Raw genomic sequence first — 55476 nt, forward strand, 5'->3', positions numbered from 1 at the left:
CAGGTGGTTCGTCACAAGAAACATCCCTTCCGAGGGGTGATTTTTGACGTGGATCCGGAATTTGCGAACACCGAGGAATGGTACGAGGCAATTCCCGAAGACAGCCGCCCGATCAAGGATCAGCCGTTCTACCATTTGCTGGCCGAGAACGATCAATCCTTCTATGTGGCTTATGTATCAGAGCAAAATCTGATTGCCGACCAGTCAGGCGAACCTGTTGATCATCCTGATATTCCCAACATGTTCGGGCCGTTTCAGGACGGCAGCTATCCGCTGCACTTCCAACTGAACTGATGCGGTGCTGACGCCGTTGCGGCGTCAGTAACCCAAAGCGCAGCCGTCCTTTCGGGGGTCGCTAGCGCCTTCCAAAACTCCGCTTTGATGGATTCGGATCGCCTGTGCACCGCCCAAAGGTGTTTCCGTCTCGACGACATTGTGGCCCAAGTCTGACAATTGTTGCGCGATCCTGCGGTTGTAGCCCGGTTCGATCTTCAAGATCGAACCGTCGGCAAAAACGCGGGGGGCGTCGACGGCGTGCTGCAGCCCCAAGTCGAAATCCAGAAGGTTGGAAACCAGGCGCGCGTGGCCTGTCGGCTGATAGGCCCCGCCCATCACGCCGAACGGCATGGCTATCTGGCCGTTTTGCTTCAGCATCGCAGGAATGATGGTGTGCATCGGGCGCTTGCCGCCGCCCAGCTCGTTCGGATGCCCCGGTTCAAGGTTGAAACCACATCCGCGGTTCTGCAGGAGAATGCCAAACTTTTCCGAGGCGATGCCCGATCCGAAGCTGTGGAAGATGGAGTAGATCAGAGAAACAGCCATACGATCCCGGTCGACGACCGTGACATAAACCGTGTCCTTGTGCACCGCTTCGGTCAGCGGGGCGGCGGCGGTCATGGCGCGCCGGGGATCAATCAGCTCGGCCAGCTTTGCCGCCGTTTCCGGCGCCAGAAAATGTTCCATGCGCGACGACTGATCCGGGTCGGCGATGAACCGGTTGCGTGCATCGTAGGCCAGCTTGGTCGCCTCGGCTTCGATATGCGCCCGTTCGGCGCCCCACGGGTCCATGCCTGCAATGTCGAAATGCTTGAGGATGTTGAGAAGCAGGATCGCAGTCGCGCCTTGTCCGTTCGGCGGATGTTCCAGCAGTTCAGCGTTGCGGTAGTCACCTCCGACCGGTGAGGCTTCGATGAACTTTGTGTCGTGAAAGTCCGTGGCCGAATGAACACCGCCTCGGGAATTCAACGCGGCCAGCATGTCATCGGCGATTTCGCCCTCGTAAAAGGCGTCACGTCCCCTTCGGGCCACGCGACGCAGGACTTCTGCCTGACCCGGAGCGCGAAACACCTGACCTGTCGTTGGGGCGCGGCCGTCGATCAGATAGTGATCCCGGGCTGCGCCCTGCAGCGTTTCGGCCCCGATCGACCAGTCATGCGCGACGCGAGGTGCAACCGGAACGCCCGTTTCGGCATAGTGAATTGCAGGTTGAAGAAGGGCCTCGATCCCCAATCGACCCTCGGCCTCTGACAGGTGGCAGAATGCGTCAACAGCCCCGGGGATCGTCACCGCTTCGGGGCCGTCAAGTGGCACCGCAGCCAACCCACGGGCCCGCAGATCTTCGGCCGAGGCGCCAGCGGGCGCCCGCCCGGATCCGTTCAGCGCGCGCACCTTCGTTTCGCCGGCGCGATTGTAAAGAGCGAAACAGTCGCCACCCAGACCTGTCATCTGCGGTTCGCAGATGCCCAGAAGTACGCCCGCGGCAATGGCGGCGTCCATCGCGTTTCCGCCGCGGCCCAGAATGTCCAGCGCCACCTTTGCAGCCAGCGGATGCGAGGTTGCGCACATCCCTTCGGTCGACAAAACCTCGGAACGGCCGGGGGCGTGGAAATCGCGCATGGAATGGGTCTCCTCCTGAACGTGTCGACACTAGGGTGCCGATGGCTAATGTCCAGTCATTTCAAGGAGAAGGTCCTCGGCGCCGTTCACTGGGTGGGGGCTGTGACACATGGCGCCGAGGGAAGCTATCTGAGCTACCCCTTGTTTCTGCCGGTCGTTTGCGGCGCGACAATGGTCCGATCTGGGCGTTATTGTGGCCGATCCGCTTTTTTTGTGCGCTCAAACCGCAAGAATAGCAGGTTTTGGCCGTTTCTGCGGTCATACCGCACCTCGTCGGCCAATGTGCGGATCAGGAACCAACCGAATCCACCTTCGGGCAGGTTTGAAGTATCGGTTTCCACACTGGCAGGAATGCCATCAGGCATCTTCAGGCCGGGCAAGGGGTGCCCGGTGTCAGTGATCTGGACCTCCAGGTAATCTTTGGAGTCCAGCACGGAAACCCGAACCATTCCGGGCGCGCGCTCAGCATAGGCGTGTTCGACAACATTGTTGATCGCCTCGGCCAACACGATCTTGATGTCGGCAGTCTTTTGCCCCGGCAAACCGAGATTCGACAGCCCCGCGTGCAACGAAGCGATGGCGCGGCTGGCCTCGGCTTCGACGGCAGGGAACGCCACTTCGAGTCGGCCGTCTTCGCATTTGACTGTCACGCCATTTGCTCCCTGGCGCTTCACTCCAACTCGGAGGCCAGCGCGTCATCCAAGTTGGGATGCAGTTTGAAAACCGTATCCATCCGCGTCAGCCGAAAAACCTTTGCCACGACAGGCTGCAATCCCGCCAGTTCCAGCCTGCGCCCATTTCCAAGTTGCTTCATGGACGCCACGATCGCTCCCAATCCACTGGAGTCTATGAACTCGACCGCAGACAGGTCCAGGATGATCCGTCCGGCGCCATCTGCGGTTTGGGTCCGCATGTCTTCCTTGAACTGTATCGCCATGGCGGCGTCGATGCGGGCGGCGTCGACTGTGATGATCTGCGTCTCGCCTGTCGTTTTGCTGCTCAGTGCCACGTGACTCCCCTCGGATTCCGTCGATCGATCGTAGAAATACGCTAGACGGCATTTCTTACCATTCGGTATCCAAGCACTCGACAAAAGGAGGAGTCGTCACATGAAAGAGGTTGTGATCGCTGGTGCGGCCCGGACGCCGATGGGCGGGTTTCAAGGAATGTTCGACGGCGTGCCTGCGGCGGAACTGGGTGGCGTCGCCATTCGCGCGGCGCTTGAAAACGCCAAGACGCAGACGGTCGACGAGGTTTTGATGGGCTGCGTTCTGCCCGCCGGTCAGGGGCAGGCTCCGGCGCGTCAGGCAGGGTTTGCGGCAGGTCTGGGAGAAGAGGTACCTGCGACCACGCTGAACAAGATGTGCGGGTCGGGCATGAAGGCGGCGATGATGGCGTTCGATCAGATCGCGCTTGGCCATGCAGACTCGATGGTTGCGGGTGGGATGGAAAGCATGACGAATGCGCCCTACTTGCTGCCCAAGATGCGCGGCGGGGCTCGTATCGGTCACGGCCAGGTGGTGGATCACATGTTCCTGGACGGGTTGGAAGATGCCTATGACAAGGGCCGCCTGATGGGCACTTTTGCCGAAGACTGCGCCGAGGCTTATCAATTCACCCGAGAGGCGCAAGACGAATACGCGTTGAAATCGCTGTCGAATGCGCTCGAAGCGCAGGCCAGCGGGGCCTTCTCGGACGAGATCGCAGCCGTCACGGTCCGAAGCCGCAAAGGTGAAATCATTCAGGATTCGGACGAGCAGCCCAAATCGGCGCGGCCGGAAAAGATACCGACGCTGAAGCCGGCATTCCGCAAGGATGGCACGGTGACGGCGGCCAATTCCTCGTCAATCTCGGATGGCGCAGCGGCGCTGGTTCTTGCTGCGGCTGACACGGCCGAGGCGCGCGGCGTGAATGTACGTGCCCGCATCCTGGGCCACGCGAGCCACGCCCAGGCGCCCGGCCTTTTCACGACGGCTCCGGTCCCGGCCGCGCAGAAGCTGCTGGAACAGATCGGTTGGAGCAAGGACGACGTGGACCTGTGGGAAGTGAACGAGGCGTTTGCCGTTGTTCCGATGGCCTTCATGCACGAAATGGGCCTGCCGCGCGACAAGGTCAACGTCAACGGTGGCGCCTGTGCCCTTGGTCATCCGATCGGTGCCTCAGGTGCACGCATCATGGTGACGCTTCTAAATGCACTCGAGAAGCGTGGCCTGAAGCGCGGAGTGGCCGCGATCTGCATCGGAGGCGGCGAAGGCACCGCAATCGCGATCGAGCGGGTTTGACGCTTTGGCATTTTGCCATTAGCTGAACCGGGCCGCAGAGGTTGCGGCCCGGTTGCACATTGGAAATGACCCCATGAAAGCTGACTACGCGCTCTTGTCCAAAACCATCGAAGCCCTGACGGAAGGTGAAACTGACCAGGTCGCTCTGATGGCCACCGTCGCCTGCGAGGTGCATCACAGCGACGACCGCTTTGACTGGACAGGGTTTTACCGTGTGACCGAGCCGGAGTTGTTGAAGATCGGACCCTATCAAGGCGGGCATGGGTGTTTGGTCATTCCGTTCTCGCGCGGGGTCTGCGGGGCAGCAGCGCGGACCGGAGAGGTTCAGCTGGTCCCGGATGTGGATGCGTTTGAGGGGCACATTGCCTGTGCCTCGTCGACCCGGTCCGAATTGGTTCTGCCGGTGCGGGACTCTGCGGGGCAGGTCATCGGGGTCTTTGATATCGACAGCGATCAGCCCGATGCGTTCGAGCAGGCCGATGCCGATGGGCTGTCGCGTATCCTCGCGCAGGTTTTCGGGCGTCTGTAGAACCTTTATTCCGGTTCGATTCCCGAGGCTTTGAGCTGAGAGTCCGGCTCCACGTGAATGATGGTCCGGGCCTCGGGCAGCTTTTCGGCGATTGCATCTTCGATCGCGTCACAGATGTCGTGGGCGTCACCGACTGTCATGTTGCGATCGACGACCAGATGAAATTCGATGAACACGGCTTTGCCGGCCCGTCGGGTGCGCAGATCGTGGATCTGCAAGGCTCCCTGAGACGAGTTCCGAACGGCGGCCTCGATGATGTCCGTGTCCTCGGTGTGGGCCGCTGAATCCATCAGATCTCCGGCCGAATGGAAAATGACCTTCCAACCTTCGCGCAGAATATTCGCGGCCACCAGAATGGCCAGCAACGGGTCAAGAACGGCCCAGCCTGTGAGCAATACGAGGATCAGCCCCAACAAGACCCCGGCCGAGGTCCAGACGTCGGTCATCAGGTGGCGCCCATTGGCGGTCATGGCCGGCGAGCGCCGTTTCTGACCCGCCGAGATCAAGACGCGGGCCCAGACCAGGTTCAGGACCATGGCCGCTGCGTTCACGGCCAGTCCGATCGGTCCGAGCTGGTCCAGGTGAGGCGCGAACAAGGCGCCCCAGGCTTCCTGAATGATCAGGATTGCGGCGAGAACGATCAGGGTCCCCTCGGCGATGGCCGAGAAGTTCTCGGCCTTGTGATGTCCGAAAGGATGATTGCTGTCGGCAGGACGCTCCGCCATTCGAATGGCAAACCACGCCAGCAGCGCGCCAACCACGTTGACCAAAGATTCCATTGCGTCGGAATACAGAGCGACCGACCCGGTCAAATGCCATGCCAGGACCTTGAGCAGCAGCACCAGCAGGGACACCGCCACTGACCCGATGGCCAGCGCCTGGGACGAAGTTCTGTCAATCATTTGCAACCATTGCCCGATCGCACTGCCAAATGCCAGTTTCAAACAGAACTGTAGGTGAGGAACAGGTAGATCGCGCCCGCCTGCAGAGCCGTAATGGCATACAGCAGAGTCGTCAGCCGCTTTTTTCGGGTCTTGTGCCCGAATATCCAGCGACCCAACAAAGCTGCGGGGCTGCCGCCCAACAGCGCCAGTCGCAAAAGCCACTTCTCCGGGACACGCCGCCTGCGTCGGATCGCCCGCAGCTTGTCCCAGCCGAACACCAGCAAAGTCAACGCGTTGATGGCCCAGAAATACAGAATGACGATCCACATTCCGCAGCCATAGCGTGGAAGGATCAGGATCGGTAGTGAAAAATCTCTTGGAATTTTCACCGATTCGGGACATCGTGAAAAATGTGACGTAAATTTCATGAATCGGGGGTGGTAGCGTGAACGACCAGGCCCATATCGCTGCGACGCTGGGGGCGGACATTCGCGCGCTGCGCAAGGCGCGCGGGTTGACGCTGACCGATATCGCTTCGCGGTTGGACCGGTCGGTGGGCTGGCTCAGCCAGGTCGAGCGCGATTTGTCTGCTCCGTCGATCTCGGATCTGCGCCTGATCGCGGAATGCCTGGGTGTGCCGATGTCGATGCTGTTCGCCCATACCGGCGTTCTGGCCGAGGAACAGGGCTATGTGGTTCGCGCCGGTTCGCGCCGGCCGATGGGGTCGGGCGAGGAAGGGCTGATCGAGGAATTGCTGTCGCCTGACCTGACCGATGATTTCGAGATGGTGCATTCCACCTTTGAGCCCCACTCCCGGATGCAGACCCCGGCCAACCGTCCGACGCAGGAGGTTGGATACATGATCTCGGGCCGTCTCGACCTTACGATCGGAGGCCGAAATTTCACCGTCGGCGTCGGGGACAGCTTTCGGATCAAGCACGAACCCTATCAATGGGCGAACCCTTACGACGAACCCGCCGTGGCCGTCTGGGTGATTGCTCCGCCGGTGTACTGATGAGCTTTGAGGCCTGGACCATATTCGCGCTGTTCTGGGTGGTGTTCGTGACCACGCCGGGTCCGAATGCGGTGAATTGTATCTCGAACGGGATGAGCCTGCCATTTCCCAAGGCGATGCTTGGGGTTCTGGCGATCCTGACCCAGGCCAGCGCCTTTCTGATCCTGTCGGCTCTGGGGGTGACAGCCCTGATCGCGGCCTCGCCAACCGGGTTTTTTGTGGCCAAGCTGATCGGGGCGGGGTTCCTGATCTGGATGGGACTCCGGGGGTGGATGAACGCCGCGCGTCCCGCGCCGGCCAGCCAGCGCCCGGCCCGCCATGTCTATCTCCATGCCTTGGCCGTCGCCACGATCAATCCAAAGAGCGTCGCAGGTTACCTGGCCGCGTTTTCCCAGTTCGTGCAGCCTGATGTGCCGATCTGGCAGCAAATGGCGATCATCATGCCGACGGCGCTGATCATCACGACGCTCAGCTACACCGGGTTCACACTGTTGGGTGCGGTGATGGGGCGGGCGGCGCTGGGCGCCGTGTTCAACGTCTGGGTGCGCCGCGTCATGGCCACCTGTTTCATCATTTATGGCGTCCTGCTGGGAACCAGCGCGGCACCTGCAGGAAAGGGATAGAACCATGCAAAAAGGATCGTGCCTTTGCGGTTCGGTGGCCTTCACGATCAACGGAGAGCTGTCACCGCCCTCGGCCTGCCACTGCGGGCAATGCCGTCGGCAGTCTGGGCATTATTGGGCCTCGACCGCGACCCACCAGGACAACCTGACCCTGAACAGCAGCGATACTCTGGGATGGTTTCAGGCTTCGGACACGGCCCGGCGTGGTTTCTGCAAGGCATGCGGAAGCTTTCTGTTCTGGCAGCACAAGGACGAAGACACGATTTCGGTTTCGATGGGGGCTCTGGACCAGCCCACTCAGTTGAAACTGGCCCGCCACATCTTCGTGGCGGACAAGGGCGACTACTACGACATCACGGATGAACTGCCCCAAAGGGCACAATGACAGGGATCTAGAAACATGAGCGATTTTCCGACCAAGGCCCGCGTGGTCATCATCGGCGGCGGCGTCGTAGGGGCGTCCTCGCTGTACCATTTGGCCAAAAAGGGCTGGACCGACTGCGTTCTGCTGGAAAAGAACGAGCTGACCGCAGGGTCGACCTGGCACGCGGCGGGCAACGTGCCGACCTTCTCGACCTCGTGGGCGATCATGAACATGCAGCGCTATTCGACCGAACTGTATTCGCGCCTTGGCGAAGAGGTCGACTACCCGATGAACTACCACGTGTCCGGCTCGATCCGTCTGGCGCACAGCAAAGAGCGGATGCAGGAGTTCCAGCGGGCCATGTCGATGGGCCGCTACCAGGGAATCCCGATGGAAATGTGGACGCCGGAGCAGGCCAAGGAACGCTACCCGTTCCTGGAAACTCATGATCTTGAGGGCGTTCTGTATGACCCGACCGATGGGGACATCGACCCTGCGCAGCTGACCCAGGCGCTGGCCAAGGGCGCACGCGACATGGGGCAGAAGATCATCCGGTTCTGCCCGGCCACCGGCGTAACCCAGCATGACGACGGCACCTGGACCGTCCACACCGAAAAGGGCGACATCGACTGCGACTGTGTCGTCAACGCGGCCGGCTACTACGCGCAGCGTGTGGGCGAATGGTTCAAACCCTTTGGCGGCCGCACCGTACCCGCGATGGTCATGAGCCACCAGTATCTGCTGACTGATGAGATCCCCGAGGTCGAAGCCTGGTCCAAGGAAAACGGCGGCAAGCTGCCGCTGCTGCGCGACGTGGATATCTCCTACTACCTGCGGCAGGAAAAGCACGGCTTCAATCTCGGCCCCTACGAGCCCAACTGCAAGGGCCACTGGATGACCGAGGACGACCCGATGCCTGAGGATTTCAGCTTTCAGCTGTGGAACGATGATCTGGACCGGATCGAGGACATCGTCACCGACGCGATGGAGCGGGTGCCGCTGATGGCGACCTCGGGCGTGGGCCGCGTGATCAACGGGCCGATCCCTTATGCGCCGGATGGCCTGCCCCTGATTGGCCCGATGCCGGGGGTCAAGAACGCCTTCGAGGCGCATACCTTCACCTTCGGCATCGCCCAAGGCGGCGGTGCAGGCAAAGTTCTGGCCGAATGGATCGTGGATGGCGCCACCGAATGGGATATGTGGGCCGTCGATCCGCGCCGCTACACCGATTACACCGATCAGGATTACTGCAACCAGAAGGGAATGGAGGTCTACGGCAACGAATACGCCATGCACTTCCCCCATCACGAATGGCCCGCCGCGCGCGACAAGAAGCTGTCGCCGGTTCACGCCAAGGTCAAGGAACTGGGCGGCGTCATGGGCGTCTACAACGGCTGGGAACGCGCCAACTGGTTCGCGCAGCCGGGGGATGACACTTCCGAGGAAAGCACCCACACCTGGGGCCGCTCGGGTCCGTGGGAGCAGCGGATCAAGGAAGAATGCGAGGCCGTGCGCGACCATTGCGGCGTGCTCGACCTGCCGGGTTTCTCGCGCTTTGTCGTCAAGGGCGAAGGCGCGGCCGAGGCGTTGCGCGGGCTGGTCACCGGCGGCCTGCCCAAGGTGGGGCGGATCAACCTCGTCTACATCGCCGACGATCGCGGCCGCATCCTGACCGAGATGTCCTGCATGCGTCTGGGCGAGGATGACTTCGTGATGATCACCGCCGCCACCGCGCAATGGCACGACCGCGACATCCTTGTGAACGCGATGCCCTCGGGTGTCACGGTCGAGGACGTGACCACCACCCGCGATACGCTGATCGTGACCGGTCCGAAATCGCGTGAGATCCTGTCGGGCCTGACCGATGCCGACCTCTCGCTGGGCTGGCTGACCCATCAGGCGGCCACCGTGGCCGGACAGCCCGCCCACCTGATCCGCGTATCCTTTGCCGGCGAGTTGGGTTGGGAGGTGCATGCGTTAAACGAGCACATGCCCGCGATCTATGACGCGATCCTCGCCGCCGGGGCCAAGCCGTTTGGCATGTATGCGCTGAACTCACTGCGTATCGAGAAGGGCTATCGCGCATGGAAGGGCGATCTCAGCACCGACTACTCGCTGCTCGAAGGCGGGCTGGAGCGCTTCATCAAGTTCGACAAGCCGCAGGATTTCCCGGGCAAGGCCGCGTTGCTGGCGGAAAAGCAGCGTGGAGCGAAGAAGTCTTTCGTTACTCTGGTCGTCGAGGCCGGTGACTGCGATGCGCCTTACATGTCCTGCATCTGGCAGGGCGACCAGATCGTGGGCGAGACCACATCGGGCGCCTGGGGCTATCGTGTCGGCAAGTCCGTCGCGCTGGGTATGATCAAGGCCGATCTGGCCAACCCGGGCACCGAGCTTGAGGTGGAAATCTACGGCGAAAAGTGTCGCGCCGTGGTACAGGAGGATCAGCCGCTGTGGGATCCCGCAAACGAGCGGCTGCGCGCCTGAAACAAGGAGGCCCATATGCGCCCGCGATATTCCAAGCAGGGACCCGGTGAGGGTCCCAACTATGACTGGGAGAATGACCATACCTTCGTGAAGGTTTCCGGTCAGGACACGGGCGGGGCCTACACCCTGATGGAAGACAACTTGAAGGCCAGCTTCGCGCTTGGCCTTCATCGCCACGACAGCCACGCCGAGACTTTCTATTTCCTCGAGGGCGCCGTGGATTTCTACGTCGACGGAGATTGGCACCTGTGCACGCCGGGCACCACCATGCATGTTCCGCCGGGTGTGCCGCATGCCTGCCGCGTCGCCGACAACAAACCGGCACGAATGCTCATGATCTTTCAACCCTCCGGGTTTGACGGTTTCCTTGCGGAACTGGCAACCATGACCCAGGCAGATTTTGAGGACGAGGCCAAGATGGCCGATCTGAATGCCCGCTACGACATCGTGCCGATGGGGCCGGTGCCGCCCCATCCCGACGACCAGACCTGAGAAGCCAGCGAAATGAATGCTCCAAAGACGATGTGCGGTGTCTATCTGACAGGTCACGGTGGTCCAGAAGTTCTGGAATGGCGCGAGGATATTCCGGTTCCAGAACCCGGGTCCGGGCAGGTTCTGGTCCGCGTGGTCGCGGCAGGCGTCAACAACACCGACATCAACACGCGGATCGGATGGTATTCCTCGGACGTCACCGGCGCGACGGACGCGGTTGACCAAGAGGTCGAAGCCGGCGGGTGGGGCGGCGCGCTGTCCTTTCCCCGCATTCAAGGCGGAGATCTTTGCGGTATCGTGGAGCAGATCGGGCCGGGTGCCGGCTTCAAACCGGGGCAACGCGTGACCTGCCCGATCAACCTGCCGCGCCCGCGCCCGGGTAACCCGACAGGCTTCATCGCGCTTGGGTCCGAGATCGACGGGGCTTTTGCGCAATACTGCCTGCTCGAGGCGGATGACCTCTATGACGTGACCGCCTCACCGCTGTCGGACGTGGAAATCGCCGCCATCCCTTGTGCGTTCGGGACGGCCGAGAACCTGTTGACCCGCGCGGGCGTGACCGCCGGGCACAAGGTGCTGATCACCGGCGCCTCGGGCGGCGTCGGGCTGGCGGCCGTGCAATTGGGAGCCTTGCGGGGAGCAACCGTCTGGGCGGTGACCAGTGCGGCCAAGGCCGAAGTGGTGCGGGCGCAGGGTGCGGCTGGGACGTTCGACCGCGACACGCCGCTGCCGCCGGACAGCTTTGACGTGGTGATCGACGTAGTCGGCGGCCCGGCCTTTCCCGGACTGATCCGGACGCTGAAGCCGGGCGGCCAATATGCCGTGTCCGGGGCCATCGCCGGCCCGATCGTGCAGGCCGACCTGCGCGAGATCTACCTGCGTGACATCACGATCCACGGCTGCACCCATCAGGCTTTCGAGGTCTTCGGCCGGTTGGTCGAGTTGATGAACGCGGGTCGGATCAAGCCGTTGATTTCCAAGACTTACCCGCTGCGCGAGATCGTGCAGGCGCAGACGGCCTTTCAATCAAAGACCCTGCCCGGAAAGCTGGTTCTCATACCGTAAGGAGGCACCGAGATGGCAGACATCACGCTGTTGGATGGTTCGATCGGTCAAGAGCTGGTCAAACGTCGTGGCGAACAGCCAACCGCCTTGTGGTCAACCCGCGTAATGATCGACGAGCCGGGGTTGGTCGGAGAGATCCATCGGGATTATTTCGACCGCGGGGCAACCGTCGCGACGACAAACACCTACGCCGTGCACCGCTCTCGCCTCGTACGAGCGGGGATCGAGGACCAGCTGGAGCAACTCATAGATGCGGCTCTGACACAGGCCGAACTGGCGCGCGATGGGCGGGTGGGACGTATCGCCGGCGCGCTGGGCCCCTTGCTGGCCACCTATCGCCCCGATCTGAACCCCGATCCCGACGAGGCCGCGCAGAAATTCGCGGAACTGGTGCGATTGATGCAGAACCGGGTGGACCTGTTTCTGATCGAAACCGTCTCGTCCGTGACCGAGGCCGAAGGCGCGCTGCGTGGAACAGAAGGCTGTGGCAAGCCGGTCTGGCTGGCCCTGTCGGTCATGGACGAGGACGGTACGCGGCTGAGGTCGGGCGAACCGCTGGGCGCGATAGCGCCACTGGTCGAACGCTTCGATCCCCAGGCGGTTCTGATCAATTGCACCCGACCCGAGGCGGTGCCCGCGGCGCTGGAGATCCTTGCGGAACTTGAAAAGCCCTACGGTGCCTACGCGAATGGTTTCACCCGGATTTCCGACGGCTTCCTGAAAGACGCTCCGACAGTCGACGCGCTGGAGGCGCGCCACGATCTGGACCCGTCGGCCTATGCCGTACATGCGATGAGTTGGGTTGACCAAGGGGCCACGATCATCGGTGGATGCTGCGAAGTGGGCCCTGAGCACATCGAAGCTTTGGCCAACGCCCTGCGCTCGGCCGGGCACAGGATCGTGTGAGTGGCGGGTATGGCGGAGAAACCGGACCCTGGAAAACCCGAAGGCGTCAAGGCGCAGTGGCATTTTGACATCATCACCGCGCCGGGCTTCGTTCTGCTGGAACTGGCGTCGGTGGTGGATGTGCTGCGTCTCGCCAATCGGGTTTGCCCGCACCCGCCGTTCACTTATGCCTATCGGTCGCTCAAGGGAGGGACCATCGTCAGCAGCAGCGGCGCCAGCATTCCGACCCAGCCCGTTACGCGCCAACCGGACGCCGACTATCTGTTCGTGATCGGCAACACCGACCCGGACCAGCCCGAGCTGTCGCTGGGCCGGGTTGTGTCCGACTATACCTATCGCGGTGCGCAGGTCTTTTTGCTGGCCGAGGCCGCCAGCCGATACATCGACGAACACGGAACGCCCGACATGGCAACACATTGGGAAAACGCGTCGATCTTCCGCGAACGCGGTGCCCGGTTCGAGGCCAAGCTTTCGATCGCGACCGAGCAGGGCCCGGTCGTGACCTGCGCGGGAATGGGGGCCACGGCCGATATTGCTTTGGCGGTGATCGGGCGTCACATCTCGGGGCCGGCCAAGATGACGGTGGCTGACATCATGCTGCACGAACACATCCGCGATTTTTCGTCGTTGCAGCCGTTTTCGGGCGCCAAGACGACAACGACCGGGGACGCCCGGCTGGATCAGTGCATCAAGTTGATGCAGGCCAATATCGAAGATCCATTGCCCATCAATCAACTGGTCGAAGAGCTTGGAATGTCGAACCGCTCGCTGGAGCGCAAATTCAAGACATTCTTCGGCACCACGCCGAACGGGTTCTATCGGGAGATGCGGTTGGCCAAGGCCAACAACCTGCTTTTGAATACCACTATGAGCGTGCGCGAAATCGGCCTCGCCTGCGGCTTTCCCAACGGGTTCTCATCCGTCTACAAAAGCTTTTTCGGGATCACGCCATTCGCTCTGCGCCGCCAGAAACGCCAATCGGCGCTGCGGTGATTTTTGTGCCGCAGTTGACGTTTTTGCTGCATTTTTTGTCGCCTGTTCGTGGCACTCTGACGCCGACTCGAGATTGGAGACTTCGGAATGGTTGATCTTCCCAGCAAGGCCCGCGTGGTGATCATCGGTGGCGGTGTGATCGGATGCTCGGTGGCCTATCACCTGACCAAGAAAGGCTGGAACGACGTTGTTCTGCTGGAGCGCAAGCAGCTGACCAGCGGCACGACCTGGCACGCGGCCGGCCTGATCGCCCAACTGCGCGCCACCGCGAACATGACCAAACTGGCGAAATACAGCCAGGAACTCTATGGCGCGCTCGAGGAGGAAACCGGCGTCGCCACGGGCTTCAAACGCTGTGGCTCGATCACCGTGGCGCTGACGGATGAGCGCAAGGAAGAGATCTACCGCCAGGCCGCCATGGCCCGCGCCTTCGGGGTCGAGGTCGAGGAGATCTCGAACGAGCGGGTGGCCGAGCTTTATCCGCATCTGAATCTGGATGGGGTCAAGGGCGCCGTCTATCTGCCGCTGGACGGCCAGGGCGACCCGGCCAATATCGCGCTGGCGCTGGCCAAGGGTGCCCGTCAGCGCGGCGCCGTCGTCAAGGAACGGGTCAAGGTCACCGAGATCGCAAAGCAGGGCCGCAAAGTTACCGGCGTCGACTGGGTGGCCGATGACGGCAGCGCCTCGGGCCATATCGAATGCGATATGGTGGTGAACTGCGCCGGGATGTGGGGCCATCAGGTGGGACGCATGGCAGGTGTCAATGTACCGCTGCACGCCTGCGAACATTTCTACATCGTGACAGAGGGCATTGACGGGCTGACCCAGCTGCCGGTGCTGCGTGTGCCGGACGAATGCGCCTATTACAAGGAAGATGCCGGAAAGATCCTTCTGGGCGCGTTCGAGCCGAATGCCAAGCCCTGGGCCATGAAGGGAATTCCCGACAGTTTCGAGTTCGACCAGTTGCCCGAGGATTTCGACCATTTCGAACCGATCCTCGAGGCCGCCTGCAATCGGATGCCGATGCTGGCCGAGGCGGGCATCCACACCTTCTTCAACGGGCCGGAATCCTTTACGCCCGACGATGCCTATCACCTTGGCCTTGCGCCCGAGATGGACAATGTCTGGGTCGCCGCCGGGTTCAACTCGATCGGGATCCAGTCTGCGGGCGGCGCGGGAATGGCGCTGGCGGAATGGATGGACTCGGGTGAAAAACCCTTTGACCTGGGCGACGTGGACATCAGCCGGATGCAGCCCTTCCAGGGCAACAAGCAGTATCTATTCGAGCGGTCCAAGGAAACGCTGGGCCTGCTCTATGCCGACCACTACCCCTATCGGCAAAAGGCCACGGCGCGCGGCGTGCGCCGGACGCCGTTCCACCACCACCTGAAAGAAAACGGCGCCGTCTTTGGCGAGTTGGCCGGCTGGGAGCGCGCGAACTGGTTCGCCAATGAGGGGCAGGAGCGCGAATACCGCTACAGCTGGAAGCGCCAGAACTGGTTCGAAAACTCGGCCGCCGAACACCGCGCAGTGCGCGAGAACGTGGGCATGTATGACATGTCCTCGTTCGGAAAAATGCGGGTCGAAGGCCCCGATGCCCAGGCTTTCATGAACTATATCGGTGGCGGCGACTACGCGGTTCCAAACGGCAAAATCGTCTACACCCAATTCTTGAACCGGCATGGCGGGATCGAGGCAGACGTGACCGTGACCCGCCTTTCCGAGACCGCCTATCTGGTCGTGACCCCGGCGGCGACGCGACTGGCCGACCAGACGTGGATGATGCGTCACTCGGGCAATTTCAATGTGGTCATCACCGATGTCACTGCCGGCGAAGGCGTTCTGGCGGTGATGGGCCCCAACGCGCGGACCTTGCTTGAAAAAGTTTCGCCCAACGACTTCTCGAACACGGCAAACCCATTCGGCACCGCGCAGGAAATCGAGATCGGAATAGGCCTGGCACGCGTTCACCGCGTGACCTATGTGGGCGAACTTGGGTGGGAGGTCTACGTGTCGTCGGATATGGCCGGGCACGTTTTCGAAACGCTGCACGAGGCTGGGCAGGACATGGGCCTGAAGCTGTGCGGCATGCACATGATGGACAGCTGCCGGATCGAAAAGGGCTTCCGTCACTTCGGCCATGACATCACCTGCGAAGATCACGTTGTGGACGCCGGTCTCGGCTTTGCCGTCAAGGTGGACAAGGGATGTGATTTCATCGGCCGAGATGCGGTGATTGCCCGCAAGGACAGTGGCCCCCACAGCCGGCTGGTGCAATTCAAGCTGACTGACCCTGAACCGCTGCTGTTCCACAACGAACCGATTATCCGAGATGGCGAATATGTGGGTTACATCAGCTCAGGAAACTATGGCCACACTTTGGGTGGCGCGATCGGCATGGGTTATGTCCCCTGCAAGGGCGAAAGCGCGGCCGACGTGCTGTCCTCGACATACGAGATTGACGTCTGTGGAGTTAAGGTCCGCGCCGAGGCGTCGCTCAAACCCATGTACGATCCGAAATCCGAACGTGTGAAGGTCTGATGGCGGGTTGGGGGCGTTGCTCCTATGGAATTGCACAGCGCCGGATGGAGGTTCTTGACGAGGCCTCCATCTGGCCAAGACTTTACCGGAAAACCAAGCATAGCCGAACATGGTTCTGCCGGTCGCACACCGGACGATAGGGCCGCCGACCCATCACAATTCGTTATGAGCGTCTTCAAGCTTTTCTGAGTTTCAATGGCAAGGGACTTTGCCTAAAGACGGGGGGTATCAGCTGGAGACCATTCATGGCCGAGCGCCCGACCCAAGCCCAGAACACGGATTCGCCAAAAGGCCTTGCGCTGGCTGTTACGGCGTATGTCCTTTGGGGTTTTCTGCCGCTCTACATGAAGGCAATGGCGCATATCGGTCCCGTCGAAATCGTGGCGCATCGCATCATCTGGTCGGTGCCGGTGGCCGGGCTGTTGCTGGTCGCGCTGGGGCGAACCGGTGATCTGAAGGCGGCGCTGCGCGATCCGCGCATGTTGGGAATGGCATGCCTGACGGCGGCCCTGATTTCGGTGAACTGGGCTATCTACGTCTGGGCGATCGCCAGTGGCAACGCTCTGGACGCGGCGCTGGGGTATTATATCAACCCGCTGTTCAGCATAGCGCTGGGAGCGATCCTGCTACGCGAGTCCCTGACCCGAACACAGTTGATTGCCGTGGGGCTTGCCGCCTTGGGCGTTCTGGTTCTGGTGGTCGAGGCCGGCCGTCTGCCATGGGCGGCGCTGGGGTTGATGGTCAGCTGGGGATTTTACGCGTTCTTCAAGCGCTCGTTGCCCATCGGACCAAACCAGGGATTCCTGCTTGAGGTTCTGATTTTGCTGGTTCCCGCGCTGGCTTATGTGACCTGGTTGGGCGCGGAGGGTACCGGACATTTCGGAGGCGCCGCAACAGATACCATGCTGTTGGCCGGGGCAGGTATCGTGACCGCCGTTCCGCTTCTGGTCTATGCCAACGGGGCCAAGCTGGTGCGGCTTTCGACCATGGGTATCCTGCAGTACATCGCGCCGACCATGATATTCATCACGGCGATCACGCTGTTTGGTGAGCAGATCGACCGCGGGCGCATGATTGCCTTTCCGTTGATCTGGGCCGCACTGGTAGTCTATTCAGTGCCCATGATCCGTCAGGTGCGCGGTCAGACCTGATCGAGGATCATTCGCGCGGCCTGCTCTGCCCAAAGGCGATAGGCTTTGGGGCTTGGGTGATAGCCGTCCACAGCCGCCAGGGCCGGATCGTCGGGCAGGTGCAGCGCCAGATGCCGGGCCTTGGGGAAGCTCGCGATCACCTCTCTCAGCCCTTCGTCAAGGCGCGCGGATTGGCGTCCCAAAATCCATGCCAAGGGCTGTGGTAGCGCCGGGAACCGATCCATCTGCGGGACGCCCGTCACGATCACAGTCCGCACGCCCAGATCGACGGAAAGCAAGCGCATCAACTCGGCCTGTTGACGTTTGAACCGGTTGCAGGTCACGGCTCGGGTGACGTCGTTGACGCCCAAGGCCGTAACAGCCGCGTCAAACTGGCCTTCGATCCTGCGCAGGTCTTCGATCGCGTTACCGGTCGTGTGGCCGGTCGTTGCGACAAGGCGCCACTCAACGCTGAACTGGCGGCTGAGCAGTTTCACCAACTGGCCCGACAGCGCCTGTTCCTGAGTGCCAGCCCCAACACCTGCGGCGGAACTGTCGCCGGTGATCAGCAGGCGCAGTCTCGGCCCGCGGCCTTGCCGGCCCTCACGCGCACCAGCAGGTTCGGGCAGCTGCACGGCCCCTCGTCGCACCATCAGAGCCTGTACCGCCAGCACCGGCAGCAGCGCAACTCTCAGAAGCTGATCGGCGGCAATGGGCACGGGTGGCTCAGCTCAAAGCGTTCCGAAATTCCAGGAACCGGGGGTCTTTCATAACGCGCGCCATCATGGCCTCGCGCAGGGCGCCAACGGTCTTGTAGGGACGCATGGCGACTTCGAATGTCTGAATCAGCCCGTCATCGTTGAGCTTGATCAGGTCAACGCCAACAGCGTCCAGTTCACCCACCTTGCATTGAAACTCCAATGCCCAGTCTTTGCCATCGCCCATGATCCGGCGGTAGCGAAACTCGGAAAAAACCTGTCCAACATGACCCAATACCGCCGCCACCGGGGCGCGGCCTGTCCAGGTGCTGTAGTAGGTCGGCGGAAGGAACTGCACGTCTTCGGCCAGCAATTCATGGATCAGGCTCTCGTCGCCCTTGGCGACCACTTCCTGCATTCGTTCGATCGTCGGGTGCATGTCATCTCCTCTGCCTGGCGCGAGAGTTGCCGAGAAGCCTTCTCATCGCAAGGACGACGTTGCGAGAGGCGGCGCCCTGCGATAGGCAGCCCGCATGAGCGATACCTATGATCCCCCCAAAACGCCGCTGGACGTGCTGCACGAGGACGCGCAGGTGATCGTGGTGAACAAGCCGGCGGGCCTGCTGTCGGTGCCTGGCCGGGGAGAGCACCTGGCCGATTGTCTGCTGGCCCGTGTGCAGGCCGCATTCCCGCAGGCCTTGCTGGTCCACCGGTTGGACCGCGATACCTCAGGCGTCATGATCTTTGCCCAGACCCCGCACGCCCAACGATATCTGGGACAGCAATTCGAAAACCGGCAGACACGAAAAACCTACGTCGCCCGTGTGTGGGGCCGGGTGGAACCAAAGACCGGCACGGTAGACTTGCCGTTGATCGTGGATTGGCCCAACAGGCCGCGCCAGATGGTGTGCCACGAGACCGGAAAGCCGGCGGTCACGGATTGGCGGGTCGTCCGGTACGACGGGGACACCACCCGCGTTCGCCTGTTTCCAAAAACCGGTCGCTCGCACCAGTTGCGTGTCCATATGCAGGCACTGGGCCATCCGATCCTGGGCGACCCGTTCTATGCCGAAGGACCAGCGCGCGATTTCCCCAGGCTGATGCTTCATTCCGAGGAATTGCGCGTCAAACACCCCGAGGATGGCATATCGATGAAATTTCGCGCTCTGCCGGATTTCTGAGCGCCTTCGGGGCGGCGGGTATTCGCCGATCTCACGTTTTTGTCGCTTGAGCCTGTTTGTGTCAGGCGTGCTATAATCACGTCAAACACGTAACCCGGAAAAACGGGTGCAGGAGCAGAAGGTGAACCCATGAAAATTTCCAGATTCTTGCTGCCGGTCGGGCTGAGCGCCGCATTTGTGCTGGGGGCCTGTACCGACCCCGGTACATTGCGGGTTCAGGACGACCCGAACCAGAACGCCAAGCAGGGAGCGTTGCTGGGCGGTCTGATTGGCGCCGGTGTTGGCGCCATCGCCAATGACTCGAACCCTGGGCTGGGTGCCGTTGCCGGTGCGGCCATTGGTGCTGCCGGCGGGGGGTTGATCGGCAACCAGTTGGACCGGCAGGCAGCCGAACTGCGTCAGCAACTGGCCAATGACGGTATCACGATCGTCAACACCGGAGACCGGCTGATCGTCACGGTTCCGAATGACATCACCTTCGACACCGACAGCGCCACGGTCCGGCCTGCGCTGAGAGCGGATCTGGTCCGCGTGGGGCAAAACCTGGTGAACTATCCCAACTCGAACGTACAGATCATCGGGCACACCGACAGCGATGGTGAAGCCGGCTACAATCAGATCCTGTCCGAACGCCGCGCCAATGCGGTGGCGGATGTTCTGCAGGCCAATGGCGTCAGCTATGCGCGTATCGCCACGATCGGCCGCGGTGAAAACCAACCGATCGCCTCGAACCTGACGCCCGAGGGCAAGGCGCAGAACCGCCGGGTCGAGATCGTGATCGTGCCAAGCGGCAACGCCTGAGCCGATCAACAGCCAACCGCCGGGGGCCGCCGCGAGCGGCCCCTTTCTTTTTGCACATTGACTGCGCGTCAGGCGGGCTATGGTTTGCGGTCGGGATGACTAAACTGCAGCCGAAACACATGACGGAGATATCCTGATGTCCGAACCGATCCTTCTGGGCCTGTCCGGCTCGTTGCGGCAGAACGCCACCAATCGACGCCTGATCCGTGAAGCGGCGCGCCTGTTCGGCGCGGGAACGTTCATCGAAGCTGATCTGAACCTGCCGCTCTATGATGGAGATGCTGAGGAGGCCGACGGGATCCCGGCCGAAGTTCAGATCCTGGCGGACCAGATCGCCGATGCCCATGCGGTGGTCATTTCCACTCCGGAATACAACAAGGGGCCGTCAGGCGTTCTGAAGAACGCGCTGGACTGGGTCAGCCGGACCAAGGGCAATCCCTGGGCCGACAAACCGGTTGCGGTGATGTCCGCAGCGGCGGGCCGGGCCGGAGGCGAACGGGCGCAGATGATCCTGCGGTCTTTCATGGTGCCGTTTCAGCCGCGCATCCTTCAGGGCCCCGAAATTCATCTGGCCGACAGCTCGAACGAGTTCGACGATGCAGGTCGGTTGCGCAGCGACCGGTACGAACGGACGCTGGGCCAGTTGATGGAGAAGCTGCGGGCCGAAGCAGGTTTCTGAGCCTTGTCGGGCTGGCCGAGCCTGCTTAGGGTGCGACCATGACGGATCAAGTTTCCTCGGAAATTCAGCAGGACGTGATGGACCCGGCCCGGGCAGCGGCGTTTCAGGTGGCGTTGGGGCAGGCACCTTCGATCGGGATGGGCACGTCGCTGCCGCCGTTCTTTCACCAGTTGTATTTCTGGTCACCGCGCCCGCCCGAGGGCTTGGGGCGCGACGGTCATCCCGCGGTGGGCGGAGGGCTGGTCCCCGACCTCGGTCTTCCGCGTCGGATGTGGGCCGGTGGGCGACTGCGGTTCGCCGCTCCGCTGATCGCTGGCACACCAGCCGAACGCCGCTCGACCTTGAGCAATGTGAGCACCAAGACCGGACGGACTGGGCCCTTGGGGTTTGTGACCCTCAAGCACGAAATCTGGCAGGACGACACGCTGTGCCTGACCGAATGGCAGGACCTTGTCTATCGCGAGGATCCGTCGGCCGATGCACCAAAACCAGCGGCCCCGGTTGCCCGGACGGACGAAACAGACCTGCGCCAGGTCGAGTTCGACACCACGCTGCTGTTTCGGTACTCGGCGCTGACTTTCAATGGCCACCGCATCCACTATGACCTTGACTATGCCCGCGATGTCGAAGGCTATGCCGGGCTGGTGGTTCATGGACCGATTCTGGCGCAGCACCTGATGCTGCTCGCCACTGATCTCATGGGGCCGCTGGCCGAGTTTTCCTTTCGCGCGTCCTCTCCGCTGATGCATTTCGAGCCTGCCACGCTGTGCCGAAACGGGAACGATTTATGGGTCCGCAGTCCGGACGGTCGACAGTGCATGCAGGCCGTGGCCCTTCCTCGGTCACAGTGACGCCTCGGGGTGGAAGCCTTCGGGGATCGTATCCTGTCCGTCCAGCACAAGGTCTGCCATGACCTCGGCCACCTTTGGGGCCATGCCGAACCCGATCTTGAAGCCGCCATTGGCAATGAACTGACCCTTGTGCAGCGGGTGTGCGCCCAGCATCGGCGCTCGGCTCTTGCTGCGGGGGCGAACTCCGGCCCAACGCTCGATCACTTCCGCGCCGTGTAGAACGGGAACCGCCTGCAACGCGCGCTGGATCACATCGTCAAGCGCAGCATCGGTGCCGGTCGGGTCGTCATAGTCCCGCTCGGACGTCGAGCCGATGGCCAGTGTCCCGTCGGCGTGGGGCACGAAATGGATCGACTCCGCAAACAGCTGCGGCACCTGGCCCGCGTCGAACCGCAGCAGTGCCGCCTGTCCCTTGACCCCGTTTCCGACTGCCTTGCCGAAAGCATCGGACAGTTCCAACAGGCCGGACACCCCGGTCGCATGAATGACTGCCCCGGTGTCCCGGGCTTCGGGCACGACCTCAACCCCCATCACGGCCAGCGCGGCCACCAGCGCGGCGCAGGCCCGGCGTGGATGCATGCGTGCACTCAACGTATCGTGGATGACGAATCCCGTTGCGCTGGGCGGGCACCATGATCCGACCGAGCGCGCCTCGACCACGGTCCATTCAGCCCGACCCTGCCAAAGGTCGCGGGCCGAGGCCGCACGCTGATGCGCCAGGTCGAGGTTCTTTGGGTCGTTGATGGGCTGGATCCGCCCCAGACGCGCATAGCCGGGCGAAACGCCGCCGGTGGCCTCCACCTGTCGCCAGAACGGTTCGGCCATCAGCAGGCTTTCGAATTGGAATGCTTTCTTGTCGTTCCAGTTTTCCGGAACGTGCGGGGCAAGGGCACCCACCAGCCCGCCGCTGGACCCTGAACCCGCGCCGTAGGGATCGACGACCCGGACCCTGGCGCCACGTCGCGCACAAGTCCAGGCGATGGACAGGCCAAATATACCAGCCCCGCGGATCGTCACATCGACCATTGCCAATCCCCTTTTCCTTGTTCAGTGTCGCGCCGCTTAGCTACAGGAATTCCCGATGGCAGACCAGCGCGCCAAATTGTCGTGGAGGGATGAGACAGTCCCTGTTTCTGATCGTTTCGACGACCCTTATTTCAGCCTTCAGAACGGGCTGGAGGAGACCCGTCATGTCTTTTTGCAGGGCAACGATCTGCCCGCGCGCTTTGCCCCTGGTTTTCACATCGCCGAGTTGGGGTTCGGAACCGGACTGAACATGCTGACCGCTTGGTCGGAATGGGAGAAGTCCGGGCAATCGGGTCCGCTGACGTTTACCAGTTTCGAAGCCTTTCCGATGGCCCCTGCCGATATGAAACGCGCGCTTGCGGCCTTTCCCGAGCTGGCGCCCTGGGCCGACCGGTTCCTTGACCGATGGCAGGGTGGCGGCTGTGATTTGGACACGCTGCGTCTGACCGTGATCGAAGGTGATGCCCGCCAGACCCTGCCTGTTTGGGACGGGCTCGCGAATGCCTGGTTCCTGGATGGGTTCTCGCCCGCCAAGAACCCCGAGCTGTGGCAGCCGGAACTGATGCGGCAAGTGGCGGCCCATACCGCGCCCGAAGGGACGGCTGCCACCTATACCGCAGCCGGGTTTGTGCGGCGAGGGTTGCAGGATGCCGGGTTTTCCGTATCCCGCGCGCCGGGATACGGCCGCAAACGGCACATGACGCGGGCGACCAAGGCATGACCCAGACAAACAACGTGCGGGCGGGTATTGCGCTGATGATCGCGGCCACGATCGTGTTTGCGCTGCAGGACGGCATCTCGCGCCATCTGGCAGGCACGTACAACACCTACATGGTGGTCATGCTGCGATACTGGTTCTTTGCAGCTTTCGTGATTGCCTTGGCGGCGCGTGCACCCGGTGGTCTGGCGGCCGCCGCCCGGACGCGGCAACCGGGCCTGCAGATCCTGCGCGGCCTGCTGCTTGCCGGCGAGATCTGCGTCGCCGTCTACGGCTTTACCATTCTCGGTCTGATCGAGAGCCAGGCGGTGTTCATCTGCTATCCGCTTCTGGTCGCCGCGCTCAGCGGGCCGGTGCTGGGCGAGAAAGTCGGCTGGCGGCGCTGGTCGGCCATCGGGGTCGGATGCGTTGGCGTGCTGATCATTCTGCAGCCCGGCATGGGCGTTTTCAATCCGTGGGCAGTAATCCCTCTGATCTCGGCGCTGATGTTTGCGTTCTACGGTCTGCTGACCCGCTATGCTGCGCGTCAGGACAGCACCGCAACCAGCTTCTTCTGGACCGGGATCGTCGGTGCATTGGTCATGACCTGCATCGGCCTGTGGTTCTGGGAGCCGATGGTGCCGCGGGATTGGTTCTGGATGGGGCTGCTGTGCATTACCGGCGTTCTGGGGCATTGGCTGCTGATCAAGTGCTACGAGATGGCCGAGGCCAGCGCGGTACAGCCCTTCGCCTATTTTCACCTGATGTGGAGCGCAATCCTGGGCATCACGATCTTTGACGAGACCCTGCGCCCCGCGGTGATCGCGGGGGCGGGGCTGGTGGTAGCGGCGGGTCTGTTCACCCTATGGCGCGAACGCAGACAGGGTTGATCCGACCAGCTCCTGCGAGAAGGGGATCGGCAGCGCGGGTTTGCCCAGCCTTGCGCGGTAGACAGGCAGGCTCTCGGTCACCCGCATCACATAGTTGCGGGTCTCGTTGAAGGGGATCGTCTCGATCCAGTCGACGATATCCACCGCGCCGGTTCGCGGGTCGCCGTAGCGGTCCATCCATGAGTTCGGGCGATTGGGGCCGGCATTGTAACCTGCGGCCATCATCACGACGTTGCCGTTGAATTCGGCAGCCAGCCCGGCCAGATAGTTTGCCCCCAGTTTGGCGTTGTATCGCCAATCCGAGGTCAAACGTCCCGTCTGATGACCGCTGAGAATGCCCAGTTCCTGCGCGACCAGCTTGGCGGTCGCAGGCATCACCTGCATTAGGCCGCGCGCGCCGGCGCCGCTGATCACGACCGGGTCGAATTCGCTTTCGCGGCGTGCGATGGCCAGGGTCATTTCCTTGGCCATGGGCAATCCGATATCCGCAACGGGATGGACCGGGTAATACGCCGCGGGCAATACGACTCCATTCGTCGCGGCCCGTTTGGCGATCATTACCGCCAGATGCGGCTCCTTCAACTCGACCGCCAGATCACCCAGCTGGCCGGCCTGCACCGGATCCAGGCTTTCGACCAGGTGCGTCAGGAACCGTTCGCCCAATTCCGGCTCGCCAGCTCGTATCAGCAGCAGCCCCGCCTCAAGCACACTGGACTTGGCGAACTCGGCTTGTTTCCAATGGGGCGCCCGGCGCGGGTTGGCCAGGTCGCTGTCAAATGGCCGTCCGATCTGTTCTGCAGCCAACAGGCCATAGAACGAGGTCTGGTAGTCGGCGCCGATTGCATAAGCCTCGTAGGCTTTCTCGGCGTTTCCGGTTGCGGCGTAGGCCCGGCCCAACCAATACCCGCCCCGACCCATCGAGATCGGAGACTTCACAGCCCCCAGAAAGTTCTGGAAATGCCGAACGGCTGTGGCCGGGTCGTTCAGCTTGCGCAAAGCCAGGAAACCCGACAGCCACTCGAGGTCGGCATAACCATACCCCATCTCGGGTGTCATGTGGTGATTGGCGGCGATGGCATAGGCCCGGTTCGCATCACCCTGACGCATCTCCAGCCGCGCCAGCCTGCGTCGCCCTTCGGCCCACTTGTCGGGTTCGCCCAGTGCCTGCGGGCTGGTCGAGCGCGCCAGCATCAGGTCAATGGCGCTGTCGTCCAGCTCTTTGCGGTCCCGCCATACGAACCGGTCAAAGGCCAGCCCCGGATCATCGGCAAGCGCCTTCGGAACGGCGGCAACATTGCCATCCACGCCGGGTTGGCGCTTTTGCAGGGCGATCCGCGCTTCAGCCAGTTTGCGGTAGTCCTGGCTGACCAGCGGCAGCATCTGGGCCGAGCTGATCAGATGACCATCCCACAGCATCCGGTCCAGACGAGCCTCGTGATGCGGTTTCAGCAGTGACCCGAAGTTCTGAACGTAGTCCTGCTGCAGGCCCGAGCCCATCGGCATCGTCCGCCAGGCAGTGACGATATCCGCCTCGGCCTCACCGGTTCGGCCTTTGGCCTTCAGTGCCACGGCATAGTTCAGAGCTCCTTCGGCAGTCTGTGGCGGGTTGTCCTTGTAGAACTTCAGCACCCGGTCCGGGTCCGCGCCGGTAAAGGACGGCTCGCTTTTGCGGCGCAGCCAGGCAAGGCCCGGCCAATCGGGCCGCCGGTCCAGAAAGACCAGAACATCGCCAGAGCTGCCGAACCCTTGGCGCAGCCAGTGCCACACGATGATGTCGCGCGCGACCGAGCCGCGGGTGCCGGCCACGCGCAAGGCGGCGTTCCAGTCGCCTTTGCGCAATTCGGACATTGCGGCCCGAAGATCGGACACCGCATCGGCCCGCACGGCCTGAGTTTGAAGTGTCAAAGCTAGAATCATCGTCGCGATCAGCGACAGAATCCGTGTCATCCCTTGCATTTCCCGACCAACCGAGGATACAGCCATTCAGGATAAACCTTGCGCCGCCGGGATCAACTCAAGAAACCTAAATTCGTGTCGGCCCGCGACGCACATCACACGATTGAACCTCAAGGAGCGTTCCATGTTCAAAGGCTCGATGCCAGCTCTCGTCACCCCGTTCCGCAACGGCGAGTTGGACCTGGATACGCTCAAACAATTGGTGGAATGGCAGATTGCCGAAGGGTCGACCGGTCTGGTGCCCGTCGGCACGACCGGCGAAAGCCCGACGCTGAGCCACGAGGAACACGAAACCGTAGTGGCCGAGGTGGTCAAGGCCGCCGCGGGGCGCGTGCCGGTCATCGCCGGGGCCGGGTCGAACAATACGGTCGAAGCCATCCGGTTCGTGCGATTCGCACAGAAAGTGGGTGCGGATGCGGCATTGGTCGTCACGCCCTACTACAACAAGCCGACTCAGAAAGGCCTGTTGTCCCATTTTCGGGCGCTGCATGACTGTGCGGATATTCCGATCATCATCTACAACATCCCGGGCCGCTCGGTCATCGACATGAACCCGGACACCATGGGTGCGCTGGCGCAACTGCCTCGGATCATCGGTGTCAAGGACGCCACGGGCGATCTTGCCCGCGTCAGCCAGCAGCGCGCTGCCTGCGGCAAAGACTTCTGCCAGCTTTCTGGTGAGGACGCGACGGCCCTGGGTTTCAACGCTCATGGTGGCGTTGGCTGTATCTCGGTCACCGCGAACGTGGCCCCCAAGCTGTGCGCCGAGTTCCAGCAGGCGACCCTGTCGGGCGACTATGCGACGGCGCTGGAGTATCAGGATCGGTTGATGCCGCTGCACGAGGCCATATTCATCGAACCGGGCCTGGTGGGTGCGAAATACGCGCTCAGCAAACTGGGACGCTGCACGGAAGAAGTGCGGTCGCCGCTGACGACGCTGGAAGACAGCACAAAGGCCGCGATTGATGCCGCGATGGAGCATGCGGGCCTGATCTGATCAGGCGTGTTCCAAAAGAAAAAGGGCGGTGTCCGGGAGAACCGGCACCGCCCTTTGCTTGCCTGCAGAGCGACTTAGCGCTTGCCATAGTACAGCCCGACCACATGTTCGGCCTGGGCAAAGAACAGCCAGCGAGAAGTCGCGATACCCGCCATATGAGACAGCACCGCCAGCGCTCCGACCAGGTGGTTGAACGGCAGGATCAACAGACCGACGGGAACCACGAAGGCCAAGGCAAAGGAAATGGCCCGCAGCTTGTCTGCGTGTTTGCGTCCGACAACGTGAACGAATTCGCGCAGCAGATAGTTGGTTCCTGTATGCGGCGGTTCAAACGCGCGGACAGAACCCCGGTCGCCAAGACCAGTTGCCGTACCAAGGTTGGTTCCCGAGTTGGCCAAGGCCTGATCGCCCGAACGCCAGTAAAGAATTTGAACCAGCGCGGCGATCAACAGCAGCGGGATCGCAAATGCGGTCTGCCCCGCCAGAAGCGCGCCACCGGCCACGCTGAAGCTCAGAAACATTACGGGCGTCAGTGTCAGGTTCCACCGTGGGATCGTCTTGAGTTGCGTGTAGATCATCGAGGTCGTGAATACGGTCGCCAATGAGAGCAGCGAACCGATCAGACCCAGACCGGACCAGCGCTGGTCCAGAAAGATCGCGCCGATCGCATAGAGCCCCATGACCAACAGGGCCAGAACTGCGCACCAGCCCTCGCGGCTGAGCCAGCTTGTCTTCCATTGGGTGAACGCCTTGAGCGCGCGCTCGGCGTGGCCGAGGTGAAAGGTCGAGGCCATGAGCCCTCCCACGGACAGCGCATAGGCGATGGCGAAGAACACGAAGGCCACCCAGCCCGAGACATTCGGAAAGCCGAGGCCCAGGAAGAACAGCAGGCCGAAGCCCAGCCCCGACAGAGTGGTGAACAGGATGACGGAAGGTGCGGGATGCATGTCAGAGCTTCTCCAATGCCTTGTCCAGCCAGCCAAGGAAGCCCTTCGGCTCGTCGGCGACCGGCGCCAGCAGGGGCGCCAGGATGTCGATCTGCTCTTCGACCGTATCCTTGGGGCGGGGTGGCAGGTATTTGTTGACCGGTTTGGTGCCCATTTCGGGCATCAGATCCATTCCGCCGCGCTCGACCACCAGTTGGCTGACCTCGCTGTCGGGGTCGCCCAGATCACCGAAATGGCGGGCCCCCGCGGGGCAGGTCCGCACGCAGGCGGGAACGCGGTCTTCCTCGGGCAGGTTGTCGTTGTAGATGCGATCGACGCACAGGGTGCATTTCTTCATGACCCCCTCTGCTGCGTCCAGTTCGCGCGCGCCATAGGGGCAGGCCCAGGCGCACAGGCCACAGCCGATGCAGTCGCTTTCGTTGACCAGCACGATCCCGTCCTCGACCCGCTTGTAACTGGCGCCGGTGGGGCAGACGGTGACGCAGGGCGCATCCTCGCAATGCAGGCAGGATTTCGGGAAATGGATCAGTTGGGCGGCACCTTCGGCCGGCTGCACCTCGTACGAGTGCACCCGGTTCAGGAATGTGCCCGAGGGGTCCGCGCCATAGGCGTCGTGATCGGACAGGGGGGCGCCGTAGTTCTCGGTGTTCCAGCCCTTGCAGGAGATCACGCAGGCATGACAGCCGACGCAAGTATCCAGGTCAATGACCAGGCCCATTTTTCGCTCGGTGGATTGGGGAAGTTGGGTCATGGCGTCCGCTCTTTGTCGAGGGCCGGGGCCGAAAGGGGGGCAGCCCCCTCCTGAGCCGCTCGGCTCAATCTATCCCGGGGATATTTTGGGCCAAATGGAGTGTGGCGCTGGGTCATTTGCCAACCTTCCATGCAAGATCCTTGGGGCCGGTGCCGACCGGAGATTTGATTGACGGGAATTCCGGCTGGCTTTGGGCGTCTGCCGGTGCTTCGGCTTTTTCGATCTTGACCTTGAGGTCAAACCACGCGGCCTGTCCTGTGATCGGGTCGGAATTGGCCCAGCGCAGACCGTCGCCCTTGGGCGGCAGCAATTCGTGGATCAGGTGGTTGAGCAGGAATCCTTTGGTTGCCTCGGGCGCGTCGGGCTGCAACGCCCATGCCCCTTTGCGTTTGCCGATGGCGTTCCATGTCCAGACGGTGTTGTCGTTCAACGCCGCCATTTCCATCACCGGCACAGTGATTTCTCCGTGCGGAGAACTGACTTTGGCCCAGTCCCCGTCCTTCAGTCCGTGTTCGCACATCAGCTTGGTGGGAACATACAGCGGGTTGCGCCCGTGCAGTTGCCGCAACCAGGCATTCTGGGTGCCCCAGCTGTGATACATCGCCATGGGGCGCTGGGTCAGGGCGTTTACGGTGAAGCCTTCGTTTCCGGTCTGGTCGGTCTCGTACCAGATCGGAAGCGGGTCCATGGTTTCCGTGATGCGGCCGCGCAGGTGGTCGGGGGGCTGGCGGTCACCATGGCCTTCGGCGGCCAGCTGGAACTTGCGCATCGGTTCGGAATAGAGCTGGAACAGGTAGGGTTGCGGGCTGTCATACAGGCCCATTCCCACTGCCCAGTCCTGATAGGCGGCGTTCCAGGGTTTGTAGAACAGGGCCTCGTCCGGGATGTGTTCCAGGTAGAAGCCGCCATTCTCGATATAGCGGTCCAGTTGGTTCGGGTTCACGTCGCCTCGACCCACCTGCGAGCCATCTGCGCCGCGGAATCCAGCCAGTGGGCCGATGCCTGGCTTGCGCTGATGGTTGACCATGTAGTCGGCATAGTCCGTGTATTTGGCCGAGCCGTCCTCATCGGTGAAACCCGGCAGACCCAGCTTGTTGGCCAGCTGGATCAGCACCGTCTGAAATCCGCGCACGTCGCGATCGGGTTCGATCACCGGCCAGCGGATCGCATCTGCGGCACCGTCGGCCTCGCAGATCGGGCGGTCGAGGAGCGAGATGCAGTCATGCCGCTCCAGATAGGTGGTGTCGGGCAGGATCAGGTCGGCATAGGCCACCATTTCCGAGGAATAGGCATCGGAGTAGATGATCCGCGGAATCACGTAGTCTCCGTTGTCATCCTTGTCCGTCAGCATCTCGATCACGCCCTTAGTGTTCATGGTCGAGTTCCAGGACATGTTGGCCATGTACATGAACAGCGTGTCGATCTTGTAGGGATCGCCCGCGTGAGCGTTCGAGATCACCATGTGCATCAGCCCGTGGCTGGACATCGGGTTTTCCCAGGTAAAGGCCTTGTCGATGCGCGCCGGGCTGCCATCGGCCTTCAGGGCCAGATCTTCGGGGCCGCGCACGAAACCCAGATGCGGGCCGTCCAGGGGCGAGTTTGGCGTGACCTTGCAATGGGGGGTCGGGTGTGCTTCGACCGGCTTCGGATAGGGCGGCTTGAAGCGGAACCCACCCGGAACTTCGACCGTGCCAAGCAGGATCTGCAGCACGTGCAGCGCGCGGCAGGTCTGGAATCCGTTGGCATGGGCCGAAACGCCGCGCATCGCGTGCATGGCCACCGGCCGGCCGATCATCTTGCTGTGCTTTTCGCCCCGGAAGTCAGTCCATTCCTGGTCCAGCTCAAAGGCCTCGTCAAAGGCGACGCGCGCCAGCTCACCGGCGATGGCGCGGATCCGGCTGGCGGGTACGCCGCAATCCTGGGCCACCGCTTCGGGGGCGTATTCGTCGCTGAGGTATTTTTCCGCCATCACGTGGAAGACCGGGCGGTGGGTGATGCCGTCTATGTCATAGGTGGCGGTCAGGTCGGGCCGGACGCCCGGTTTGTCGAAGGCCGTCGGTTGCCCCGTTACCCGGTCGATCACCAGCGGCTTGCCGTCAGCGTCCCGCAGAAACAGGCCCTTTTCAGGGCCTTCGGCGGCATTCACCAGAACAGGGGCGTTGGTATAGCGGCTCAGGTAATCCAGGTCGATCTTGCCGGCTTTCATCAACACATGGATCAGCGACAGGATGAACAGCCCGTCGGTCCCGGGCGTGATGCCGACCCAGTCATCGGCAACTGCGTTGTAGCCGGTGCGGATCGGGTTCACCCCAATCACGCGGGCACCGCGCGCCTTGATCTTGCCGATGCCCATCTTGATCGGGTTGCTGTCATGGTCTTCGGCCACGCCGAACAGCATGAACAGCTTGGTGCGGTCCCAATCGGGCTGGCCGAATTCCCAGAACGCGCCGCCCATCGTGTAGATGCCGCCGGCCGCCATGTTGACCGAGCAGAAACCGCCATGGGCGGCATAGTTGCAGGTGCCGAAATTCTGGGCCCAGAAGCTGGTGAAGGATTGCGATTGGTCGCGGCCGGTGAAAAAGGCCAGCTTTTCGGGGTTGTCCTCGCGCAGCGGTTTGAGCCAGCCGACGGCGATGTCCAACGCTTCGTCCCAGCGGATTTCCTCGAACTCACCCGACCCGCGCGGACCCACCCGCTTGAGCGGAGCGCGCAGGCGTGACGGGGCGTTGACCTGCATGATGCCCGCGCTGCCTTTGGCGCACAGAACCCCCTTGTTCACCGGGTGGTCACGGTTGCCCTCGATGTAAGCGACCTTGCCATCCTTCATGTGGACGTTGATCCCGCACCGGCAGGCACACATGTAGCAGGTTGTCTTGCGAACCTCGTCCGAGACCTTGGGGGACGTGTCGAGGATTGGCTGCTGATGGGTCATTTGCGGATCCAGTCGTTTGCGTCGGGACGAACTTGTCACTTTCAGCCCGGATTTAGAATACTGTTCTGACGATGGCGCCAGATTTGATGGTCATGTTCCCAATGCCTGCAGCACGGTCACGGCGATCATCTGTTCGACATCCTCGGCGCTGCAGCCCCGGGACAGATCATTCGCCGGTCGGGCCAGACCCTGCAGCACCGGGCCGATCGCCATGTATCCACCGATCCTCTGGGTGATCTTGTAACTGATGTTTCCCGCGTCCAGATTGGGAAAGATCATGACGTTGGCTTTGCCGGCCACTGTCGATCCCGGAGCCTTTTTCTGGCCGACGGGGGGGTGAAAAGCCGCGTCGAATTGCAGCTCGCCGTCGACATGCAGCTCGGGATGCTGTTCGCGCAAATGGCGCGTTGCCTCGGTAACCTTGTCGACACCGGGATGTCTTGCGCTGCCTTTGGTCGAAAAGCTCAACATCGCCAGTGAGGGCTGTTCCCGCAGGATGGCCCGGGCCGACTGGGCCGAGGCCGCCGCGATATGGGCCAGCTCCGATGCGGTCGGATCAATCACGAGCCCGCAATCGGAAAACAGCATCGCGCGCGCATCAGGTCCGCCCTGGTCCGGCGGGTACATCAGGAAAAACGAGGACACCAATCCGGCATCCGGGGCCAGGCCGATCACCTGAATCGCCGTGCGAACTACATCACCGGTCGTGTGGACAGCGCCACCGACCGTTCCCGTGACGCGCCCTGTCCGGACCAGCATGGCCGCGTAGACCAAGGGCGTTTCGGCGGCGGACCGGGCCGACACCGCATCCACGCCCTTGTGCCGGCGCAGATCGTGGTAGATGGCCGCGAACTCCTCGGTCAGCGGCGACTCGGTCGGGTCATGGATGGAGAGGTCATCGCCCGGTGCGGCGCCCTGCGCCAGCAACTCGGCTTCGATTTCTGCCCGCGGACCGACAAGGATGATGTCGGACAGCCCTGCGGACCGGGCGGCAAGCGCCCCCGCAACGATGCGGGGATCACTGCCTTCGCTCAGAGCAACGACTGGCCGGATTGCCGGAGCTTGCTGACGCAACAACTCGATGGGTGTCAGGGTCATCCGCTCCAGCTCCGTTCCCGCTCAGACCTGCTGCGGCACCATGTCGTCGGCGGAAATGCCGGCCACGGCCACAGGCTTTTTCATCGCGTCGCGGCGGAACGGTTCACCCAGTTCCTGGTTGATCAGGGCTTCGATCAGGGTGGTGATGCCGTTTTTCTGGTCTTCGATGGCCTGGTTCAGGGCGGCGGTCAGCTCGTCCATGGTGCGGGCGACGACACCCTTCAGGCCGCAGGCTTGGGCGATGCCGGCATAGGACACTTTGGTGTCCAGTTCGGTGCCCACGAAGTTGTCGTCGAACCACAGGGTCGAGTTGCGCTTTTCCGCGCCCCACTGGTAGTTGCGGAACACGATCTGCGTCACGGCAGGCCATTCCTCGCGGCCGATGGCGGTCAGCTCGTTCACCGCGATGCCGAAGGCACCGTCACCGGCAAAGCCAACTACGGGCACGTCCGGGCAGCCGATCTTGGCGCCGACGATGGCGGGCAGGCCATATCCGCACGGTCCGAACAGGCCGGGGGCCAGATACTTGCGACCTTCCTCAAAGGACGGGTAGGCGTTGCCGATGGCGCAGTTGTTGCCGATGTCCGAGCTGATGATGGCTTCTTTCGGCAGCGCGGCCTGAATGGCGCGCCATGCCATGCGGGGGCTCATCCAGTCGGGTTTGGCCGCGCGCGCGCGCTCGTTCCAGCTGGTACCGGGATCGTCGTCCTCGTGGTCCATGCTGCTGAGCTGCTGGGCCCAACGCGACTTCTTCTCGGCAATCTTGGCCTTGCGCTCGGCGCGGCCTTCGTCTCCGGCCGTGTCGCTCAGCTGCGCCAGGATGCCATTTGCCACCTTGGCCGCGTCGCCGACGATACCGACCGAGACCTTCTTGGTCAGGCCGATCCGGTCGGGGTTGATGTCGACCTGGATGATCTTGGCGTCGGCCGGCCAGTATTCCATGCCATAGCCCGGCAGGGTCGAGAACGGGTTCAGGCGGGTGCCGAGGCACAGGACCACGTCGGCTTCCTTGATCAGTTCCATCGCCGCCTTGGACCCGTTGTAGCCCAGCGGTCCGGCAAACAGCGGATGGCTGCCGGGGAAGGCGTCGTTGTGCTGGTAGCCGACGCAAACCGGCGCATCCAGACGCTCGGCCAGGGCCTTCGAGGCCTCGATGCCGCCTTTGGCCAGCACCACGCCCGCTCCGTTCAGGATCACGGGATTCTTGGCGTTCGACAACAGTTCGGCGGCCTTTGCGACAGCGGTTTCACCGCCTGCGGGACGCTCGAAATCGACGACCGCGGGCAGTTCGACGTCAATGACCTGGGTCCACATGTCACGCGGGATGTTGATCTGGGCCGGGGCGCTGGCGCGCTTGGCCTTCATGATCACGCGGTTCAGAACCTCGGTAACGCGGGATGGATCGCGGACCTCTTCCTGATACGCGACCATGTCTTCGAACAGTTTCATCTGTTCGACTTCCTGAAAGCCGCCCTGTCCGATGGTCTTGTTCGCGGCCTGCGGGGTGACCAGCAGCAGCGGTGTGTGGTTCCAGTAGGCGGTTTTGACGGCAGTGACGAAGTTGGTGATGCCGGGGCCGTTCTGTGCGATCATCATGGACATCTTGCCGGTGGCGCGGGTGTAACCGTCGGCCATCATGCCGGCGCTGCCTTCATGAGCGCAGTCCCAGAACATGATCCCGGCCTTGGGGAACAGGTCCGAGATCGGCATCATGGCCGAGCCGATGATCCCGAACGCGTGTTCGATGCCGTGCATCTGCAGAACCTTAACAAAGGCCTCTTCTGTCGTCATTTTCATTTGGACGCTCTCCAAGCAATGGTGGAAACGGTCAGGCGATACGCCTTGGCTTGCCATTGGTTTTGGCGCAACGGGGGCATCTGGGTTAGGGCCAGACACGGCGCCGGAGTAGGTCCAGTGTGGCCTCAGCAGTCCCGGATCGCGGCCGCAACCCGCTCGATTCCCGCGGGTATCCGGTCAGCCGAAATCGAGGAGTACCCCAGGCGGTAGTAGTTCCTTGGCCGATCCGGCCCCGAGAAGAACGCAGCGCCGGGCTCGATATGAACACTCTGATTTTGAAGCGTTTTCGCCAATTCCGCGGTGTCGACGTGGTCAGGTGCCTTCATCCACATCGACGATCCACCGAAGACCCCGCGCCCTGCCACGGTCAACCGGTTCGCCTCGATCGCGTTCTCGATCGTCTTGCGCCGCTGCATCAGAGCCTTGGACATACGCCGTATCTGGGCGTCATAGTGCCCGAGCGACAGGAAATAGGCCGCCGTTCGCTGGATATGGCCGGGTGGGTGTCGGAAAACGAGCGACCGCAGCGCGCGGGCCTCGCGGATGAACGGTTCGGATCCGACCATGTACCCCAACCGCAATCCCGGGAACAAAGACTTGGAAAAGCTGCCCACGTAGACCACACGCCCGTCCTTGTCCAAGGACTTGAGCGCCGGGGACGGGGCACCCAGGAAGGCCATCTCGAATTCATAGTCATCTTCGACGATCATTGCGTCCAGTTCGCGGGCGCGTTTCAACAGGTCGTGACGCCGGGCGACGGGCATTGTCGCGGTTGTCGGGCATTGGTGGCTGGGCGTGGTGTAGATCACGTCGGTGCCGTCCGGGATGGACTCGGGCGGTAACCCATCCTTGTCCACCCGCAATGGTGTCATCGAGGCATCCGAGCAGCGCATAAGCTCGTGCAGAGCGTAGTAGCTGGGGTCCTCGATCGCCGCCTTGCGCCCATGGCCCAGAAGAATGCGCGAGGTCAGCCAAAGGGCGTTCTGAGCGCCCAGCGTGATCAGGATTTCCTCGGGCCGAGCGGCGATACCGCGGCGGGGCAAGGTGTGGCGGGCAATGAACTCGATCAGCAACGGATCGTCCTGATCCACGTAGTCGCCGGTCAGCGAGTCGAAATCCTTGTGGCCAAGGGCCCGAACGGCGCAGAGGCGCCAGTTCGCATGATCAAACAGGGTGCGGTCGGCTTGGCCGTAGATGAACGGATAGCTGTATTCGCGCCAATCCGGTGGCTTGGCCAGAAAATCACCGTCGGAAAAGCGGCGGGCCAGTGCGGTGTCCCAGTTGACGGTTTCTTCGCTGCGCTGAACCGGTGTGTATTTCGGTGGCACCGGCGCGTTCTGCGACACGTAGTACCCGGACCGGCCTTTGGCCGTCAGATAGTCATTTGCCAGCAACTCGGTATAGGCCAGCGTCACGGTGATGCGGCTGACACCCAGATGCGCGGCCAGTTTGCGCGACGACGGCAGTTTCTCACCGACATGAAAGCGGCCTGACAGGATGCCCTCGGCAATCATCTGCTGGATTTGCGCCTGCAGAGTGCCCTGACCGCCCGGTTTCAGAAAGAAGGTATCGACAGAAATTCCCATGACTCGTTATATGTTGGACTTAAGTACAGGGCAATCTGGACTTATTCGGGATCAACGGAAATTTACCCATACGGTTGACTCGGGCTTTGCTCATCACTAAAAAACTAGAAATCTAGTTTAATGGAGGTAACCGAATGTGGGAAAAAGCTGCTGCAGGGTTTTCCGCGATGGGGTCCGAGGCGCGATTGCAGGTGCTCAAGACCCTTGTGCGGGCCGGACAGGCTGGTCTGACGGTCGGAGAGATCCAAAGTCGGACTGGGATGGCACCGTCCACCCTTGCTCATCACCTGCGATTCCTGGCGGCAGGCGGCGTGGTCGAGCAGGAGAAATCCGGGCGGACCACAATCAACCGAGCATGTTTCGATGAATTGAGGTCACTGGCGCAGTTCATCCTCAGCGAATGCTGCGCGGATGAATCCAGAAAGGTTGCCAACGATGGCTGAATTGACCCAATCCCCGAAGGCCGTTGGTCAAACCCTGTCCGGTCTGCTGAAGACACCCTGGGCCCTGATCGTGGCGATCCTTGTGCTTGTGGTAATTCTGGACCCAGGCAATTGGGTGAACGTCACGACTTTTGCAGCCAAGGCTCTGGTGCACACCGGTCAGTACATCCTGTTTGCAGTGCTATTGCTGTCCTACCTCAAGGCCAGCGGGGCCGAGACTATGGTTGCCCGGGCCTTCGAGGGCCGCGAAACCCGGATGATCCTGCTGGCCGCGTTGTTCGGCGGGTTGGCTCCGTTCTGCTCTTGCGAGGTGATCCCGTTCATCGCAGGCCTGCTCGCATTGGGTGCGCCCTTGTCGGCGGTCATGGCCTTCTGGCTAAGCTCGCCGTTGATTGACCCGCCCACGCTTTTGATCACGGCGGGCGCTTTGGGCTGGCCGTTTGCGATCGGCAAAGCCGTTGCTGCCGTGGCACTGGGATTGTTCGGCGGGTTCGCGGTGCGTTTTCTCATGCGTCAGGGTGCCTTTGCCCAACCTCTGCGCCGCTATGAACCGGCCGGATGCTGTGGCTGCGGTCCGAAGAAAGACACGCTGCTTTGGCGCTTTTGGCAAGAGCCCGAACGCCGCGTCCGGTTCCGTCGGGAATTCATGCAGAACGGCCTGTTCCTGCTGAAGTGGCTCGCTCTGGCCTATGTGCTCGAGGCGCTGCTGGTCAGCTATGTTCCGGCTGATCTGATCGCGCGGCTGGTTGGTGGCGACGGTGCCTTGCCGATCGTTATCGCCGCCTTTGTCGGGATGCCGGCCTACCTGAATTCGTATGTCGCGCCGCCTCTTCTGGCCGGCCTGATGGAGCAGGGGATGAGCGCGGGCGCGGCGATGTCCTTCATGATCGCCGGGGCCGTCAGTTCCATTCCGGCCATGGCGGCTGTCTGGTCTCTGGTCAAACCCCGTGTGTTCGCAGCCTATATCGGGCTTGGGATCAGCGGAGCTATTGCAGCCGGTATCCTGTTCCAGCTTTTGTAAGAGAAAGACCGCCCGGAGAATACTCCGGGCGGTTTTGCATATCAGCTTGCGCCGCAGTTGCTTGGCAATTTGAACCGATACCGCGGTTCGCCGCTGTCCACGTAAACCCGTTTTTCCACACAGGCCGTGGTTCCGATACTGCGCGCGATCGGCGCCTCGGTCGCGGTGATTGAAGTTGCCGATCCGTCCGGCAATCGAACCGACGCGATGACCCCGTTCTTGAGATCACCATTGATTGGCGTAGCCGACAGTACGGGAACGGTCAGAAACGCTTCGTGTTCGTGTTTCCCATCGCCGCTGAACAGCAGCAGACCGGCAGCTACGGCGATAACGGCCACGCCGCCCAGAATGGCCAGTCCCTTGGTTTTTGCGAAAGCGTAAATCGAAACCGCCCGGTGCGGCCCAAAGATAGACGATAGAATGTTCAGCATGGTCCAGTTCCAAAAAGGCCCCGGTCCATCGGACCGGGGCCAGCACAGTGTCAGTTGCGCAGATCGTCCTCGTCGTCTTCTTCGGCACCGCCCTTGGGCAGGTTGAAGAAGCTGTCGGCATCCACCACTGCTTCGTCTTCTTTTTCCTCGTCGCCGTCATCGGACAGCGAGAAGGTTTCCAGCCCCTCGATCGCCGTGGGGATCTTGGGAGCGGCATCCATTTCCAGCGACTGTTCGGTCGAGACCAGCTTGCGGCGCTCGTCATCGCTCATGACGCCACCTTCGGCGGCCTTCTTGGCGGCGGCTTTCTGGACGGCGGCATCCAGTTCGGACTGTTTGCACAGGCCCAGCGCGACCGGGTCGATCGGCTGCATGTTGGCGATGTTCCAGTGGGTGCGCTCGCGGATCGACTGGATCGTGGGCTTGGTGGTGCCAACCAGTTTGGCGATCTGGCCATCGCTCAGCTCCGGATGGAACTTGACCAGCCACAGGATCGAGTTCGGGCGGTCCTGGCGCTTGGACAGTGGCGTGTAGCGCGGACCGCGGCGCTTTTCCTCGCCGGCGGCGGCGGGGTTGAACTTGAGCTTCAGCTTGTGCAGCGGATCTTTCTCGGCCTTGTCGATCTCTTCCTGAGTCAGCTGGTTGTTGGCGATCGGGTCGAACCCTTTGACGCCTGCCGCCACATCGCCATCAGCGATGCCTTGCACTTCCAACTCGTGCATGCCCACGAAATCCGCGATCTGCTTGAAGCTGATCGTGGTATTGTCCACCAGCCAAACGGCGGTTGCCTTGGCCATCAGGGGTTTTGCCATCAGCCCGTCTCCTTTGAATACATCTGTCCCGTCGCCGGAATTCGGCGGCCCCGTGGTCTTGGGGCAGGTTTCCGTTGTCGGGGAACTTGGCCCGTATATAGTCGTGCAGATGCAAGAAGGGAAGAGGCGAATGCGCTGGGCGTTATTGGGGCTGCTGGTGTGGATTTTCGGCGCGATGGCCGCGCTGGCCGATGGCGAGAAGTCAGGCGAGTTCGACTATTACGTCCTGTCGCTGAGCTGGTCGCCCAACTGGTGCGCCCGCGAAGGCGACGCGCGCGGATCCGACCAATGCGATGCGCGCCACGATCACGGCTGGATCCTGCACGGGTTGTGGCCGCAATACCACCAAGGCTGGCCCTCCTATTGCCCGACAGCCAAGGCGCCGCCGTCCCGTGCGATGACCCGACAGATGGAAGATATTCAAGGCAGTTCGGGTCTGGCCTGGCACCAGTGGAAGAAACACGGCACCTGTTCGGGCCTGTCCGCAGCGGACTACTACGCGTTGTCCCGGCAAGCCTATGACCGCATCACCCGACCGCCGGTGTTTCGCAAGTTGGACAAAGCCGTGAAACTGCCGGCGCGCGTGGTCGAGGATGCCTTCCTCGACGCCAATCCGGGGCTCGAGCCAGACATGATCACCGTCACTTGCAAGCACGGTTACATCGAAGAAGTGCGCGTCTGTCTGTCACGTGATCTGGACCCGGTGCCCTGTGGGCGGGACGTGATCCGGGACTGCACCGCTTCGGATGCGTTGTTCGATCCGATTCGCTAGAGCTTCTTGTTCTGGCAGTCCCGCGCATAGTCCAATGCCTTGGCGGTGCCCTTCAGATCGATCGCCAAAACCCGCTCGCCTGCGGGGTTGTAGATCGTCATCGTCTTGTTCTGGGCGATGGCCGCAACAAAGTTCCGGTCGGTGAAGAACACGGTCGCACCGGGCACCCGATCCTGCTTGAACCCGATGGCTGTGGCGTCAAAGCTCTTGCCGTCCAGCTCGAACCGGATCGGATAGGATTTGCCGGGCTCGATGTTGCCCCACCCCTTGTGGAAAACGGTGAAATAGCCCCGATTGTCCAGAGCATCATAGCCCAGGCGCACCACGGACAGGTCCTGATACACCGTCTGGATCAGACAGCCGTTGCCCAGATTGGGGTCCATCATGATGTTCCAGCCTTCGACGAACCCCTTGTCGACCAGTTGCTGTGACCACGCGGAAGTGGCGGTGAAGGCGGCGAAGGTCAGGGCGAGAAGGCGTTTCATGGCGGGTTCCGATATCAAATGGGTCAGGCTAGGGCATAGTACACGGTGCGGGGTCGACGGAAAGATCATTCTAGGCCTCGGCAGCAGTGCATGATGATCTATGTGCATGGAACAACACGGCTTTGCCTTGTGGGGCGGGCGCTTGAAACAAGGACGTTGCAAAATACGTCTTGCCCAATAGACCAAGGAGCAAGCCATGCCTCAACATCCAAGAACATTCTCTCACATCGGGTTGTCCGTCCCGAACGTGGACGAAGCCGTGAAATTCTATTCCGAGGTTTTGGGATTTTACGTGATCATGCCGCCAACCGACGTGGTCGAGGATGACACGGACATCGGCGTGATGTGCACGGACGTGTTTGGCCCGAATTGGAAAAAACTGCGTATCGCGCATCTGGCGACCGCCGATCGTATCGGGATCGAGCTTTTTGAGTTTGATGGAAACTACGCGCCGGAAAACAACATCGACTTTCGCAGGAACGGGACGTTCCATTTCTGCGTCCAGGATCCTGATGTCGAAGGCTTGGTGGAAAAAATCGTGGCGGCCGGCGGGAAACAACGCATGCCTATCCGATACTACTACCCCGGCGAGAAACCCTACCGCATGGTCTATGTCGAGGATCCGTTCGGGATAGTCTTCGAGATCTACAGCCATTCCTATGAATTGACCTACTCGTCGGGTGCCTACACCTGACCGATGGGTAAAGTGGTACCTTGCAATCGGGGAGGGGCGAGAGCGTGCTGCTTGCAGGCAGCACGCGGCGGCTACAGTTCTTTCCGCGCCCGCAGCGCTGCGGTGATGGTCCCGTCATCCAGATAGTCCAACTCGCCCCCGATCGGCACGCCCTGCGCCAGCGAGGTCAGGCGGACCTGTCCTTCCAACTGATCTGCGATGTAATGGGCCGTGGTCTGCCCGTCGACGGTCGCGTTCAGGGCCAGGATTACTTCCGTGATGTTTTCGGCGGTGACGCGGTCGCGCAGGCGGGGGATGCGCAGGTCTTCCGGGCCGACGCCGTCCAGCGCCGAGAGCGTTCCGCCCAGCACATGGTAGCGGCCTTTGAACACGCCCGCGCGTTCCATCGCCCACAGGTCGGCCACGTCTTCGACCACGCACAGCTCACCGGTGGCGCGGTCTTCGGAATTGCAGATGTCGCAGATGTCGGTGGTGCCCACGTTGCCGCAGTTCAGGCATTCGCGTGCGGTGGCGGCGACCTGCTGCATGGCGTCCGACAACGGCGTCAGCAGCAGGGCGCGTTTGCGGATCAGGTGCAGCACCGCCCGCCGGGCCGAGCGCGGTCCCAGCCCCGGCAGCTTGGCCATCAGATCGATCAGGGCGTCGATGTCACTGTTCGAACTCATGGCCTGTCCTGCGTGGCTTTGGCGGCGGGGGTTTGAGGGGCGAAGATCAGAACGGCAGCTTGATGTCCGCCGGCAGGCCCATGCTTTCGGTCAGCTTGGCCATTTCTTCCTGCGACCGCTCGGCGGCTTTGGTCTGCGCGTCCTTGATTGCGGCCAGGATCAGGTCCTCGACCACTTCCTTGTCGTCGCTGTTGAAAATCGAGGGGTCGATGTCCAGACCTTTCAGTTCGCCCTTGGCCGAGGCCGTGGCCTTGACCAGGCCCGCGCCGGATTCGCCGACGACCATGATGGTGTTCAGCTCTTCCTGCATCTGCGCCATCTTAGTCTGCAGTTCCTGCGCGGATTTCATCATCTTGGCCATGTCGCCCAGACCGCCGAGTCCTTTGAGCATCTGTATGTCTCCTGTCATTCGATTTGCGGCCTAGATACGGGCCGTCCGCGTTCTTCACAAGGGCAGCGCGCCATCTGCGCGGATGATCAGTCTTCCTCGAACGGGTCCCATTCGTCTTCGACCTCGGGCAGGGCTTCGGTTTCGACCTTGGCCGCACGGTCCTCGGGTGTTTCGATCCGGGTGATGCGGGCCTTGGGGAACTGAGTCAGAACCGCCTGCACCAAAGGGTGCTCTTCGGCCTTGGCCTTCAGCGCCAGCTCGGCCGCGTCGCGCAGTTCGGCGATGGTGGGCGCGTCGCCGTCCGAGACGATTGAGACCGCCCAGCGATTGCCGGTCCAGCGCTGCAGCGCGGACCCGAGCCGCGCGGCCAGGTCGGTGGGCGCCTTTTCGGTGGGCGTGAACTCGATCCGGCCCGGCTGGTACGAGACGAGGCGGACGCCGTTCTCGACCTCGACCAGCAGTTTCACGTCGCGGTTGGCGCGGATCAGCTCGACCACATGCTCGAAAGTTGGAAAACGCGCCAGCGCGGTCTGCACGTCCTGGGCCAGCGCTGCCGTCGGCGCACCGCCCGCACCGCGCGGGGCCGGCGCGTGGGCCGAGGCCGTCGCGGTCACGGGCGGTGCACCGTTTCCGGCGACCGGAACGCCGCCCCCCGGCCCGCCGACGGGCGGCGGAGGGCTGTCCTGAAGGCGCTTGATCAACTCTTCCGGGCTGGGCAGATCGGCCACATGGGTCAGGCGGATCACCGCCATTTCCGCGGCCATCATGGCGTTGGGGGCGGCCGAGACTTCCTCTAGTGCCTTCAGCAGCATCTGCCACATCCGGGTCAGCGCCCGCATCGGCAGCGCCTCGGCCATCTGCTGGCCGCGGGTGCGTTCATCGGGCGAGACGGTGGGATCTTCGGCTGCGTCGGGGGTGATCTTCACCACCGAGACCCAATGCGTGATTTCGGCCAGATCGCGCAACACCGCCAGCGGGTCGGCGCCCTCGGCATATTGCGCGCCCAGTTCGGTCAGGGCCCCGGCCGCATCGCCGCGCAGGATCATGTCCACCAGGTCCAGCACGCGGCCCCGGTCGGCCAGTCCCAGCATCGCGCGCACCTGGTCGGCGGTGGTTTCGCCGGCACCATGGCTGATTGCCTGATCCAGCAGCGAGGTCGCATCCCGGGCCGAGCCTTCGGCGGCGCGGGTGATCAGTGCCAGCGCGTCATCCGAGATTTCCGCGCCCTCGGCGGTGGCGATCTTGCGCAGCAGGCCGATCATCACTTCGGGCTCGATCCGGCGCAGGTCGAACCGTTGGCAGCGCGACAGCACGGTGACCGGAACCTTGCGGATCTCGGTCGTGGCGAAGATGAATTTCACATGCTCGGGCGGTTCCTCCAGCGTTTTCAACAGCGCGTTGAAGGCGCTGGTCGACAGCATGTGGACTTCGTCGATGATGTAGATCTTGTACCGCGCGCTGGCGGCGCGATAGCGCACGCTGTCGATGATCTCTCGGATGTCGTTCACGCCGGTGCGGCTGGCGGCGTCCATTTCCAGCACGTCCACATGGCGACCTTCCATGATGGCCACGCAATGCTCGCACTGGCCGCAGGGTTCGGTCGTTGGGCCGCCATTGCCGTCGGGTCCGATGCAGTTCATGCCCTTGGCGATGATCCGGGCCGTGGTCGTCTTGCCGGTGCCGCGGATGCCGGTCATGATGAAGGCCTGCGCGATCCGGTCCGCCTCGAACGCGTTTTTCAGCGTGCGCACCATGGCATCCTGACCGACCAGGTCGGCAAAGGTTTCCGGGCGGTATTTTCGGGCGAGAACCTGATAGGCGGGGCTGGACTGTGTGGTCATGTCTGCTCTGACGGATTCGTACTGACGATGCAGGGTAGAGTTCCCGGTGCCCCGCGTCCACAGCGCCGGTGCAGGTTTTTCGCTTTGGCGAGCGCGCGGTGTGAGGCATACTGCGCGGATCAAGTTCAATCAGCCAGTTTCGGGGGGAACGTCTGATGACAAATCTTGTGGTTCATGCATTGCAGGTGGGCGGCGGTACGCTGGCCCTGACCTCGGTTCCCGGCGGTGGCGGCGACTATGAGGGAGACCTGGACCTGATTTCAGCCTGGGCGCCGGGGCTGGTGATTTCGATGACAACCCTTGCCGAACTGGTTGCCGTGGGTGCGGGCGAATTGGGTTGTGACATCCATCGGCGCGCCTGTCGGTGGGCGCATCTGCCGGTCGCCGACTTCTCGGCGCCGTTGACCGAGATATCCGGCCGCTGGCCCGAAGTCAGTGCCGCCGCCCGCCATGCGCTGTCGGGCGGCGGGCGGGTACTGGTCCACTGCCGGGGCGGTTGCGGGCGGTCTGGCATGGTTGTCCTGCGTCTGATGATCGAAAGCGGCGAGCAGCCGGAACAAGCCCTGAAACGCCTGCGGGCCGTACGCCCCTGCGCGGTCGAAACCGATGCTCAGATGGACTGGGCCATCGCCCCGGCGCGCGAGGCACTGGCGACCTGACCTTCAGGCGGTTGCGCGGAACTCGCGCTCGGCCCTGACCACGGGCATGATCGCCGTGGCCTGCAGCATCGCACAGGGTCGATCACCAATGACCTGTGCGGGCAGGGCGTCGCGCTGGTCGTCAAACAGCATGTCGGCAAAGGTATCAAGGCAGTCGGGTGGGGTGTCGGCGGCCGCTCCGCAATACACGCGGATCCGTTCGGGACGTGCATCGAACCGCGCCGTGCAGCCATGTTCGCAATGGGCCAGTTCGCTGCTGCCTTCCACTTGGAAGTCGGGGGATGTTGCCGCCTGCGCCGTCGCCATTGCCTGCGCGATGGCCCGTGCCATGCGCGCCAGTGCCGGGCAGGTCTTTCCGGTGCGCTGGCAGATTGTTGCCGCGAATTCATGGGTGTCGGTCTTCCAAATCATGTTGCGCCCTCCGCGCGCTGGGCGAGGTGGATTTGGACAGACGCCGGTTTCAAGGCCAGACCCTGCCCGGACACCCCGTCCGAGTTTCGGTTTCACGTTTGATGGCAGGTCTCCTGACTTGCGGGTCTTTGCTTTGCCAACCTTCCCAACCTTGCGGTCAGTGGTATTTAGGCATCGCTCTCCGCCTACAGTTGCGGGGGCAGTCGCGGCCTTGGTCCGCTCCGGAGTTCCGGGTTGGACCGCACCGTGTTCCCTTTTCATCCCGGACCGAAACGGCACGGGAACCATCCCCTCATCGCTAGCGGTGTATCCGAGATCGAGTCAAGACGGTTTCAGCCCGGTTGCCGGAGTGAGGCCCAAGGGAACAGATCAGGCAGTCTGCGCAGCACATTCGAATCCCTGCGGGCACGGGCCAATTGCCAGCCGCCTTGCATCACGATGAACAGGGTGTCCGCAGCATTTTCAGGGTCGGAAACTCCGAACCGCGCGGCGTGGTTTCGAACTTCGATGATCCAGCTTTCATACAGACGGTCTGCATGTTCCCGAAACGCGCGGTTGTCGGGGCTTTCGAACAGGGTGGCGGCGATCGGGCAGGTCTCCCATTGGGCCGAGGTGTCGAACAGCTTCGCGATCTTGTGGCACAGGGTGGTGACCCCGTCGCGAAAATCCGCGGCGTCGTCGAATGCCGCAGCGATCATGCTCAACATCCCGTCCGAGGCCCAACTGGCCGCCGCCAGGGCCAGATCCGGCTTGCCCTTTGGAAAATGGTGATAAAGCGAACCCTTGGGGGCTTGCGCTTCGGCCAGCAATTCCGCCAGACCGACACCGTTATAGCCCGAGCGCTGGAACAGTCGGGCGGCAGTCACGATCAGGCGATCTTTGGTGTTTGGTGGACGTTGGGTCATGCAGGCCAAATATTGACAGGCCTAGACCAATTGGTCCAGACACAAAGTATTAGACCGATCGGTCCAGAGTGTTTGGAGGCAAAGATGTTGGATTCGCAGCACGCGGTTGACGTGGAAGACTTTAAGTTTCCGTCGGGCCAGACCCAGCTGGCGGCGCGGCTTTACACTCCGGCGGTCGAGCCGCAAACCGTTGTTGTGCTGAACGGCGCAACAGGAGTGCCACGTGACTACTATCAGCACTTTGCTCGCTGGCTGGCCGCCGAGCGCGGTATGGCTTGCCTGACATATGATTACCGGGATTTCGAGCATTCGCTGACCGGGCGGCTGAAAGACTCGAAGGCCACGATGGCGGACTGGGCGCTGATCGACATGCCCGCAGCGCGTGCCGAGATGCACCGTCGATACCCGCAGGCAAAACTGTGGGTGATCGGGCATTCGGTCGGTGGAATGCTGGGTCCGCTGCAACCGGAAATCGAACAGATCGACCGGATGATCTGTGTGTGCGCAGGTTTGGTGACGGTGGCCGATCACCCGTGGCCCTACAAGGGCTTGGCGACTCTGTTCTGGTATGGCCACGTGCCACCTCTGGTGCGTCTTCTGGGGTACCTGCCGGGGAAACTTCTGGGATTCGGAGCCGATTTGCCGGCGGGCGTCTATTGGCAATGGCGCAAGTGGTGTACATCGCCCACCAGCTATCTGCCCGAATTGGGAGACACGCTTCCCCAGGCGGATTGGAGTCGGGCGAACGCCACGGCGGATATCATTGCGTTCGAGGATGACCAGACTGTGCCACCGCCCGCGGTCTGGCGGCTGTCTGAACTCTATGGTCCGACCGCCCGTCGGCGTTTGTTGCAGCCGAAGGATTTCGGACTGTCCGAAATCGGTCATATCGGCGCCTTCGCCCGGCGCAGCAGTGCCGTTTGGCCGCGATTGATCGCCTGACCCGCCCGCAAGCGCGGTTTTCAGGAACAACGACGAAATACAGAGGTTGGATTGACCGGGCCGAATACGCGGCGCGGCGTCAAGTGAGAGGTTGGACATCGACCCAAGCGGGGCTCGTTGTGGCTGCTTCCTTCCGGACCTGACCAGGTTGGCGAGGCGCTTGCCCGCGCCAACCTCTCGACCGCCGATATAGGCATCACGCACCCGCTTGGCAACCCGTCACAAAGACAGGCGTACCCTAAGAAACCCGCGCGCGTCCTGCCCGTCGGTGGTGGCTGCAAAGTGGTCGAGCTCGTGCAGGTAGTTTGCAGCGCGTGGCCCGGTCTTCAGAATCACGGACCGGCCCGCCTGCGGAACAAAGGAAAAGCTTTGGGCGGTGTTTTCCACCGGATCCGGACCCAATCGTCCCGCCAGGTAGTCGCGCAAGATTCCCTGGAGGCTCAGCGGCGGCACCGGGATCAGGCGGGCCGGGTCTGGGACGGGAAAGTTGCCGCCGCCATTGGCTCGGTAGCTGTTTGATGCAACGACGAATTGTTCATCCGGATCGACGGGGCGGCCCTGAAAGGCAAGATCGCGCAGGCGGGAATGGGACGTGTCGATCAACTGGCCGCCTAAATCATATCGCGCGGGCTGGGTCAGATCGAACCTGTAGGTCACCCCATGCAGCACGTCGAAATTGTGCCCGGTGCCCTCGGGGTCGATCAGAACCTGCTCGTCGCTGTTGCCAAGTTGGGAAAACTGGGCAGCCGACATCTCCAGCCACTCGGCGATCTGGCGGCCATCCAGCAGCATGGCGGCCAGTTGGTTTGGAAACACATGCAAGTCCGAGACATGCCTTACGGTGACATCGCCAGCCGGGACTTCGGTGTAATGCCGTGGTCCGGCCCGGCCTCCGAATTTCGAAGGTGCGGCTGCGGACAGAACAGGGAGGGTTTCAAAGGTCGTTCCGGCCAGAACCGGTCGCAGGGCTGCCGCCTGTGCTGCGGCGACCAAGTTCAGCCCCTGATCCACCCCGCAAAAGGTGAAATAGCTGTGCAGGGTACGATTGATCCGGCCCACCGGCTGGGCAGCGGCTTTGCGGGTCGCCTTATGGGCGGCGGCAAAAAGTTCGACCATCTCAGGGTCTTCAGGAACGACCCGAGCGCCGGTTTCAGCCCCGCCCGGGCAGATCGCGCGCAGATGCGCGCTGTGACCAGCAATTCTCGCTTCTCCCGCGGCGTTCATAGCAAGCGTGAGGTCGATCACCCCCAAATGCGACCCCGCTGATCCGGGCATGACCACGGGTCTGGCCTGCTGCGGGTTACCATCGCTTGGGTCGGGCAGTGTCAGGTGCGTGTGTCCGGCCACGATTGCATCAATACCGTCCAGAGCAGAAAGCTGTGCGACCACATTTTCCGACATCGGCGCGACGTCGGGCTCGCCTAGACCAGAATGTGCAAGAGCCACAATCAGGTCGCAGCCCTGACGACGCAAATTCTCGGCCATCCGGCGCGCCGTGGCGACGGCATCCTCGGCTGCAACCTGGCCTTCCAATTGTGGTGCTTCCCACTTCACCGTCTGCGGTGGCAGGATCGAGAACACGCCAATTCGGACAGGAGTGCTTTGGCCGTTGATGTGGACATGACGGGTCAGGATGGCCTGTTTCTGCCAGGGCGCTACCCCGGTCAGACACTGCATGTTGCTGCACAAAACCGGGCAAGGTGCCCGAGAAACGATCCGGCCCAGAGCTGGCAGACCAAAGCCGAAATCGTGGTTCCCCAGCGCAATTGCGTCGTAGCCCAAGCGCGCAAAGGCGGACATCAAAGGGTGGGTCGCGTCGGTCTGTTCGACCGCCCAGTCACCCAGAAGTGTCCCCTGAAGGGAATCGCCGTTGTCGAACAGCAGGACAGTTGCATTTGCCTCTTCCGCCTCTCGACGTGCAGAGCGGATCAAACTGGCGGTTCGGGTGAAGCCCACACTCGGTTCCGGCCGGTCAGCATAATAGTCGAAACTGGTCAGATTCATGTGCAGATCGGTCGTTGCAAGAATCCGGATGTGCGCGGTTTTCAAGTGGGGATGTGCCTGAAGCAGGGAGGATTTCAGAGCCAATTTTCTTCTTTTAGGTGCTGTTGTGCATACGTTTTCACTGAAAGGTAGAATACAGGTAATCGTCAGGGCTTCCATGCGTCCTTTGCGACAACGATGCTTTTTGCGAGTGTGAATTCCCATTGCACCAGTGCCCAAGTCGTGGCAGCCCTTGTGCAAATTCCAAAGGGACAGGCATGAAACGGGCGGAAAGCGTGACATTTGGCAGCTCTGGACTGGACCGGGCGGCGCAGATCCGTACCGATGCCAGAGCTTTGGAGGCAGCACGGTCCGATCCCACGGCGCGGTGCATCCTGATGTGGCGGGGCAAACCGCTGGTCATGGGCGAAGCGCTGGACCAGTTGGCCTTGGTTCCGATGGACCACGATCTGGTTGCGAACGGACCCGGCGGGGCGGTTGACCAACCGATCTTGCTGGGGCGCAGTGATGCGGGTGCGCCGCTGTTTGCAATGGACATTTCGAATTGGTCTGCCGACGGGTTGGACCTGTCGGGCGTTGGAGCGTTCGTGGACCGAACCGAACAGCAGCATCCGGGGCTGCCCGTGGGCCACGTGTTCGCCGAGCTTCGTCGGATCATGACCCGGCTGTCGGCCCGGGACGCCGAATTGGCAGCCACCGCCAAGGCCGTGATCGGCTGGCACGAGACGCACAGGTTTTGCGCGCGCTGCGGCAACCCGACCAACATTTCACAGGCCGGGTGGCAACGGCTGTGCCCGGCCTGTGGCGGGCAGCACTTTCCACGCACCGATCCGGTGGTGATCATGTTGGTCACGCATGGTGATACTGTCCTGATGGGCAGATCTCCGGGGTGGCCCGACGGTATGTATTCACTGCTGGCCGGTTTCGTCGAACCGGGCGAAACCCTTGAGGCCGCCGTGCGACGCGAGGTCATGGAGGAGGCCGGCGTTCCGGTCGGACCCGTCAGCTATCTGGCAAGTCAACCCTGGCCATTTCCGTCGTCGCTGATGTTCGGGTGTGCAGCGCAGGCGCTGTCGCGCGAGATCACGATCGACCCGGTCGAGATCGAGGACGCGATGTGGGTCACCAAATCCGAGATGATGCAGGCTTTTGCAGGCGAGCACCCCAAGCTTCTGCCAGCGCGGAAGGGGGCAATCGCGCATTTTCTTTTGCGTAACTGGCTTGCAGATACGCTGGACTGACGAAACACTGGCACCCTGACTGAGCAGAAAAGGCCGACATGCAGGTTTCAGCACGCGAAGATATCCAGGCGCCGATCGATGCGGTGTTCGACATGGTCGCGGATTTCGAACGGTTCGAGCGCATGGCGATGCGCCGCGGTGTCGAGGTTCGACGCACCGTCGAGATGCCGGGTCACTGGGTCGGGTCGTGCTGGGAAGCCGATATCATGATCCGTGGCAAGCCCCGCCACGTCGCGGTCGAGGTGGCCGAGTTCGATCGCCCCACAGCCATGCGGTTTCGATCGACAAGCAAGGGGATGAACGGCCTGACCACGATTGATCTTCTGTCGCTGTCGCAGAAGCAGACGCGGCTGAGCATCGAGATGTCACTGGCGGCCAAGACCTTGCCTGCGCGTCTGCTTCTGCAGTCGTTGAAGCTGGGCAAGGCCAGATTCCGACGCCAGTTCCAGATGCGACTGAGCGATTTTGCGCGCGAAATGGAAGAACGCTATCTGCACGGGGCTTGAGAGCCGGCATTTGACCGGCCTCCAGCAGTCCCAAGCGGCTTGCGCGTGGGAGCAGACTAACCGCGTGGTCGAGCAGCGGGGTACACGCCCAGCACTTCCACATTCGTGGTGAAATGCTGCAGTTCATCCATCGCGAGTTGCACGTTGCGGTCCTCCGGGTGGCCGACGATGTCGGCGTAGAACTGAGTCGCCGTGAACGAGCCATCAACCATGTAGCTTTCCAGCTTGGTCATGTTGATGCCGTTGGTGGCAAAACCGCCCATGGCCTTGTACAGCGCCGCCGGAATGTTCCGGACCTGGAACACGAAGCTGGTGATCATCCCGTGCTCGCCACGGCGGCGGCGGTCGTCCTCTCGCGACATCACCAGAAAGCGGGTCGTGTTGTCGTCGCTGTCTTCGATGTGGCGCGCCAGCAGTTCAAGGCCATAGATTTCGCCAGCAAGTTCGCTGGCCAGGGCCGCCGAATGTTTCTCACCCGCTTCCGAGACCTCGCGCGCCGCGCGGGCGTTGTCAGGGCTGACGCGCCCGCGGATGCCGTGGGCCTTCAGGAAGTTTGCGCATTGCGGCAACAGCACCAGATGCGAATGGGCTTCGGTGATATCTTCGAGTTTTGCGCCCGGCACGCCCAGCAAGTTGATGTGAACCCGCACAAAGGCCTCGTCCACGATGTGCAGCCCGCTGTGCGGGAGCAGGCGGTGGATATCGGCCACTCGTCCATAGGTGCTGTTCTCGACCGGCAGCATGGCCAGATCCGCCTCGCCCGAGCGCACCGATTCGATCACGTCCTCGAATGTTCGGCAGGGCAGCGCCTCCATATCCGGACGCGCATTGCGACAGGCTTCGTGACTGTAGGCGCCGGGTTCCCCCTGAAAGGCGATGCGTTTGGTCATTTGGTCGATTCCGTGCAACAAGTTCCAGAATTGGGCGTTTCGTCGCGGTGTCTATACCTTGCCTCTTGCAAGGGGAAGCCTTAGACACCCCGAAGACAGCTGAAATGGACACGCGATCAATGTTCGACACGATGACAGTTACCAAGGCCGCAGCCGGCCTGTTCGGTGCCTTCCTTGTACTCCTCCTGGCAAAATGGGGGGGCGATGTTCTCTACCATGTCGGCGGGCACGGCGAAGCCGCCTATGTTATTGAAACCGAAAGCTCTGGCGAAAGCGCTGACGGCGAAGAAGTGGTCTTTGCCGATCTGTTGGCCGCAGCTGACCCGGAAAAGGGCGCGAGGGTTTTCCGCAAGTGTTCGGCTTGCCACAAGCTGGAAGAAGGCGCCAATGGCACCGGTCCCTACCTGTATGGCATCGTGGACCGCCCTGTGGCGGCGGCCGCGGGCTTCGGCTATTCGGCGGCGATGCAGTCGCATGGCGGCAACTGGACCCCGGAAGAGCTGGATGCGTTCATTGCAAACCCCAAAGGCTATATCCAAGGCACTTCGATGAGCTTTGCCGGTCTCAAAAAGGCTCAGGAACGCGCAGACCTGATCGCGTACCTGCAGACGATTGGCGGCTGATCCGCCCATCCAGACACCGAAAAGCGAAAGCCGCTGCCATGTGCAGCGGCTTTTTTTGTCTGAGCAAAACTTCACAAAGCGCTCACGCATTCTAAACTTGCAAGTGTCAGTGCTGGGCTTTTAGCTTGCGCACAAGGACATGGACAGAAGACAACATCGAAGGATGACCCGTATGATTTCCCATCTGCCTGGCGCGCGCGAACAAGGTTTTCGTCATTGGGTCGCGGCATTGGGCATTTCGGCGGCGTTGGTTCTGGGGCAGGCGGGGCCAGCCCGGGCCGACGAGGACCAGATCATTCGCAGCCATGGCTACTCGTACTTCGGCAATCTCGACTACCCCGCCGACTACACGCACCTGAACTATGCCAACCCGGATGCGCCCAAGGGCGGCGAACTGTCATTGGCCGCATCGGGCACGTTTGATTCCCTGAATCCATATTCACGCAAAGGTCGCCCCGGAGCGTTGACGACACTGCAATACGATCGGCTTATGGACAGCACCGATGACAGTGTCGGTCAGTACTACGGCGTATTGGCTGAGAGCTTGGAGTACGACGCCGACCGCAACTGGGTCATTTTCCACCTGCGCCCCGAAGCGACGTTCTGGGATGGCACGCCTGTCACCGCCGAGGATGTGGTCTACAGCCACCGCCTGTTCATCGAACAGGGCCTGCCGTCATATGCACAGGCCGTCGGGCGGATGGTGACCGGCGCCGAGGCGCTGGATACGCACACGGTCAAGTTCACGTTCAATCCCGAATTGACGGCCCGCAGCCGGATCGAAACCGTTGGCGCGACGCCCGTATTCTCGAAGGCGTGGTTCGAGGCAGACCCGTCCCGCCGTCTCGACGAGCCGCGACTGGAAGTCGCCGTTGGATCTGGGCCGTACAAATTGGACAGCTACGATATCAACCGGCGCATCGTCTACAAACGCCGGGACGACTACTGGGGCAAGGACTTGCCGTTCAACAAGGGCCGGCACAACTACGATACCATCCGAGTCGAGTATTTCGCGGACCAGACAGCCGCCTTTGAAGGCTTCAAGGCAGGCGAGTACACGCTGCGGATCGAAAGCGACCCCAAACTGTGGGCGACCGGCTATGACTTCCCCAAGTTGAAAGAGGGCTACGTCGTCAAGGACGCGATTGCGAATGGCAGTCCGCCGACCCCGTCGGGCTTTGTGTTCAACCTCGCGCGTCCGCAATTCGCGGACAAGAATGTTCGAAAGGCACTGGCGCTGGCCTTCAACTTTGAATGGGCCAATGAGTCTCTGCTTTTCGGCCTGAACTCTCCCCGCGATTCGTTCATCGAAGGCACTCCGCTTGAAGCGATGGATACACCGCAGGGGGCAGAGCTGGCATTTCTGCAAGCTTTGGGCGACGTGGTTCCACCCGAGCTGTTGTCCGAACCTGTGACGACCGTTCACGAATCCAGCTCGGCGCGCCTGAACGATCGGCGCAACCTGCGCAAAGCCTCAAAACTGTTGGACGAAGCCGGATGGCCGGTGGGCGACGGCAACTTGCGCCGCAATGCTCAGGGTCAGACCCTGCGGATGAACATCCCCTATCCGTCCAACCTGCCGACATCGACGGCCACGATGATTGAGACCTTTGTGCAAAACCTTCAGGCGCTGGGCGTGGATGCTTCGGCCGAAAAGGTCGACCCGGCGCAATACACCCTGCGCAGCCGCGAGCGTGACTATGACATGGTTTATTCGACACGCTATGGCGCGTTCCTGTCGACTGGCGGTGGCCTCAGTCAAATGTATGGCTCGAAAGAGGCCGAGTTCAGCCTGTTCAACCCGGCAGGCCTTGCCAGCCCGTTGGTGGACGCCATCATCGAGGCGTCATTTGCGACCAACAATCAAACCGATCAGGATGCAGCGCTTATGGCCTTGGATCGCGCCTTGCGCTATGAGTTCTTCATCATACCGGATGGGTATATCGCGGAATACTGGACAGCCTACTACAACATGTACGAATACCCCGATCAGTTGCCGCCCTATGCGCTGGGATACCTTGATCTGTGGTGGATCAATCCCGAGAAGGAAGCGGCCCTGAAAGCAGAAGGCGCGCTGCGTTAACATGGGCGCATATATTCTTCGACGCCTGCTGCTGGTCATTCCGACCCTTCTGGGCATCATGATCGTCAACTTCACGCTGGTGCAGTTCGTACCCGGCGGTCCGGTCGAGCAGATCATCGCCCAGATCGAAGGGCAGGGCGATGTATTTGCGGGTTTTGCGGGGTCCGGTGACGCGGGGGCCGGGGCCGAACCCGGCGGTGGCGTCTTCGATGACAAATACGTGGGCGCCCGCGGCCTACCGCCGGAATTCATCGCCGAACTGGAAAAGGAATTCGGCTTCGACAAGCCGCCGGTCGAGCGGTTCCTGAACATGATGGGCAACTATCTGACGCTGGATTTCGGCGAGAGCTACTTCCGCTCGGTCTCGGTGATTGACCTGGTGCTGGAAAAGATGCCGGTCTCGATCTCGCTGGGCCTGTGGTCGACGCTGATCGCCTATCTGGTCTCGATCCCGCTGGGCATCCGCAAGGCGGTCAAGGATGGTTCACGGTTTGACACATGGACCAGCGCGACGATCATCGTGGCCTATGCGATCCCCGGCTTCCTGTTCGCGATCCTGCTGCTGGTGCTGTTTGCGGGCGGCTCCTACTGGCAGATCTTCCCGCTGCGCGGGCTGACCTCGGACAATTGGGAAGACCTCAGCCTGCTGGGCAAAGTGGCCGACTATTTCTGGCACATCGCCCTGCCGACCATCGCGCTGACGATTTCCGCTTTTGCAACGCTGACGCTGCTGACCAAGAATTCGTTTCTGGACGAGATCAAGAAACAATACGTCATGACCGCCCGCGCCAAGGGGCTGAGCGAGCAGCGCGTTCTGTACGGCCACGTATTCCGCAACGCGATGCTGATCGTGATCGCCGGCTTCCCAGCGGTGTTCATCGGCGTGTTCTTCGGCGGGTCGATCATCATCGAGACGATCTTCTCGCTGGATGGACTTGGTCGTCTGGGCTTTGAGGCCGCAGTGGCGCGCGATTATCCGGTAATCTTCGGGACGCTGTTCATTTTCGGCCTGCTCGGTCTGGTCGTCGGCATCATCAGCGACCTGATGTATGTGCTGGTCGATCCGCGCATCGATTTCGAGAAACGCGAGGGGTAAATGGCACTTTCTCCTCTGAACCAGCGCCGCTGGCGCAATTTCTGCCGCAACCGCAGGGCCTTTTGGTCGCTGATCATCTTTTCGGTGCTGTTCGGCTTGTCGCTGTTCGCGGAATTCATCGCCAATGACAAACCGATCCTGGTGAAGTACCGGGGCGAGTTCTACACGCCCATCTTCAACTTCTATGCCGAGACTGAGTTCGGCGGCGACTTCCAAACCGAGGCGATCTATCGTGACCCCGAGGTCCGTTGCCTGATCGACAGCGGCGGGCTGGAAGACTGTTTCGACGACCCCGAAGGCATCATCGAGCAGATCGAGGCGGGGACGTTCCAGGCCAAAGGATTCGAGCGCGGCTGGGCCATCTGGCCGCCGATCCCCTATTCCTACAACACCAGCGTCGACCGTCCCGGTGCGGCGCCTCTGCCGCCCAACGGGCAGAACCTGCTGGGCACCGACGACACCAAACGCGA

57 protein-coding genes, 1 other RNA gene and 1 riboswitch (2 of these 59 only partly in view) are annotated in these 55476 nt (G+C 62.1%); of the genes, 32 read left to right on the forward strand and 26 right to left on the reverse strand.

Going from position 1 to position 55476, the window contains the following annotated elements; genetic code table 11:
• Positions 1-294, forward strand: the 3' portion of a protein-coding gene (gene hspQ / locus ACR0EF_RS12670; protein ID WP_170341320.1) for a heat shock protein HspQ. The gene continues 33 nt to the left of window position 1, outside the view; the window shows 294 of its 327 coding nt (coding positions 34-327); its start codon lies beyond the left edge, outside the window; the stop codon is at positions 292-294.
• A gap of 24 nt (positions 295-318) precedes the next feature.
• On the opposite strand, the gene ACR0EF_RS12675 is transcribed toward hspQ, so the two are convergent.
• From ACR0EF_RS12675 to ACR0EF_RS12685, 3 genes are all read right to left on the reverse strand, one after another.
• Positions 319-1896, reverse strand: coding sequence for a gamma-glutamyltransferase family protein (locus tag ACR0EF_RS12675; protein ID WP_170372983.1), 1578 nt, complete (start codon positions 1894-1896; stop codon positions 319-321).
• Between the two features lie 188 nt (positions 1897-2084).
• Positions 2085-2546, reverse strand: coding sequence for an ATP-binding protein (locus tag ACR0EF_RS12680; RefSeq protein WP_170370043.1), 462 nt, complete (start codon positions 2544-2546; stop codon positions 2085-2087).
• Positions 2547-2566: 20 nt separating this feature from the next.
• On the reverse strand, positions 2567-2905 hold the full coding sequence (locus tag ACR0EF_RS12685; protein WP_170342291.1) for an STAS domain-containing protein: 339 nt from the start codon (positions 2903-2905) through the stop codon (positions 2567-2569).
• Positions 2906-3005: 100 nt separating this feature from the next.
• Here ACR0EF_RS12685 and ACR0EF_RS12690 point away from each other — a divergent pair, with 100 nt between their 5' ends.
• Positions 3006-4178 carry an acetyl-CoA C-acyltransferase gene (locus ACR0EF_RS12690; protein WP_170370041.1) on the forward strand — a complete coding sequence of 391 codons (1173 nt, stop codon included), beginning with the start codon at positions 3006-3008 and terminating at the stop codon, positions 4176-4178.
• 73 nt (positions 4179-4251) lie between these two features.
• The gene (locus ACR0EF_RS12695; RefSeq protein WP_170342295.1) at positions 4252-4707 is read left to right on the forward strand and encodes a GAF domain-containing protein; all 456 of its coding nucleotides are present in this window, start codon (positions 4252-4254) and stop codon (positions 4705-4707) included.
• A gap of 5 nt (positions 4708-4712) precedes the next feature.
• On the opposite strand, the gene ACR0EF_RS12700 is transcribed toward ACR0EF_RS12695, so the two are convergent.
• The gene (locus ACR0EF_RS12700) at positions 4713-5609 is read right to left on the reverse strand and encodes a cation diffusion facilitator family transporter (RefSeq protein ID WP_170341329.1); all 897 of its coding nucleotides are present in this window, start codon (positions 5607-5609) and stop codon (positions 4713-4715) included.
• A gap of 38 nt (positions 5610-5647) precedes the next feature.
• Positions 5648-5920, reverse strand: coding sequence for a DUF1294 domain-containing protein (locus ACR0EF_RS12705; RefSeq protein WP_170365999.1), 273 nt, complete (start codon positions 5918-5920; stop codon positions 5648-5650).
• A 116-nt stretch (positions 5921-6036) separates the two neighbouring features.
• Here ACR0EF_RS12705 and ACR0EF_RS12710 point away from each other — a divergent pair, with 116 nt between their 5' ends.
• From ACR0EF_RS12710 to rarD, 10 genes are all read left to right on the forward strand, one after another.
• Entirely contained in the window at positions 6037-6606 is a 570-nt protein-coding gene (locus tag ACR0EF_RS12710; protein ID WP_093964278.1) for a helix-turn-helix domain-containing protein, read from the forward strand.
• Positions 6606-7229, forward strand: coding sequence for a LysE family translocator (locus ACR0EF_RS12715; protein WP_093964279.1), 624 nt, complete (start codon positions 6606-6608; stop codon positions 7227-7229). Before ACR0EF_RS12710 ends, ACR0EF_RS12715 begins: the two co-directional genes overlap by 1 nt.
• 4 nt (positions 7230-7233) lie before the next feature.
• Complete coding sequence (locus ACR0EF_RS12720) at positions 7234-7614, forward strand: GFA family protein (RefSeq protein WP_170342302.1); 381 nt, start codon at positions 7234-7236, stop codon at positions 7612-7614.
• A 15-nt stretch (positions 7615-7629) separates the two neighbouring features.
• Entirely contained in the window at positions 7630-10077 is a 2448-nt protein-coding gene (locus tag ACR0EF_RS12725) for a GcvT family protein (protein WP_170372984.1), read from the forward strand.
• A 15-nt stretch (positions 10078-10092) separates the two neighbouring features.
• Complete coding sequence (locus tag ACR0EF_RS12730; RefSeq protein ID WP_093964282.1) at positions 10093-10569, forward strand: cupin domain-containing protein; 477 nt, start codon at positions 10093-10095, stop codon at positions 10567-10569.
• A 12-nt stretch (positions 10570-10581) separates the two neighbouring features.
• Positions 10582-11634, forward strand: a complete 1053-nt coding sequence (locus ACR0EF_RS12735; RefSeq protein ID WP_170372985.1) for an alcohol dehydrogenase family protein — start codon at positions 10582-10584, stop codon at positions 11632-11634.
• Positions 11635-11646: 12 nt separating this feature from the next.
• Positions 11647-12540: a homocysteine S-methyltransferase family protein gene (locus tag ACR0EF_RS12740; protein WP_170372986.1), complete on the forward strand. Its 894-nt coding sequence runs from the start codon at positions 11647-11649 to the stop codon at positions 12538-12540.
• Between the two features lie 9 nt (positions 12541-12549).
• Positions 12550-13533, forward strand: a complete 984-nt coding sequence (locus tag ACR0EF_RS12745; RefSeq protein ID WP_170342312.1) for a GlxA family transcriptional regulator — start codon at positions 12550-12552, stop codon at positions 13531-13533.
• Between the two features lie 87 nt (positions 13534-13620).
• Positions 13621-16074 (forward strand): GcvT family protein, encoded by a 2454-nt coding sequence (locus ACR0EF_RS12750; protein ID WP_170372987.1) that lies wholly within the window; start codon positions 13621-13623, stop codon positions 16072-16074.
• 245 nt (positions 16075-16319) lie between these two features.
• A complete protein-coding gene (gene rarD / locus ACR0EF_RS12755; protein WP_170360854.1) occupies positions 16320-17225 on the forward strand; it encodes an EamA family transporter RarD in 906 nt (301 codons plus the stop codon).
• Here the strand turns inward: rarD and ACR0EF_RS12760 are convergent.
• Both ACR0EF_RS12760 and ACR0EF_RS12765 read right to left on the reverse strand, forming a co-directional pair.
• Complete coding sequence (locus ACR0EF_RS12760; protein ID WP_260063593.1) at positions 17216-17923, reverse strand: SGNH/GDSL hydrolase family protein; 708 nt, start codon at positions 17921-17923, stop codon at positions 17216-17218. The genes rarD and ACR0EF_RS12760 overlap by 10 nt on opposite strands.
• A gap of 7 nt (positions 17924-17930) precedes the next feature.
• Positions 17931-18341, reverse strand: a complete 411-nt coding sequence (locus tag ACR0EF_RS12765) for a nuclear transport factor 2 family protein (RefSeq protein WP_170360856.1) — start codon at positions 18339-18341, stop codon at positions 17931-17933.
• A 94-nt stretch (positions 18342-18435) separates the two neighbouring features.
• On the opposite strand from ACR0EF_RS12765, the gene ACR0EF_RS12770 reads away from it, so the two are divergent.
• From ACR0EF_RS12770 to ACR0EF_RS12785, 4 genes are all read left to right on the forward strand, one after another.
• Positions 18436-19083, forward strand: coding sequence for an RluA family pseudouridine synthase (locus tag ACR0EF_RS12770; RefSeq protein ID WP_170341351.1), 648 nt, complete (start codon positions 18436-18438; stop codon positions 19081-19083).
• Positions 19084-19212: 129 nt separating this feature from the next.
• On the forward strand, positions 19213-19884 hold the full coding sequence (locus ACR0EF_RS12775) for a YiaD family glycine zipper/OmpA-like lipoprotein (protein ID WP_170372988.1): 672 nt from the start codon (positions 19213-19215) through the stop codon (positions 19882-19884).
• A gap of 136 nt (positions 19885-20020) precedes the next feature.
• Complete coding sequence (locus tag ACR0EF_RS12780; protein WP_170372989.1) at positions 20021-20563, forward strand: NADPH-dependent FMN reductase; 543 nt, start codon at positions 20021-20023, stop codon at positions 20561-20563.
• Between the two features lie 38 nt (positions 20564-20601).
• The gene (locus ACR0EF_RS12785; protein WP_170372990.1) at positions 20602-21414 is read left to right on the forward strand and encodes an HTD2 family dehydratase; all 813 of its coding nucleotides are present in this window, start codon (positions 20602-20604) and stop codon (positions 21412-21414) included.
• Here ACR0EF_RS12785 and ACR0EF_RS12790 read toward each other — a convergent pair.
• Positions 21406-22440, reverse strand: coding sequence for an NAD(P)/FAD-dependent oxidoreductase (locus ACR0EF_RS12790; RefSeq protein WP_170372991.1), 1035 nt, complete (start codon positions 22438-22440; stop codon positions 21406-21408). The genes ACR0EF_RS12785 and ACR0EF_RS12790 overlap by 9 nt on opposite strands.
• Positions 22441-22495: 55 nt before the next feature.
• On the opposite strand from ACR0EF_RS12790, the gene mnmC2 reads away from it, so the two are divergent.
• Both mnmC2 and ACR0EF_RS12800 read left to right on the forward strand, forming a co-directional pair.
• On the forward strand, positions 22496-23161 hold the full coding sequence (gene mnmC2, locus ACR0EF_RS12795; protein WP_170372992.1) for a tRNA (5-methylaminomethyl-2-thiouridine)(34)-methyltransferase MnmC2: 666 nt from the start codon (positions 22496-22498) through the stop codon (positions 23159-23161).
• Positions 23158-24027 carry a DMT family transporter gene (locus ACR0EF_RS12800; RefSeq protein ID WP_170364968.1) on the forward strand — a complete coding sequence of 290 codons (870 nt, stop codon included), beginning with the start codon at positions 23158-23160 and terminating at the stop codon, positions 24025-24027. Before mnmC2 ends, ACR0EF_RS12800 begins: the two co-directional genes overlap by 4 nt.
• Here the strand turns inward: ACR0EF_RS12800 and ACR0EF_RS12805 are convergent.
• Positions 24001-25974 carry a lytic transglycosylase domain-containing protein gene (locus ACR0EF_RS12805; protein ID WP_170372993.1) on the reverse strand — a complete coding sequence of 658 codons (1974 nt, stop codon included), beginning with the start codon at positions 25972-25974 and terminating at the stop codon, positions 24001-24003. The two genes, ACR0EF_RS12800 and ACR0EF_RS12805, sit on opposite strands and share 27 nt — an antisense overlap.
• A 133-nt stretch (positions 25975-26107) precedes the next feature.
• Between ACR0EF_RS12805 and dapA the strand changes: the two genes are divergently transcribed.
• Positions 26108-26980 (forward strand): 4-hydroxy-tetrahydrodipicolinate synthase, encoded by an 873-nt coding sequence (dapA, locus tag ACR0EF_RS12810; protein WP_170360872.1) that lies wholly within the window; start codon positions 26108-26110, stop codon positions 26978-26980.
• Positions 26981-27054: 74 nt separating this feature from the next.
• On the opposite strand, the gene ACR0EF_RS12815 is transcribed toward dapA, so the two are convergent.
• The 6 genes from ACR0EF_RS12815 to pdxR all read right to left on the reverse strand — a co-directional run bounded on the left by ACR0EF_RS12815 (position 27055) and on the right by pdxR (position 36091).
• On the reverse strand, positions 27055-27927 hold the full coding sequence (locus tag ACR0EF_RS12815) for a dimethyl sulfoxide reductase anchor subunit family protein (protein ID WP_170372994.1): 873 nt from the start codon (positions 27925-27927) through the stop codon (positions 27055-27057).
• 1 nt (position 27928) lies between these two features.
• Complete coding sequence (locus ACR0EF_RS12820; protein WP_170372995.1) at positions 27929-28678, reverse strand: 4Fe-4S dicluster domain-containing protein; 750 nt, start codon at positions 28676-28678, stop codon at positions 27929-27931.
• A gap of 112 nt (positions 28679-28790) precedes the next feature.
• Positions 28791-31610 carry a molybdopterin oxidoreductase family protein gene (locus tag ACR0EF_RS12825; protein ID WP_170372996.1) on the reverse strand — a complete coding sequence of 940 codons (2820 nt, stop codon included), beginning with the start codon at positions 31608-31610 and terminating at the stop codon, positions 28791-28793.
• A 90-nt stretch (positions 31611-31700) separates the two neighbouring features.
• Positions 31701-32708, reverse strand: a complete 1008-nt coding sequence (gene pta / locus ACR0EF_RS12830; protein WP_170370017.1) for a phosphate acetyltransferase — start codon at positions 32706-32708, stop codon at positions 31701-31703.
• Between the two features lie 21 nt (positions 32709-32729).
• A complete protein-coding gene (xsc, locus tag ACR0EF_RS12835; protein ID WP_093964302.1) occupies positions 32730-34505 on the reverse strand; it encodes a sulfoacetaldehyde acetyltransferase in 1776 nt (591 codons plus the stop codon).
• A 125-nt stretch (positions 34506-34630) separates the two neighbouring features.
• Positions 34631-36091 carry a MocR-like pyridoxine biosynthesis transcription factor PdxR gene (pdxR, locus tag ACR0EF_RS12840; RefSeq protein WP_170372997.1) on the reverse strand — a complete coding sequence of 487 codons (1461 nt, stop codon included), beginning with the start codon at positions 36089-36091 and terminating at the stop codon, positions 34631-34633.
• Between the two features lie 134 nt (positions 36092-36225).
• Here pdxR and ACR0EF_RS12845 point away from each other — a divergent pair, with 134 nt between their 5' ends.
• Together ACR0EF_RS12845 and ACR0EF_RS12850 are read left to right on the forward strand one after the other, a co-directional pair.
• Positions 36226-36534: an ArsR/SmtB family transcription factor gene (locus ACR0EF_RS12845; protein ID WP_093964304.1), complete on the forward strand. Its 309-nt coding sequence runs from the start codon at positions 36226-36228 to the stop codon at positions 36532-36534.
• Positions 36527-37555: a permease gene (locus tag ACR0EF_RS12850; protein ID WP_170372998.1), complete on the forward strand. Its 1029-nt coding sequence runs from the start codon at positions 36527-36529 to the stop codon at positions 37553-37555. The genes ACR0EF_RS12845 and ACR0EF_RS12850 overlap by 8 nt, the downstream gene beginning before the upstream one ends.
• Positions 37556-37596: 41 nt before the next feature.
• Here the strand turns inward: ACR0EF_RS12850 and ACR0EF_RS12855 are convergent, their stop codons facing one another.
• Positions 37597-37986 (reverse strand): hypothetical protein, encoded by a 390-nt coding sequence (locus tag ACR0EF_RS12855; RefSeq protein WP_170342351.1) that lies wholly within the window; start codon positions 37984-37986, stop codon positions 37597-37599.
• Between the two features lie 50 nt (positions 37987-38036).
• Positions 38037-38798: a DUF1013 domain-containing protein gene (locus tag ACR0EF_RS12860; protein WP_170342353.1), complete on the reverse strand. Its 762-nt coding sequence runs from the start codon at positions 38796-38798 to the stop codon at positions 38037-38039.
• A 130-nt stretch (positions 38799-38928) separates the two neighbouring features.
• On the opposite strand from ACR0EF_RS12860, the gene ACR0EF_RS12865 reads away from it, so the two are divergent.
• The gene (locus ACR0EF_RS12865; protein ID WP_170342355.1) at positions 38929-39570 is read left to right on the forward strand and encodes a ribonuclease T2 family protein; all 642 of its coding nucleotides are present in this window, start codon (positions 38929-38931) and stop codon (positions 39568-39570) included.
• Here the strand turns inward: ACR0EF_RS12865 and ACR0EF_RS12870 are convergent.
• Positions 39567-40055: a hypothetical protein gene (locus tag ACR0EF_RS12870; protein WP_170341383.1), complete on the reverse strand. Its 489-nt coding sequence runs from the start codon at positions 40053-40055 to the stop codon at positions 39567-39569. The genes ACR0EF_RS12865 and ACR0EF_RS12870 overlap by 4 nt on opposite strands.
• A gap of 196 nt (positions 40056-40251) precedes the next feature.
• On the opposite strand from ACR0EF_RS12870, the gene ACR0EF_RS12875 reads away from it, so the two are divergent.
• Positions 40252-40749 carry a lactoylglutathione lyase family protein gene (locus ACR0EF_RS12875; protein ID WP_093964418.1) on the forward strand — a complete coding sequence of 166 codons (498 nt, stop codon included), beginning with the start codon at positions 40252-40254 and terminating at the stop codon, positions 40747-40749.
• Between the two features lie 71 nt (positions 40750-40820).
• Here the strand turns inward: ACR0EF_RS12875 and recR are convergent, their stop codons facing one another.
• The 3 genes from recR to ACR0EF_RS12890 all read right to left on the reverse strand — a co-directional run bounded on the left by recR (position 40821) and on the right by ACR0EF_RS12890 (position 43646).
• A complete protein-coding gene (recR, locus tag ACR0EF_RS12880; protein WP_170341385.1) occupies positions 40821-41414 on the reverse strand; it encodes a recombination mediator RecR in 594 nt (197 codons plus the stop codon).
• 46 nt (positions 41415-41460) lie between these two features.
• Positions 41461-41805: a YbaB/EbfC family nucleoid-associated protein gene (locus ACR0EF_RS12885; protein WP_005980576.1), complete on the reverse strand. Its 345-nt coding sequence runs from the start codon at positions 41803-41805 to the stop codon at positions 41461-41463.
• Positions 41806-41891: 86 nt separating this feature from the next.
• Entirely contained in the window at positions 41892-43646 is a 1755-nt protein-coding gene (locus tag ACR0EF_RS12890; RefSeq protein WP_170370006.1) for a DNA polymerase III subunit gamma/tau, read from the reverse strand.
• 155 nt (positions 43647-43801) lie between these two features.
• Between ACR0EF_RS12890 and ACR0EF_RS12895 the strand changes: the two genes are divergently transcribed.
• Entirely contained in the window at positions 43802-44305 is a 504-nt protein-coding gene (locus ACR0EF_RS12895) for a protein-tyrosine phosphatase family protein (RefSeq protein WP_170370004.1), read from the forward strand.
• 3 nt (positions 44306-44308) lie between these two features.
• On the opposite strand, the gene ACR0EF_RS12900 is transcribed toward ACR0EF_RS12895, so the two are convergent.
• A complete protein-coding gene (locus tag ACR0EF_RS12900) occupies positions 44309-44716 on the reverse strand; it encodes a hypothetical protein (RefSeq protein ID WP_170370002.1) in 408 nt (135 codons plus the stop codon).
• A gap of 86 nt (positions 44717-44802) precedes the next feature.
• Positions 44803-45020: riboswitch (cobalamin riboswitch) on the reverse strand.
• 28 nt (positions 45021-45048) lie between these two features.
• Complete coding sequence (locus ACR0EF_RS12905) at positions 45049-45621, reverse strand: TetR/AcrR family transcriptional regulator (protein ID WP_170370000.1); 573 nt, start codon at positions 45619-45621, stop codon at positions 45049-45051.
• A gap of 84 nt (positions 45622-45705) precedes the next feature.
• Between ACR0EF_RS12905 and ACR0EF_RS12910 the strand changes: the two genes are divergently transcribed.
• Entirely contained in the window at positions 45706-46563 is an 858-nt protein-coding gene (locus ACR0EF_RS12910) for an alpha/beta hydrolase family protein (protein WP_170369998.1), read from the forward strand.
• A gap of 81 nt (positions 46564-46644) precedes the next feature.
• Here ACR0EF_RS12910 and ffs read toward each other — a convergent pair.
• Positions 46645-46743, reverse strand: an RNA gene (gene ffs, locus ACR0EF_RS12915) — signal recognition particle sRNA small type.
• A 39-nt stretch (positions 46744-46782) separates the two neighbouring features.
• Complete coding sequence (locus ACR0EF_RS12920; RefSeq protein WP_367646416.1) at positions 46783-48849, reverse strand: bifunctional 2',3'-cyclic-nucleotide 2'-phosphodiesterase/3'-nucleotidase; 2067 nt, start codon at positions 48847-48849, stop codon at positions 46783-46785.
• On the opposite strand from ACR0EF_RS12920, the gene nudC reads away from it, so the two are divergent.
• A complete protein-coding gene (nudC, locus tag ACR0EF_RS12925; protein ID WP_170369994.1) occupies positions 48825-49808 on the forward strand; it encodes an NAD(+) diphosphatase in 984 nt (327 codons plus the stop codon). The genes ACR0EF_RS12920 and nudC overlap by 25 nt on opposite strands.
• 38 nt (positions 49809-49846) lie before the next feature.
• Positions 49847-50314, forward strand: coding sequence for an SRPBCC family protein (locus tag ACR0EF_RS12930; RefSeq protein ID WP_170341401.1), 468 nt, complete (start codon positions 49847-49849; stop codon positions 50312-50314).
• A 56-nt stretch (positions 50315-50370) separates the two neighbouring features.
• Here ACR0EF_RS12930 and ACR0EF_RS12935 read toward each other — a convergent pair whose 3' ends face one another.
• On the reverse strand, positions 50371-51204 hold the full coding sequence (locus ACR0EF_RS12935; protein WP_170342378.1) for a prephenate dehydratase: 834 nt from the start codon (positions 51202-51204) through the stop codon (positions 50371-50373).
• Positions 51205-51323: 119 nt separating this feature from the next.
• Here ACR0EF_RS12935 and ACR0EF_RS12940 point away from each other — a divergent pair, with 119 nt between their 5' ends.
• The 4 genes from ACR0EF_RS12940 to ACR0EF_RS12955 all read left to right on the forward strand — a co-directional run.
• A complete protein-coding gene (locus tag ACR0EF_RS12940) occupies positions 51324-51827 on the forward strand; it encodes a c-type cytochrome (protein WP_170370463.1) in 504 nt (167 codons plus the stop codon).
• A gap of 172 nt (positions 51828-51999) precedes the next feature.
• Positions 52000-53910 carry an extracellular solute-binding protein gene (locus tag ACR0EF_RS12945; protein ID WP_170370462.1) on the forward strand — a complete coding sequence of 637 codons (1911 nt, stop codon included), beginning with the start codon at positions 52000-52002 and terminating at the stop codon, positions 53908-53910.
• A gap of 1 nt (position 53911) precedes the next feature.
• Positions 53912-55006, forward strand: coding sequence for a microcin C ABC transporter permease YejB (locus ACR0EF_RS12950; RefSeq protein ID WP_170341405.1), 1095 nt, complete (start codon positions 53912-53914; stop codon positions 55004-55006).
• Positions 55007-55476: the 5' portion of an ABC transporter permease gene (locus ACR0EF_RS12955; protein WP_170373000.1), read on the forward strand. Its footprint extends 637 nt past the window's final position; only the first 470 of its 1107 coding nucleotides appear in the window; its start codon is at positions 55007-55009; the stop codon falls past the right edge of the window.

The organism is Ruegeria sp. CG8 (assembly GCF_056537165.1).

Bases quoted from the DNA above. Each gene is read 5' to 3' on its own strand.
- ACR0EF_RS12735 (WP_170372985.1), top strand. From the start codon at position 10,582: ATGAATGCTCCAAAGACGATGTGCGGTGTCTATCTGACAGGTCACGGT.
- dapA (WP_170360872.1), top strand. From the start codon at position 26,108: ATGTTCAAAGGCTCGATGCCAGCTCTCGTCACCCCGTTCCGCAACGGC.
- ACR0EF_RS12855 (WP_170342351.1), bottom strand. From the start codon at position 37,986: ATGCTGAACATTCTATCGTCTATCTTTGGGCCGCACCGGGCGGTTTCG.
- ACR0EF_RS12780 (WP_170372989.1), top strand. From the start codon at position 20,021: ATGTCCGAACCGATCCTTCTGGGCCTGTCCGGCTCGTTGCGGCAGAAC.
- ACR0EF_RS12805 (WP_170372993.1), bottom strand. From the start codon at position 25,974: ATGACACGGATTCTGTCGCTGATCGCGACGATGATTCTAGCTTTGACA.
- ACR0EF_RS12920 (WP_367646416.1), bottom strand. From the start codon at position 48,849: ATGTCACGCTTTCCGCCCGTTTCATGCCTGTCCCTTTGGAATTTGCAC.
- ACR0EF_RS12675 (WP_170372983.1), bottom strand. From the start codon at position 1,896: ATGCGCGATTTCCACGCCCCCGGCCGTTCCGAGGTTTTGTCGACCGAA.
- ACR0EF_RS12820 (WP_170372995.1), bottom strand. From the start codon at position 28,678: ATGACCCAACTTCCCCAATCCACCGAGCGAAAAATGGGCCTGGTCATT.
- ACR0EF_RS12890 (WP_170370006.1), bottom strand. From the start codon at position 43,646: ATGACCACACAGTCCAGCCCCGCCTATCAGGTTCTCGCCCGAAAATAC.
- ACR0EF_RS12850 (WP_170372998.1), top strand. From the start codon at position 36,527: ATGGCTGAATTGACCCAATCCCCGAAGGCCGTTGGTCAAACCCTGTCC.
- ACR0EF_RS12705 (WP_170365999.1), bottom strand. From the start codon at position 5,920: ATGTGGATCGTCATTCTGTATTTCTGGGCCATCAACGCGTTGACTTTG.
- ACR0EF_RS12690 (WP_170370041.1), top strand. From the start codon at position 3,006: ATGAAAGAGGTTGTGATCGCTGGTGCGGCCCGGACGCCGATGGGCGGG.
- ACR0EF_RS12905 (WP_170370000.1), bottom strand. From the start codon at position 45,621: ATGACCCAACGTCCACCAAACACCAAAGATCGCCTGATCGTGACTGCC.
- ACR0EF_RS12860 (WP_170342353.1), bottom strand. From the start codon at position 38,798: ATGGCAAAACCCCTGATGGCCAAGGCAACCGCCGTTTGGCTGGTGGAC.
- ACR0EF_RS12745 (WP_170342312.1), top strand. From the start codon at position 12,550: ATGGCGGAGAAACCGGACCCTGGAAAACCCGAAGGCGTCAAGGCGCAG.
- ACR0EF_RS12885 (WP_005980576.1), bottom strand. From the start codon at position 41,805: ATGCTCAAAGGACTCGGCGGTCTGGGCGACATGGCCAAGATGATGAAA.
- ACR0EF_RS12790 (WP_170372991.1), bottom strand. From the start codon at position 22,440: ATGGTCGATGTGACGATCCGCGGGGCTGGTATATTTGGCCTGTCCATC.
- ACR0EF_RS12895 (WP_170370004.1), top strand. From the start codon at position 43,802: ATGACAAATCTTGTGGTTCATGCATTGCAGGTGGGCGGCGGTACGCTG.
- ACR0EF_RS12930 (WP_170341401.1), top strand. From the start codon at position 49,847: ATGCAGGTTTCAGCACGCGAAGATATCCAGGCGCCGATCGATGCGGTG.
- ACR0EF_RS12940 (WP_170370463.1), top strand. From the start codon at position 51,324: ATGTTCGACACGATGACAGTTACCAAGGCCGCAGCCGGCCTGTTCGGT.
- ACR0EF_RS12950 (WP_170341405.1), top strand. From the start codon at position 53,912: ATGGGCGCATATATTCTTCGACGCCTGCTGCTGGTCATTCCGACCCTT.
- ACR0EF_RS12865 (WP_170342355.1), top strand. From the start codon at position 38,929: ATGCGCTGGGCGTTATTGGGGCTGCTGGTGTGGATTTTCGGCGCGATG.
- ACR0EF_RS12875 (WP_093964418.1), top strand. From the start codon at position 40,252: ATGCCTCAACATCCAAGAACATTCTCTCACATCGGGTTGTCCGTCCCG.
- ACR0EF_RS12775 (WP_170372988.1), top strand. From the start codon at position 19,213: ATGAAAATTTCCAGATTCTTGCTGCCGGTCGGGCTGAGCGCCGCATTT.
- ACR0EF_RS12910 (WP_170369998.1), top strand. From the start codon at position 45,706: ATGTTGGATTCGCAGCACGCGGTTGACGTGGAAGACTTTAAGTTTCCG.
- pdxR (WP_170372997.1), bottom strand. From the start codon at position 36,091: ATGGGAATTTCTGTCGATACCTTCTTTCTGAAACCGGGCGGTCAGGGC.
- ACR0EF_RS12715 (WP_093964279.1), top strand. From the start codon at position 6,606: ATGAGCTTTGAGGCCTGGACCATATTCGCGCTGTTCTGGGTGGTGTTC.
- ACR0EF_RS12870 (WP_170341383.1), bottom strand. From the start codon at position 40,055: ATGAAACGCCTTCTCGCCCTGACCTTCGCCGCCTTCACCGCCACTTCC.
- ACR0EF_RS12720 (WP_170342302.1), top strand. From the start codon at position 7,234: ATGCAAAAAGGATCGTGCCTTTGCGGTTCGGTGGCCTTCACGATCAAC.
- ACR0EF_RS12725 (WP_170372984.1), top strand. From the start codon at position 7,630: ATGAGCGATTTTCCGACCAAGGCCCGCGTGGTCATCATCGGCGGCGGC.
- ACR0EF_RS12845 (WP_093964304.1), top strand. From the start codon at position 36,226: ATGTGGGAAAAAGCTGCTGCAGGGTTTTCCGCGATGGGGTCCGAGGCG.
- ACR0EF_RS12700 (WP_170341329.1), bottom strand. From the start codon at position 5,609: ATGATTGACAGAACTTCGTCCCAGGCGCTGGCCATCGGGTCAGTGGCG.
- ACR0EF_RS12785 (WP_170372990.1), top strand. From the start codon at position 20,602: ATGACGGATCAAGTTTCCTCGGAAATTCAGCAGGACGTGATGGACCCG.
- mnmC2 (WP_170372992.1), top strand. From the start codon at position 22,496: ATGGCAGACCAGCGCGCCAAATTGTCGTGGAGGGATGAGACAGTCCCT.
- ACR0EF_RS12770 (WP_170341351.1), top strand. From the start codon at position 18,436: ATGAGCGATACCTATGATCCCCCCAAAACGCCGCTGGACGTGCTGCAC.
- xsc (WP_093964302.1), bottom strand. From the start codon at position 34,505: ATGAAAATGACGACAGAAGAGGCCTTTGTTAAGGTTCTGCAGATGCAC.
- ACR0EF_RS12900 (WP_170370002.1), bottom strand. From the start codon at position 44,716: ATGATTTGGAAGACCGACACCCATGAATTCGCGGCAACAATCTGCCAG.
- ACR0EF_RS12815 (WP_170372994.1), bottom strand. From the start codon at position 27,927: ATGCATCCCGCACCTTCCGTCATCCTGTTCACCACTCTGTCGGGGCTG.
- ACR0EF_RS12935 (WP_170342378.1), bottom strand. From the start codon at position 51,204: ATGACCAAACGCATCGCCTTTCAGGGGGAACCCGGCGCCTACAGTCAC.
- ACR0EF_RS12945 (WP_170370462.1), top strand. From the start codon at position 52,000: ATGATTTCCCATCTGCCTGGCGCGCGCGAACAAGGTTTTCGTCATTGG.
- ACR0EF_RS12800 (WP_170364968.1), top strand. From the start codon at position 23,158: ATGACCCAGACAAACAACGTGCGGGCGGGTATTGCGCTGATGATCGCG.
- ACR0EF_RS12730 (WP_093964282.1), top strand. From the start codon at position 10,093: ATGCGCCCGCGATATTCCAAGCAGGGACCCGGTGAGGGTCCCAACTAT.
- rarD (WP_170360854.1), top strand. From the start codon at position 16,320: ATGGCCGAGCGCCCGACCCAAGCCCAGAACACGGATTCGCCAAAAGGC.
- ACR0EF_RS12765 (WP_170360856.1), bottom strand. From the start codon at position 18,341: ATGCACCCGACGATCGAACGAATGCAGGAAGTGGTCGCCAAGGGCGAC.
- ACR0EF_RS12750 (WP_170372987.1), top strand. From the start codon at position 13,621: ATGGTTGATCTTCCCAGCAAGGCCCGCGTGGTGATCATCGGTGGCGGT.
- pta (WP_170370017.1), bottom strand. From the start codon at position 32,708: ATGACCCTGACACCCATCGAGTTGTTGCGTCAGCAAGCTCCGGCAATC.
- ACR0EF_RS12740 (WP_170372986.1), top strand. From the start codon at position 11,647: ATGGCAGACATCACGCTGTTGGATGGTTCGATCGGTCAAGAGCTGGTC.
- nudC (WP_170369994.1), top strand. From the start codon at position 48,825: ATGAAACGGGCGGAAAGCGTGACATTTGGCAGCTCTGGACTGGACCGG.
- ACR0EF_RS12825 (WP_170372996.1), bottom strand. From the start codon at position 31,610: ATGACCCATCAGCAGCCAATCCTCGACACGTCCCCCAAGGTCTCGGAC.
- recR (WP_170341385.1), bottom strand. From the start codon at position 41,414: ATGAGTTCGAACAGTGACATCGACGCCCTGATCGATCTGATGGCCAAG.
- ACR0EF_RS12695 (WP_170342295.1), top strand. From the start codon at position 4,252: ATGAAAGCTGACTACGCGCTCTTGTCCAAAACCATCGAAGCCCTGACG.